The following is a 56417-nucleotide window of genomic DNA, read 5'->3' on the forward strand; positions in this document are numbered from 1 at the left end:
ATCTTGCCTTGGCGGCGGCTTTCGGCCAAAACCGCGCGCATGATCACGATATCAGATATTTCCGCCCGCATTGCCGGTCGTCTGCTTCTCGACCATGCCAGCGTCTCGCTGCCGTCAGGCACGAAGGCCGGGCTCGTGGGACGCAACGGCGCCGGCAAATCCACCCTCTTCCGCGTTATAACCGGTGATCTGGGAGCCGAAAGCGGGACAATATCGATCCCCAAGAATGCGCGCATGGGCCAGGTGAAGCAGGAAGCGCCGGGCACCGAGGATTCGCTGATCACGATCGTGCTTTCCGCCGACAAGGAGCGCGCGGCGCTGCTTGCCGAGGCGGAAACCGCAACCGATCCGCATCGTATCGCCGAAATCCAGATGCGCCTCGTCGATATCGACGCCCATTCGGCCGAAGCCCGCGCCGCCAGCATCCTCTCGGGCCTCGGCTTCAATCAGGAAGCGCAGGCCCGGCCCGCATCTTCCTTTTCGGGCGGCTGGCGTATGCGCGTGGCGCTCGCATCCGTGCTCTTTACCGAGCCGGACCTGCTCTTGCTCGACGAGCCGACCAACTATCTCGACCTCGAAGGCACGATGTGGCTGGAGGATTATATCCGCCGCTATCCGCACACGGTCATCATCATCAGCCATGATCGCGATCTGCTGAACAACGCGGTCAATTCCATCGTTCATCTTGATCAAAAGAAGCTCACCTTCTACCGCGGCAATTACGACCAGTTCGAGCGGCAGAAAGCGGAAGCCGACGAACTGCAGATGAAGGCCAAAGCGAAGAACGATGCGGCGCGCAAGCATCTGCAGAGCTTCATCGACCGCTTCAAGGCCAAGGCCTCCAAGGCCAAGCAGGCCCAATCGCGCGTCAAGGCGCTGGAGCGTATGGGCACGGTCGCGGCCGTGATCGAGGATCACGTTCAGCCGATCACCTTCCCGGAGCCTGAAAAACAGCCGGCCTCGCCGATCGTCGCAATCAGCGGCGGCGCCGTCGGCTACGAGCCAGGCAAGCCGATCCTCAAGGGGCTCAATCTGCGCATCGACAATGACGACCGCATCGCGCTGCTCGGCTCGAACGGCAACGGCAAATCGACCTTCGCGAAGTTCATTTCGGGGCGGCTGGCGCCGGAAAGCGGCGATCTGCGCCTGGCGCCCAGCCTGAAGATCGGCTTTTTCGCCCAGCATCAACTCGACGATCTCGTGCCGAACGAGACACCCGTCGAGCATGTGCGCCGGCTGATGCCGACCGAGCCGGAAGCCAAGGTGCGTTCCCGCGTGGCGCAGATGGGCCTTGCGACCGAAAAGATGGCGACGGCGGCCAAAGACCTCTCGGGTGGCGAAAAGGCACGCCTGCTGATGGGGCTTGCCGCCTTTCATGCACCGAACCTCTTGATCCTTGATGAGCCGACGAACCATCTCGACATCGACAGCCGCCGCGCCCTGATCGAGGCGCTGAACGATTATGACGGTGCCGTCATCCTGATTTCGCACGACCGGCACCTGATCGAAGCGACGGTCGATCGCCTCTGGCTCGTCAACAATGGTACGGTAACGAGCTTCGAAGGCGATATGGATGAATATCGCGACCTGATCGTTGCTTCCGGCAAAAAAAAAGACGACGAAAAGCAGAAGCAGTCTGAAGACCAGGCATCGAAGGCCGATCAACGCAAGCTGAATGCCGACAAGCGCGCCTCGCTCGCCCCTCTCAAGAAAAAGATCAATGAAATCGAATCCTTGACGGGCAAGCTGGAGAAACTGATTCAGGCACTTGATGCGGAACTTGCGGATCCTGCGCTCTATGAAAAGGCGCCCGCCAAAGCCGCTGACAAAGCCAAGCAGCGTAGCGAAGCAGCCGCCAAACTCGCTGCCGCCGAAGAGCAATGGCTGGAACTCTCCGCTGAATATGAAGGAGCCATGGCGAGTTAAGGCGACGCCAGCGTAAGTCAGTGCCTGGAGAAGCTTTGCTGCGGCGCAAGAACCATCGCAGTCTTCAAGAGCTAGACAATTGCCCAAAAATCGCGTCGTCTGTTCTTACAGACCAGACTTGCCCGCGGACCGCTTTCTGATAAAACGGCGCGCAATAAGTCATACTTTAGCGAAACACCGAACGCGAGCTTTACAATGTCAGCCATTAACCTCGCCATCGTAGGCGTCGGCAAGATCGTCCGCGACCAGCACCTTCCCTCCATCGCCGCCAATACCGATTTCAAGCTGGTGGCGACGGCAAGCCGCCACGGCACAGTCGATGGCGTTACCGCCTATACGTCGATCGACGATATGCTCGACGCCGAACCTTCGATCGATGCCGTTTCGCTCTGCATGCCGCCGCAGTATCGCTATGAAGCGGCTTACAAGGCGCTGGCCGCCGGCAAACATGTCTTCCTTGAAAAGCCTCCGGGCGCGACGCTGAGCGAAGTGGAAGACCTGGAAGATCTCGCCAACAAGCAGGGTGCGACGCTGTTTGCAAGTTGGCACTCGCGCTATGCAGCCGCCGTCGAAGCCGCCAAATCGTTTCTTTCCTCGACCGAAATGAAGAGCATGCACGTCATCTGGAAAGAAGACGTGCGTCACTGGCATCCGAACCAGGAATGGATCTGGCAGGCCGGCGGTCTCGGCGTTTTCGATCCGGGCATCAACGCGCTGTCGATCGTTACGCATATCCTGCCAAAGGCGATGTTCCTCAGCGCCGGCACACTGGAATTCCCTGAAAACCGTGACTCCCCAATTGCTGCCGACCTGCATTTCCGCAATGTCGACTACGTTCCCGTTCACGCAGAATTCGACTGGCGCCAGACGGGCAAGCAGAGCTGGGACATCATCGCGGAAACGGCAGCCGGACAGATGGTTCTGTCCGAAGGCGGTTCGAAGCTCTCGGTCGATGGCGAACTGAAGTTCTCCGCGCCGGAGGCCGAATATCCGGCGCTTTATCGCCGCTTTGCCGAACTCATCAAGGGCGGCAAATCGGATGTCGATCTGGCACCGCTGCGACATGTCGCCGATGCCTTCATGCTCGGCAAGCGCAAATTCGTCGAGGCGTTCTACGACTGATCAACCTTACGGGCAGATGCCATTGCGCCTGCAGAATGCTAGAATAGGAAAACGCAGCGCGAGGGACGTTTTCCATGCAGCAGGAGCAGGATGAATCGTTTGGATTGGGCGTCCCACACCTGGCGGTGAGGCTAGCCGACCCCAACGCCAAATGGGGGGAGGCCTATCTGCTGGAAGAGGCCAGGATCCGCAACGCGCTTGGCCCTCTTGCAATCGAAATACAGCACTTCGGTAGCACCGCCATTCCAGGCATCAAGGCGAAACCGATCATCGATATCCTGATCGGCGTCCGCCGCCTTGATGACGGACTTGCCTGCATCAAGCCTATGGAGGCGATCGGCTACGACTATGCCGGTGCCGACATCGTGCCCGACGATCATCTCTTCGGCCGCGGTGTCATGGGCGAGACGCGCACGCATCTCGCTCATGTCGTTGAATATCAGGGCTTCAACTGGAGGCGGGATATCTTTTTCCGCGACAGGCTGCGAAACGATCCGGCTCTTGCAATCGCCTATGAGGGACTGAAGATCGGCCTGGCGCAAAAATTTGCCGAAAGCCGCGCTGCCTACACCGTCGCGAAGAAGGATTTCATTGACAAGGTCCTGGCGGAAGCCGGCCTTGCCTGACAATCGAAGTCAGGCCTTCTTCTCCCACCGCCCTTCCGAGGTCTGCTGCCAATAGGTGAGCTTGTGCCCCTCGCCTTTCAGCTTCTTCCACTGGCCGCGCGCGCCTTCAAGCTGCTCCTGATCGTAACCGTCGAACATGAAGACGATCCGCTCATAGTCCACGACTGCCGGCGGCTCGGCGCCGTCGATGATGAAGCGAACCGTCGCTGCGTTCGGGTTGTCCGGCAAAACGGTCAGGAGAACGGGCTGATCCCCAGCGAAATCCCCCTCATCCGTGCCATGTGGCAGGAAACTGTCCTCCCGATAGGTCCACAAATGCTGATCCAGCGCGTCGCGTCGAGCGGCCTCCTTCATCTGCACGGCGACGCGCCAGCCGCGCTCGACGCTCTTGTCGAGCAACGGCGGAAGCGCGTCTTCCAGCTTCGATTCCGTCAGATGGTAAAAGAGAATTTCCGTCATCGTGTTTCGTAGTTCGCACGCACCAATTCATCGAGCAGGCGCACGCCGAAACCGGAGCCCCAGGACTGGTTGATCTCGTCCTGCACGGAACCCATCGCAGTTCCGGCAATATCGAGATGCGCCCAGGGCGTATCCTGCACGAATCGTTTCAGGAAATGGGCCGCAGTGATGGAGCCGGCAAGGCGGCCGCCGGTATTCTTCATGTCGGCAAACTTGCTGTCGATCATCTTGTCATATTCCTTCCCGAGCGGCATGCGCCACAGTTTCTCGTTCGTCACGAGGCCGGCTGCTGTCAATTGCGCCGACAGCGGATCGTCATTCGAGAAGAGACCTGCATGACTATTGCCGAGTGCGACCAGAATGGCTCCCGTCAGGGTGGCGAGATTGATCATGAACCGCGGCTTGAAGCGGTCATTGCAATACCAGAGCGCATCGCAGAGCACGAGGCGGCCTTCCGCGTCTGTGTTGATCACCTCGATCGTCTGGCCGGACATGGAGGTGACGATGTCGCCCGGACGCTGGGCGTTGCCGTCGGGCATGTTTTCCACAAGGCCGATGATACCCACGGCATTGACCTCCGCCTTACGCGCGGCGAGCGTGTGCATGAGGCCGGTGACGGCTGCCGCACCGCCCATGTCGCCCTTCATGTCCTCCATGTTGGCGGCCGGCTTAATCGAGATGCCGCCGGTATCGAAGACCACACCTTTGCCGACGAAGGCGATGGGCCGGTCCTTGCTCTTGCCACCCTTCCACTGCATAACCGCAAGGCGCGGCGGACGAACGGAGCCTTGGGCAACGCCGAGCAACGCGCCCATGCCAAGGCGTCGCATCTCGCGCTCGGTGAGGATTTCCACCTCAACGCCCAGCTTTTCCAGTTCTTTGGCCTTGGCGGCAAATTCCACCGGGCCGAGCATATTCGGCGGCTCGTTGACGAGATCACGGGCGAGATTGACGCCGTCGGCAACCGCTTCGGCATCGGCGAAGGCTTTCTTGGCAGCGGCCGCATCGGCCGTGACGATCGTCACCTTGACCGACTTCGCCTGTTTCTCCTCGTCGTCATTCTTCTTCGTCTTATAGGTATCGAAGTTGTAAGCGCGCAGCAGCATGCCGAGAGCGAAATCGGCCGCAGCCTTGGCGCTGACATCTGCGCCCGGCGCATCGATGAAGATCGTCGCTTTCTCAGTATTCTTGATCCGCGAGGCAGCGCTGCCGCCGGCCTTCAGCCAGTCGTGGACGGTCAGGTCTGCCGGCTTGCCGAGGCCAAGGACGATGATGCGCTCCGCAGGCGCGCCTTCCGGCGCCACCAGGTCGAGAACAGCCAACGACTTTGCCGAGAAGCGCGCAATCTTCGACGCCTTGGCGATCACCCCCGCCGGATCGGCAATATCGGCCCCAGCCGCGGTGTCGGCCCCGGATGTCTTCAGAAGGATCGCAAGGCCGCCGCTGAGCTTTGCCGATTTTGAGAATGAAATTTCGAATTTTGCAGACATGTCTTCTCCGATGGGATTCATGAAATCCGTGCCAGGGGGATAATTTCGCGTTCGACAGGTCTGTCAATGGCCGGCGACTGTTGTTATGTTCCGCGCGGCCGCCCGGCCAATAGAGTTTTTGTCAGTTTCGTAGATGTTTGCGTTGACAGTTTTTTCGAAAAATCGATGGCGGGGTCCGGCAATTCGCCTGCCGCAAACGGCATTCGGCGTGTTCGTGCTGCTCTTCTGGATGTGGTGGCTACTGCTTGCGCTCTTCCGCGCCTTTCCCGAGATAGACATTTATTTTTCCCAGCTTTTTTTCGTGCAGACGGCCTGCGATGCGTCGGCCGCGACAACTGAGATCTGCGGCTCCTTCCCCTATCGGAGCGAGGCGATCCTCGGTCTCTTACGCACGCTCTTCTTCTACGTTCCCTATGTCGTGACCGCGGTCATGTTGTGGAAGCTTGCCCAATGTTATCAGCAGCATGGCGCAACATTCAACGCGCCGCGCGCCCGCGATCTGAAGGTTGCGCTCGGCACGCTGCTGATCGGTCCTGTTCTTCTCGTCAATGTAATCCTCAAGGAACATTGGGGTCGGCCGCGGCCGATCCAGACGGATCTCTTCGGCGGCACGCTGCATTTCGCCGAGGCCGGTTCATTGGCCGGCAAGTGCGTTTCCAACTGCTCCTTCATTTCCGGAGAGGCGGCGAGCGCGGGCTGGCTGTTCTGCCTGCTGATCTTCGTTCCGAAGTCGCTACGCTATGCGCTTGTTGGACCCGTTGCCGCCGTCTCCATCCTGACGCCCGCGATGCGGCTTTCCTTCGGTGCACATTATCTATCCGACGTTGTGCTGGGATGGCTGTCTTCGGTCGTCATATTCGCGGCGCTGATGGCACTTGCTGAGTCGCCACGGCAACAAAAAAATTCTGAAATTTGAATGAATTTTTGACACTGACTTGTCGCAAAACCGAGACAAAGAGCGTAGAGGGAATCTCCTGCTGATCATATCGACCTGCAGGCGCGTTCAAGGGCGAGCATGAAACTACTCGAGACATATATATTGCGGCGTGTTGGCCAGATGTTTCTCGTGGCCTTGCTCCCGGTGCTCGCGATCATCTGGACCACCCAGGTCCTGCAGCGCATCAACCTGGTGACCGACAGCGGCCAGTCGATCGGCTCCTTCGCCATGCTTGCGACGCTGATCCTGCCGTCGATCATTCCTGTCGTGCTGCCCTTTGCACTCGTCATCGGCATTACCCAGACGCTGACGACGATGAACAACGATTCCGAACTGACCGTGATCGATGCTGCCGGCGCCCGTCGCACCATCCTGGCTCGGCCGATCCTGCTGCTTGCGATCCTTGTCAGCGTTTTCTCGTTCTTCGTCGACAATGTCGTCGAGCCGCGTGCGAAGACGGTCGTGCGGCAGATGATCGCCGCCACCTATGCCGACCTTCTTTCGTCGGTGATCGAGGAAAAGACCTTCCGCAAGATCGACGAAGGCCTCTATGTGCAGATCTCGCAGCGGCTCGCCGGTCGCATGCTGAAGGGCCTCTTCGTCGCCGACGAGCGCGAGCCGAATAACGAGCTCATCTATTATGCTCGTGAGGGCGCAGTGGATGACGTCGGCACGTCGCTGATCATGCATGACGGCGAAGTCCATCGCAAAACGCCCGATGGAAACGTCTCGGTCATCAAGTTCGATTCCTATTCCTTCGACCTTTCCGACATGACGGAAAATAACGGACAGGCGACGCTGCGCGCGAGCGACCGCGATCTTGGCTTTCTGCTCCATCCCGATCCGAAAGATCCTGATTATATCGCCAAGCCCGGCACCTATACCGCCGAACTGCATCGCCGCCTGACGGACTGGGCGCTTCCCTTCGTTTTCGCCCTCTTTTCCCTTGCCATCGCAGGCGACGCACGCTCACACCGCGAGGCGCGCATGCATCCGATGATCGGCGCACTCGGCCTCGCTTTCACATTGCGCTGGGCGGCATTTTACGTTGCCAACCAGATCGACAACCATCCGATCTATATCCCGATCCTTTACGCGATCCCTGTCGTCACCGGCATCGCTTCGATCATCTTCCTCAATCTGCATAAACGGCTTTCCGTGCCGCTTGCGCTCCGCAATCGAACCTCAACGGTTTGGAAGCGCGCGCAGGACCGAGTCCTTGCCGCAACGGACCGGAGCGGCGGAGGCGCAGCACGATGATTTTCGGGACATTGTCGCGGTATTTTTTTCGCCGATATGTCGTGACCACCATGTGGTTCCTGATCGGCATGAGCGCTATCACCTTTCTGCTCGACTTCAGCGAGACGGCAAGCCGTATCTCCAATTTCCCCGGCTATACACTGGGTGGCGCTGTGCTTCTCACCGCCGTTCGCCTGCCATTGATCCTGCAGCAGACCATTCCCTTCGTGGCGCTGTTCGTCGGCATCACCGTGCTGATCGGCCTCAATCGGAAATATGAACTCGTTGTCACCCGTGCCGCAGGCATCTCGGTCTGGCAGTTCATGCTGCCTTTTATCGCCGGGTCTCTGATTCTCGGCGTGCTGACGGTGGTGGCGCTCAATCCGCTCGCCGCCTGGGGCCAGAGGCAGGCAACGCAATTCGAAACGGCCTGGCGCGGTCAGGACAATGCCATGATCCGGGCGCTGCAGGTTCCGTGGCTGCGCCAGATCAGCGGACGGGACGATGTCATCATCGGCGCCAAGACCGTGCTGGAGAACGGCACGTTGCTCATGGACGCCGTGCTCGTACACTTCGATTCTGCCGGTCAGGTCATTCTGAGGCAGGATGCCTCATCGGCCAAATTGGAAGATGGTTACTGGCAGCTTAACAACGTCGTCGAACGCAAGCCTGGGGAAATCCCAGTGCGTAAGGCTACGGAACAGCTTCGTACCAATCTGAAGCAAGACTTTATCAAGGAGCGGCTGACAGCGCCGGAAACAATTGGTTTCTTTGACCTTTCCAACCGTATCGCTGCCGCCAAATCCTTCGGAATCTCCACGAAGGCGCTTGAGACTCAATTCAACTCTCTGCTGTCGCAGCCGCTGCTCTTGGTGGCCATGACTCTCATTGCTGCAACAGTGTCTCTAAAATTTAGCCGGTTCAACCAATCACGCTCTGTGATTCTGGGTGGAATCCTTTCAGGCTTCATGCTTTATGTCGTCACCGTGCTTGTAAAAGCATTCGGAAGCAGCGGTGTCGTGCCGCCGTTTGTGGCGACTTGGATACCCGTGGTCGTGGCGCTCGCTTTAGGCGCAACGATTCTGCTTCATCAGGAGGATGGCTAGTGGCGGTAGGCGACCGCAAGAATTTTAGTAAACAGTTGGTTGCCCTGCTCCTAGGTGCGGCTCTGTGTTCCTATTTTGAGAGCGCTCCTCTGGCGTATGCCCAGGAGAACACTACAGGCATGCCTGCGATCGGCCAGAATATCTCGCCGGACGCAAAACTGATGCTGTCGGCAAACGAGCTGGTCTATGACAAGGACCAGGAGATCGTCTCCGTGATCGGCGGCGTGCAGATCAATTACGGCGGCTACAGGATGGTCGCCCAGAAGGTCGACTATAACCAGAAGACCGGTCGCATGATGGCGACCGGCAACATCGAACTGGCGACCCCGGACGGCAACCGTATCTACGCCGACAGCCTCGATGTGACCGACAATTTCGCAGACGGCTTCATGAACGCACTGCGAATCGAGACGAGCGACAATACCCGCCTCGTTGCCGAGACCGGCCAGAGGGTCGGCGGTACGCAGATGATTCTGAACAAAGGCGTCTATACGGCCTGTTTGCCCTGCGCTGAGAAGCCCGAGCGCGCGCCCTTCTGGCAGGTCAAGGCACAACGCGTCATTCAAGACGGCCAAAAACACACGATCCGGCTGGAGCACGCCCGTTTCGAGCTGCTTGGCCAGCCGATCGCCTACGTTCCGTGGATCACGGTCCCTGACAATACCGTCAAGCGCAAGTCGGGCTTTCTGTTCCCGTCGATGAGCGTTTCGCAAAATCTCGGCTACGGTCTTTCCGTTCCCTACTATTACGTCATTTCTCCAAGCTCGGATTTCACCGTTACGGGCACCGGCTATACATCCCAGGGCTTCATGCTCGAAGGTGAATATCGCCGCCGCTTTGAAAATGGCACGCTGACCATGCATATTGCCGGCATCGACCAGATGAACCCCGGCAACTTCAGCACCGGCACAAGTGATGCCGAAGTCGAACAGCGCGGCATGGTCGCATCGAGAGCAAACTTCAGGATCAATCCCCGCTGGACATTCGGCTGGGATGTAATGGTGCAGAGCGACAACAACTTCTCGCGCACCTACAAGATCCAGGGTTATTCCGGGACCCCCTACGCGAACAACGTTTACCTCACGGGTCTTGGCAAGCGGAATTACTTCGACCTGCGCGCCTTCTACTTCGACGTCCAGGATGCCGACCGCCATGACACGGCGGAAAAGCAGCAGGCGATCGTCTACCCGACGCTTGACTATCACTATGTCGCGCCGCAGCCTCTTGCAGGCGGCGAGCTTTCCGCAGATGTCAATCTCACCAACATTTCGCGCACCCACGACGACTTTTACAATGTCGCAGGTTTCGACCGCTTCCGCGGCCTGGAGGGTCAAACGACCCGTTTGACGACGGAAGTGCAGTGGAAGCGCACCTACGTGACGCCGACCGGCCTGGTGATTACACCGTTGCTCGCAGCGCGCGGCGATGCCTTCGCACTCAACATGGACAGTCCCGTCAACGCCAACGGCGTTCCGTATGCCGGCAACTATCTCGACGATAGTGCGGCAACGCGCGGAATGGTCACGGCTGGGCTGGAAATGCGTTATCCGATCCTGTTCACGACCAGCAACAGCACGCATGTTCTGGAGCCGATCGCCCAGATCTATGCGCGACCGGATGAACCGCTCGCCGGTCGCCTGCCGAATGAAGATGCGCAGAGCTTCGTTTTCGATGCGACCAACCTTTTCGACCGCGACCGGTTCTCCGGCTACGACCGCATCGAAGGCGGGACGCGCGCAAACGTCGGCTTCCAGTACACTGGCACCTTCGACAGCGGCTACAAGCTGCACGGCATCTTCGGACAGTCCTATCAGCTCGCGGGTCAGAACTCGTTTGCGACCGACGACCTCGTGAATGTCGGCGCCGATTCGGGCCTTGAGACCGACCGATCCGACTATGTTGGCCTCGGCGGTATCGAAATGCCTTTCGGTCTTTCCGTTGCGGCTTCCTACCGTCTGGACGAACAGGATTTCGCCTTCAATCGCGGCGATCTGACCACGGCCTATCAGAACGATACCTTCTCGGGCCAGGTCACCTATACGCACGTTACCGCCCAGCCGGAATATGGCTTTGCCGAAGACCAAGACGAGATTCAGACGAGTAGCAGAATCAAGTTCAAGGACTATTGGTCGATCTTCGGCGGCATTGCCTGGGATCTGAACAATAGTGTCGTCACCAGGCGCACGCTCGGCATTTCCTATGAGGACGAGTGCACGATTTTCACCATCGCCTATACGGATGCCCGCGATACGACGGACCAAACTGCAAGCGACTGGACGATTGCTGCCCGCCTTACCTTCCGCACGCTCGGCGACATCAGGCTGGGCACGGGTGACGCCGCGAATAATCTCTGATGACAAATGGGCGGCCGGAAATCTCCGGCCGGGCCATTCTTTCGCCGTAAGCCTGTGCAGGACATTGCGAGCAGTCGTTATGTGAGGCATGGGGTATCGCGGAGATGCGATTTCCGCTCGTCTCAGTCTATGGTAAGGAACGCCGCGCGCTGTCGTGCGGCGCTATCGGGAGGTCAACAGATGATTGACGCGAAGAAAACCGTAACCACGCTTGTTGCAGGCGCAGCCTTCATGCTTGCCGCCTTCAGCAGCCCTGTCTTCGCTGCGAGCGAGGTCAAGGCCGTGGTAAACGGTACCGCGATTACGAGCGGGGATGTCGCCAAGCGACAGGCCTTCATGCGGCTGCAGCGCCAGAAGGGTGATCCAAAAGCCGCCGAAGAGCAGCTTATCGACGAGGCGCTGAAGCGGCAGGAGGTTTCCCGCGTGCGTATGTCGGTCTCGCAGGAGGACGTCAACGCCTCCTTCGCCCGGTTTGCCGCCAGCAACAAGCTTTCCGTCGAGCAGATGGGACAGATCCTCGATCGCGCCGGCGTCGGTGTCGACCACTTCAAGAACTTCATTGCCGTGCAGATGAGCTGGCCGCGTGTCGTCAATGCGCGTTACGGTTCCACCGCGCGAATATCGAATTACGATCTGGTCAACCGCATGATGCAGAACAACAAGCAGAAGCCGGTGACGACAGAATATATGTTGCAGCAGGTCATCTTCGTTGTTCCGGCATCCAAGCGCAACGCGATCACCGGCAAGCGCAAGAGCGAGGCTGAGGCATCGCGCTCCAAATATCCGGGCTGCGATCAGGCCAAGACTTTCGCCGCCACAATGCGGGACGTTTCGATCCGCGATCTCGGCCGCATGCTGGCCCCGGAAATTCCGGCGGACTGGAAGGATCTGGTCATAGCGGCCAAGGGCAATACTACGGCTACGCGCGTGACCGACAAGGGTGTAGAGTACCTTGCGATCTGCAGCCAGCGCCAGGTCTCGGATGACCAGGCGGCCGAAATGGTGTTCCGTCAGGAGGACCTCGACAAGAACAAGGCAAACAAATCGGCAGCGCCGGAAAACGAAAACAGCACCAAATATCTGGATGAACTGCGCAAGCGTGCGCAGATCGTCTATCGCTGATTTCTCCATGGGGACACCGTTTTCGAGACCGCTTGCACTGACCCAGGGCGACCCGGCCGGCGTTGGGCCTGATATCACCCTGATGGCCTGGCTTCGCAGGCGCGAGCTTGGACTGCCGCCATTCTTCCTGGTCGGCGATCCCGATGTGCTTGCTGTGCGGGCACGAAAGCTCGGGCTGGATATTCCCCTTCAGACCATCGGCAATGCAGCCGAAAGCCCCGGTGTATTTGCGGACGCGCTACCGGTCATGTCGATACCGGCCGGCATCGATGTTGCGGCAGGAGAGCCGCATGTCGCGACGGCAAAAGGTACGATCGCCTCAATCGAGGCGGCAGTAGCGCTCGTCATGCAAGGCGAAGCGCTTGCGGTCGTCACCAACCCGATCGCCAAGTCGGTGCTCTACGAGGCGGGGTTCAAGTTTCCAGGTCATACGGAATTCCTGGCCGACCTCGCAATGCATGCGACCGGTCAGACTGTCATGCCCGTCATGATGCTCGCGGGACCGAAACTGCGCGCCATCCCCGTCACCATTCACATTCCGCTCAAGGATGTGCCGCAGGCGCTGACGCTCGGTCTGATCATCGAAACCTGCCGGATCGCAGACAGGGATCTGAAGCAGCGGTTCGGGATCGCCTCTCCTCGGCTCGCCATTGCAGGGCTCAATCCGCATGCGGGCGAAGGCGGCGCGATCGGCAAGGAGGACGAGAGTATCATCCATCCGGCGGTCCAGATCCTTCGTGACGAGGGTATCGATGCGATCGGTCCCCTTCCCGCCGATACCATGTTTCATGACGAAGCGCGCGCCCGTTATGACGTTGCCGTCTGCATGTATCACGATCAGGCGCTGATCCCGGCCAAGGCGCTCGGCTTCGACGATTCCGTCAATGTGACGCTTGGTCTTCCTTTCGTACGCACCTCCCCCGATCACGGCACCGCCTTCGGCATTGCCGGCAAGGGACTTGCCCGCGAGACGAGCCTCGTTGCCGCGCTGAAGCTCGGCGCGCAGCTTGGCCGGACTGCGGAAAGTCATCGTTAATGGCTGCACTCGACGGTCTGCCGCCGCTTCGCGAGGTTATCCAGCGTCACGGGCTCGATGCGCGCAAGGCCCTCGGGCAGAACTTCCTTCTCGATCTCAACCTGACGCAGAAGGTTGCCCGCACGGCCGGCGCGCTTGACGACGTGACGGTCTTTGAAGTCGGTCCAGGTCCCGGCGGCTTGACGCGAGCGATCCTCGCGCTCGGTGCGAGGAAGGTCATCGCCGTCGAACGCGATGCACGCTGTCTGCCGGCTCTTGCCGAGATCGCCGACCATTATCCCGGACGGCTGGACGTCATCGAGGGCGATGCGCTGAAGACCGATTTCGAGGCGCTGGCGTCGGGCCGCCCCGTCAAGATCATCGCCAACCTGCCCTATAATGTCGGCACTCAGCTTCTCGTGAACTGGCTGCTGCCGAAGGCATGGCCGCCCTTCTGGCAATCGCTGACGCTGATGTTCCAGAAGGAAGTCGGCGAGCGGATCGTCGCCTCCGAAGACGACGATCACTATGGCCGCCTCGGCGTGCTGGCGGGATGGCGCACACATTCCCGCATGGCATTCGATATTCCGCCGCAGGCTTTCACGCCGCCGCCGAAGGTCACCTCGACAGTAGTCCACCTGACGCCGAACGAAACCCCGATCCCCTGCTCTGTCGCCAATCTGGAAAGGGTCACGCAGGCTGCGTTCGGCCAGCGCCGCAAGATGCTGCGCCAGAGCCTGAAGCCAATCGGCGGCGAGAACCTGCTCGTCAAAGCCGGCATTGATCCGGCCAGACGTGCGGAGACCCTGTCGGTAGAGGAATTCTGCCGGCTGGCGAACAGCCTCTAAAAGCATTTCCGTTTTCTTCGAATCACGGAAATGCTTTATCGTTTTGTTTCCACGCAATTCCGCACGCAAAACCGCTGAACGCTTTTGCTGGAATTGCTTTAAAGAACCGGCGTTTCTTCGAGCAATTCCCGGACGAAATCGAACATGCCGTGGCGGCGGTCGCGGCGCAGGCGCTCGGCCTTGACGATCGACTGCACCGCATCAAAGGCGGCGTTCAGGTCATCATTGATGATTACGTAATCATACTCGCGCCAGTGCGCGATCTCGGCGCGGGAATTGGCGAGGCGCGTCTGGATGACTTCCTCAGAATCCTCGGCACGGCGGTGAAGACGGGACTGCAGCTCGGTCATGGTCGGCGGCAGAACAAAGATCGAAACCACATCGGCCTGCATCTTTTGCTGCAATTGCTGGGCGCCCTGCCAGTCGATATCGAACAGCATGTCGCGGCCTTCGGACATGGCCTGCTCAACCGGTTCGCGAGGTGTGCCGTAAAAATTGCCGTGAACCTCTGCCCATTCCAGCAGGGCATCGGAATCGCGCAGCCGCTCGAATTCCCGGACCGTCTTGAAATGATAGTGTACGCCCTCCACTTCGCTCGGTCGGCGCTGGCGCGTCGTGACGCTGACGGAAAGGCCGATGTGTTTGTCCGTTTCCAAAAGCGTACGCGCGATGGTGGATTTACCGGCGCCAGAGGGCGACGAGATAACCAGCATCAGACCGCGACGGGCGATCTGGACGGGCAAGATTTTCGCCGGGCTCATGTCCTACTCCAAATTCTGGACCTGCTCACGGAACTGATCGATCACCACCTTCAGCTCGATGCCGGCTGCGGTGACGGCCGAAGCGTTCGATTTCGAGCAGATTGTATTCGATTCCCGGTTAAATTCCTGTGCAAGAAAATCGAGCTTTCGGCCAACCGGTCCACCTTTTGTCACGAGATCGCGGGCGGCGGCGACATGGGCCTTCAGCCGGTCGATCTCTTCGCGCATATCCGCCTTGGTGGCCAGCAGTGCGGCTTCCGCGTGCAGCCGATCACGGTCGAGCGCACCGGCTCCTTCCATGAGGAGCGAGACCTGCGCGGAGAGCTTCGCTGCAATCTCCTGCGGGGAGCGCGAGGGATCGGACTCGATCGCACCTGTCAGAGCTTCGATCGCAGCAACATGGCCGAGAAGCACACGCGCCAGTGCGGCACCCTCCTGTTCACGCATGGCCTTGAGATCGGACAGTGCCGCCGTCAGTCCCGACAGGATATCGGCATCGCGCGCGGCGACAGTCTCTTCGCTGTCCTGCGTCTCGCGGAAGTCGACGAGGCCTCGGATGGAAAGCAGGGTATCAAGCCTTAGCGGCGCCGGATCGATAAGACCTTCCAGCTTGTCGCGCATGGTGAGGACGGCAGCAAAGGCATCCTGATTGAGCACAGCTTCAAGCTGGCTTTCGCCTGTCGTCAGCGCCAGTGTGGCCTGCAGATTGCCACGACTGAAATTCTCGCCGGCAATGCGGCGAACATCTGTTTCGAGGCGCTCCAGACCGGGTGGCAGACGGAGGCGAAGATCGAGGCCCTTGCCGTTGACCGAACGCAGTTCCCATGCCCAGCGCCAGCGGCCGGTCGTTCCTTCGCGCCGCGCAAAACCAGTCATGGACTGCAATGCCATCAAAGGCCTCCCGATATCAGTTGATCTTCTTTTTCTTCGGCGGAACCGCGGATGTATTGTCCGCAGGCTGATCTTCCGGCTGTCCGTCGACGGCAATTTCGGGATCCGCGCCCTTGTCGGCTTCCAGCTTGCGCCAGCGCTTGACGTTGGCGTTGTGCTCCTCGAGCGTTGCCGCAAAGACGTGGCCGCCGGTGCCATCGGCGACGAAATAGAGGTCCTGCGTCTTCCAGGGATTGGCGACAGCTTCCAGCGCGTCCTTGCCGGGATTGGCGATCGGCGTGGGCGGCAGACCCTTTACGACGTAGGTGTTGAAGGGCGTCTCTTTCTTCAGGTCCGACTGGTAGATCGGCCGGTCGGCTGGTTTGCCCTCGCCGCCGAAGAGACCGTAGATGATGGTCGGATCGGACTGCAGGCGCATACCTTTGCCGAGACGGTTCAGGAAGACTGAGGCGACATGAGCGCGCTCATCCGGCACACCCGTCTCCTTCTCGACGATTGAGGCGAGGGTGACGAACTCTTCCTTGCTCTTCAAGAGCAGCGAAGGATCGCGCCGTTCCCAGATCTGGTCGACCAGCTTCTGCTGGGCGGCAGCCATCTGGTCGATGATTTCAGACCGCTTGGTGCCACGCGAGAACTTGTAGGTATCCGGCCGCAGGCTGCCTTCTGCCGGCAGAGCGGCCGGCAGGTCGCCCTCGAGAACCGGATCGTCCAGCATACGGTCGAACATCTGCCGCACCGTCAGCCCTTCGGGGAAGGAGACGGAATAGAGGATGGACTTGCCGGATTTCAGAAGTTCCATGATCTCGTTCATGGAGGCATGCGCCTTGATCTCGTATTCACCTGCCTTGAGGCTTTCGCCTGCATTCAGATGCGTCGCGGTCAGATAGCGGAAGACGCGGGCATCCGAGATGATGAGATTGCGCTCGAGATTCGTCGCTATTTCCGCAAGGCCTGCACCATTGCGGACGATGAAATTGGTGTTCGTCTGCAGCGGGCCGGGGTTCTGGTAGGCAGTGATAGCGTAGTAGAAGCCGATGAGACCGGCGATGCAGACGACCACCGCCATGGTCATGACGAAATTCAGGAAGAGGACCACCTGGCTGCGGGCATTCCTGGAGCGCTTCGGCGGCTCGGGAACGCGTTCCGGACGCAGGGCTTCGCTCGGCGATTTTGGGATGATCGGTCCCTTCTGCGCCGGCTGGCCGTTCTGGCCGTTATCGCTGCTCTGGTTGGTCGTGTCGCTCACCGGCAATCCTTTAAAACTAAGCCCGCTTCGCTATTTCGCGAAGTAATGCGGCAAAAAACAGGTTCTGCCGCGCATCATGGCGCCGTTTGACGTTCGCCCGCGCTCGGAAACCGCCTGTTACGCGACGTAACGGCGCAGCACGAGCGATGCATTCGTGCCGCCGAATCCGAACGAGTTGGATAGCGCCACGTTGATTTCTCGCTCACGAGCCTTGTGCGGAACAAGATCGATTGCGGTTTCCCGCTCAGGGTTATCGAGATTGAGCGTTGGAGGGGCGACGTTGTCGCGGATCGCGAGGGTCGTGAAGATCGCCTCGATGGCGCCGGCGGCACCCAGCAGGTGGCCGGTCGCGGATTTGGTCGACGACATCGAAATTTTCGACGCCGCATTGCCGACGAGACGCTCGACGGCACCGAGCTCGATCGTGTCGGCCATGGTCGACGTGCCATGAGCGTTGATGTAGTCGACATCGGCAGACGTCAGGCCGGCGCGCTTCAGCGCCATGGTCATGCAGCGGAACGCGCCGTCGCCGTCTTCGGACGGAGCGGTGATGTGGAAGGCGTCGCCGGAGAGGCCGTAACCGACCACTTCCGCATAGATCTTCGCACCGCGTGCCAGCGCATGGTCCAGTTCTTCGAGAACCACGATGCCGGCGCCCTCGCCCATGACGAAACCATCTCGGTCCCTGTCATAAGGGCGCGAGGCCTTTTGAGGATCGTCGTTGTGCTGCGTCGACAACGCCTTGCAGGCGGCAAAGCCGGCGAGCGAAATGCGGCTGACCGGGGATTCCGTGCCGCCGGCAACCATGACATCGGCATCGCCGAGCGCGATGAGGCGGGCAGCATCGCCAATGGCGTGCGCACCGGTGGAGCAGGCGGTGACGACCGAATGGTTCGGGCCGCGCAGCTTGTGGCGAATGGAGACCTGGCCGGAGACGAGATTGATCAATCGGCCGGGAATGAAGAAAGGAGAGATGCGGCGCGGGCCTTTGTCGCGCAGCGTATAGCCGGCCTCGACAATGCCCTCGATACCGCCAATGCCGGAGCCGATCAGAACGCCTGTCGCGATCTGATCCTCATCGGTCTCGGGATGCCAGTCGGCATCCTCGAGCGCCATATCGGCGGCGGCCATGCCATAGATGATGAAGGGATCTACCTTGCGCTGTTCCTTCGGCTCCATCCAGTCGTCCGGATTGAAGGTGCCGTCCGAACCATCGCCGACGGGGATGCGGCAAGCGATCTTGGCAGGGAGATCGTCGACCTCGAATTCAGTCACGAGGCGGGCGCCGTTTGCTCCCGCAAGCAGCCGAGACCAGGTAATTTCCGTTCCGCATCCCAACGGCGATACCATGCCGGTACCTGTAATGACGACCCTTCTCATCGACTGCTTTCCCCCGTCTGTTATGTTTTATGGAGAAACATGCTCAAAAGAAAAGGGCGGACTCTTGGCCCGCCCTTTCTCGAATGCGCAGAATCAGGCCTGAGCCTTTTCAATGAACTTCACGGCATCGCCAACCGTCAGGATCGAGTCAGCGGCATCGTCGGGGATTTCAACGCCGAATTCTTCTTCGAAAGCCATGACCAGTTCGACCGTGTCGAGCGAGTCGGCGCCCAGATCGTCGATAAAGCTGGCGCTCTCGACGACCTTGTCGGCATCGACGCCAAGATGATCAATAACAATTTTCTTTACGCGTTCTGCGATATCGCTCATGTCGGTTTCCTCGACCTTATGTCCTGATCGGAATGTCCTTCTGACACCCCTACCCTGTTTCAGCCTGCGATGCTTTCAGACATCCTCGGCAAACTCGTTTACCCGGCTTTAGAGAAGTCCCAGGCTTGCGAAAAGCCCGCCGGTCCGTCTGCTTTTTTCGGGACGACTGTTGACAGTCATGGCCCGCTTAACATGCTTTAAGTCTGCCGCAAAGCCAGAAAATCAACCGTTCGTGATTGCTCAACACGCTATTGAGTGAAATTGGCGACCGCGGCAGCTAATCGTTTCAGATCATGGCCATGCCGCCGTTTACGTGCAGGGTCTGACCCGTCATATAGGCCGCTTCCGAGGAGGCCAGATAGACGACGGCAGAGGCCACTTCGGCGCCGGTGCCCATGCGCTTCATGGGGATCGCGCCCATGATCGTTTCCTTCTGCTTTTCGTTCAGCTTGCCGGTCATGGCGCTTTCGATAAAGCCCGGAGCGATGCAGTTGACCGTCACGTTGCGGGTGGCGATTTCCTGCGCAAGCGATTTCGAGAAGCCGATCATGCCGGCCTTGGAGGCGCAGTAGTTGGCCTGTCCCGGATTGCCGGTCACGCCGACAATCGAGGTGATGTTGATGATGCGGCCATAACGGCGGCGCATCATCGGATGGGTGAGCTCTCGCGTCAGGCGGAAGGTCGCCGTCAGGTTCACTTCGAGAACGGCATCCCAGTCCTCGTCGCTCATGCGCACGAAGAGACCGTCCTTGGTGATGCCGGCGTTGTTGACCAGGATATCGACGCCTTCGAGATCGGCTTCCGCCTTCTGGCCGAGAGCCTTCACCTCATCGCGATCCGACAGGTTCGCCGGGAAGATCTTCACGCGGTCGCCGAGCTCATTTGCCAGGGCTTCGAGCTTTTCGACACGGGTGCCGTGCAGGCCGACGATGGCGCCCTGCTTGTGGAGAAGGCGGGCGATTTCCTCGCCGATACCGCCCGATGCGCCGGTGACGAGAGCCTTGCGGCCGGAAAGATCGAACATGAGAGCGTTCCTTATAAACGTGGGGCAATCAGGCCGTGAGAGCGGCAATGGCAGCGTCGATATCGGCCGGACCGTTGACCGCGATACCATTGATATTCTTGTCGATGCGGCGTGCAAGACCGGTCAGTACCTTGCCGGCGCCGAGTTCGTAAAGCGTGGTCACGCCATTTGCTGCAAACCATTCCACCGTCTCGCGCCAGCGCACCTGTCCGGTGACCTGTTCGACGAGAAGCCTGGCGATTTCTTGGGCATCCGTGACGGGTGCGGCGCGGACATTGGCGATGACGGGGACGACCGGATTGGCCTTCTTCACGCCGGCGAGTGCCTCGCGCATCGCGTCCGCGGCCGGCGCCATCAGCTTTGAATGGAAGGGAGCGGAAACCGGCAGCAGGATGGCACGCTTAGCACCCTTGTCGGTCGCAAGGCCAGCGGCCTTCTCGACGGCCGACTTCTCGCCTGAAATGACGAGCTGGCCGCCGCCATTATCATTGGCGATCTGGCAGGAGCCGGTGGCTGCAGCTTCTTCGCATACCGCCTGCACATCAGCATGTTCGAGGCCGATAATGGCGGCCATGGCGCCGACACCTACCGGAACTGCGGCCTGCATGGCATTGCCGCGGATGCGTAGGAGACGGGCCGTGTCGGCGATGGAGAAGGTGCCGGCGGCACAGAGGGCGGAATATTCGCCGAGTGAATGACCGGCAACATAGGCAACCTTGGACTTCAGGTCGAGGCCCTTGGCTTCCAGAACGCGAATGACGGCCATGGAAACGGCCATCAGCGCCGGCTGGGCGTTCGCCGTCAGCGTCAGCTTGTCCTCGGGACCGTTGAACATGACATCCGAAAGCTTTTCACCGAGCGCTTCATCGACTTCTTCGAAAACGGCGCGGGCCTCCGCAAAATTCTCCGCGAGATCCTTGCCCATGCCGACGGCCTGGCTGCCCTGGCCGGGAAAAGTGAAAGCAATGGTCATATTCAGTCCCTCGATAGTGCCCATCGGGCCATTTCGCCTCCAATTGACATTCTTTCTTTCAGAGTCAAGTGGCGGGAGATTCTCTCCAAAGCCTTTCGCCCCAGCGGGAACACCCGGTTTTTCCCCTTGCGCTTGCGCAAATCCGGCCTAGATTTGCGCGGCTCTTCCCAAGCTCTTTCTTTCCCAGACCACGTCCAAGGTTTCCGATGAAATACAATAAATTAGGCCGCACAGATATTTCCGTTTCCGAGATTTGCCTTGGCACCATGACCTGGGGCACACAGAACAGCGAGGCGGAAGCCCACGAGCAGATGGACTACGCCGTAAGGGAAGGTATCAATTTCTTCGATACTGCCGAGCTTTACCCGACCACGCCGGTTTCTGCCGAAACGCAGGGCCGCACGGAAGAGTATATCGGCAGCTGGTTCGAAAAGACCGGCAAGCGCAAGGATATCATCCTTGCCACCAAGGTTGCCGGCACCGGCCGCTCTTATATCCGCAACGGCGAAGGTGCCGATGCCAAGAATATCCGCCTTGCGCTCGAGGCCAGCCTGAAGCGGCTGAAGACGGATTATATCGACCTCTACCAGATCCATTGGCCGAACCGCGGCCATTTCCATTTCCGCCAGAGCTGGCACTACGATCCCTTCAAGCAGGATCGCGCCAAAGCCATCGCCAACATGACCGATATCCTGGAAACGGTGGGCGAACTGGTAAAGGAAGGCAAGATCCGTGCCTTCGGCCTCTCCAATGAAACGACCTGGGGTATCCAGAAGTATGTGACGCTGTCCGAGCAGCTGAACCTGCCGCGCGTCGCCAGCGTCCAGAACGAATACAATCTTCTCTACCGCCACTTCGATCTCGACATGGCAGAACTTTCGCACCACGAGGATGTCGGCCTGCTCGCCTACTCTCCCCTTGCGGCGGGCATTCTCACCGGTAAATACGTCAATGGCGAGAAGCCGGTCGGCAGCCGCGCTGCGATCAACGGCGACCTTGGCGGCCGCTTGCAGCCGCTGCAGGAGGCGCCGACGAAGGCATATTTCGGTATCGCCGCCCGCCATGGCCTCGACCCGGCGCAGATGGCACTCGCCTTCTGCCTAACCCGCCGCTTCATGACATCAGTCATTATCGGTGCGACCACGATGGCGCAGTTGAAGACGGATATCGGCTCGGCGAACGTGGAGCTCAGCAGCGATGTGCTTGCTGATATCGAGAAGGTTCATCGGCAGTATCCGATGCCGCTTTAAGGGCCTCATCAAGCGGGCGCTTTGTGTCCTGCCGCTTCTGGCTTGCGAGCACACGACAGGCTTTTCGGCCATATGCGCTTGCCTTTCGCGCAAAAACCCGTATAAGCGCGCCTGTTCGTTAACCCGGTCTTCTGGCTGGTGGCTGAACGGAGGGCCGGTTTGCATTTTGCAAACCGTTCGGAACGGAAGCGTTCCAGCCTCCCGTGTCTCCGCTCTCGACCGTCTCGGAAACGCTTTTCTTGCTTGGTGCTAGCCGCCTCTCAGGAGCAGTCGTTGAGGCTTAGCCGCCGAATGCCGGGTTCTGATCAACGCAAGAAAGGCAAAGCTGTCATGGCTCTTTATGAACATGTATTCCTTGCCCGACAGGATATCACGTCGCAGCAGGTCGATGCCCTCGTAGAACAGTACAAGGGCGTGATCGAAGCAAACGGCGGTAAAGTCGGGCGTATCGAAAACTGGGGCCTCAAGTCCCTCACCTACCGCATCAAGAAGAACCGCAAGGCTCACTACGCCCTGATGGACATTGATGCACCGGCCGCTGCGATCCAGGAAATGGAACGTCAGATGCGCATCAGCGAAGACGTTCTTCGCTACATGACGATTGCTGTCGAAAAGCACGAAGACGGCCCGTCTGCCATGATGCAGAAGCGCGACCGCGACGACCGTGGCCCGCGTGAAGGCGGCGACCGTGGCCCGCGCCGCGAATTCGGCGATCGTCCGCCGCGCCGTGACGGCGAGTTCCAGCGTGGCCCGCGTCCTGATCGCGCTCCCCGCGAAGACCGTGCATAAGGAGAAATAAGAATGTCTGAGTCTTCCTCCGCTCCGGTCCGCCGTCCGTTCCATCGTCGTCGCAAGACCTGCCCGTTCTCCGGTGCAAACGCTCCGCGCATCGACTACAAGGACGTCCGTCTCCTGCAGCGCTACATTTCCGAGCGCGGCAAGATCGTTCCGTCCCGCATCACGGCCGTTTCCCAGAAGAAGCAGCGCGAACTCGCCCAGGCGATCAAGCGCGCCCGCTTCCTCGGCCTGCTGCCGTACGTCGTCGCCTAATTGAATCTTGAAGCTCCGGATTTCGATCCGGGGCTTCCCCCTTCCGCGATGGGCGCGGATCGGAACCTTAAAACCCATGTTGAGGCATTTCCCGAACTCTTTCAGGGAAATCCTCTAACTGCTTGATAAGCAGGACAGCGAAGTGACACGACCTGACCCGAAAACGCTTGCGATCGGCGCACTCGCCGGATTGACCGCCGCCTTGCTGGTGCTTGGCGCGAGCATGCAGCCGTCTTTCAGTGCCGTGCTCTATGCCGCTTCAGCACTTCCGATCCTGCTCGTCGGCCTCGGCTGGGGCAATCTCGCCGCCATTTCCGCCGTCGTCACCGCTGCTGTGCTCGGCGCGATCGCTATTTCTCCGTCCTTCGCGCTCGTCATGACGCTGGTGACGCTGCTGCCGGCGGGGTGGCTGAGCCACCTTGCAAACCTTGCGCGCCCGGCCTCCGAACTCGGCGGCCCCGACAATCTGCTCGCCTGGTATCCGCTTTCGGATATCCTGCTGCATCTCTGCGGTCTCGTCACCTTCGCCGTCATCGTGACCGGCATCATGATCGGCTACGGGCCTGAAATCACCGACCAGATGGTCGATGTGCTGATGGCCTCGCTGCAGGAGCAGCAGCCGACATTCGTCCCCGATCCGGCCGCGACTGCGCAGACGAAGTCGCTCGTCGTCCTCATGCTGCCCGCGCTGCAGGGCGGCATCTGGGTGGTGATGCTGTTTGCCGCCTATTACATCGCAACACGTATCGTTGCCGCTTCCGGTAGGAGCTTGCGTCCGCGCGAGGATATCCCTTCGTCGCTGCGCATGAACCGCAATTCGATCTTCATCTTCCTCGCCGGTCTTGCCGCCACTTTCATAGGCGGAGTTCCTGCGATGATCGGCGCCACGGTCGTCGGAGCCTTCGGCGCCGGCTTTCTGATGTCCGGCTTCGCCGCGCTGCATTTCCGCACGCGCGGCAAGGACTGGCGCTTGCCGGCCCTTATCCTGAGCTACCTGGCATCCACCATGATGCTGCCGGCTCTTTTCATCCTCGTGCTTGGTCTCGCCGATACCCGCAAGGCGATCGCCCTGACCCCGACCAAGGATGCCCATGCCCCCAAACAAAACGATACCGAAATCTGAGAACAAGAAAGGAAAAACACCATGGACGTCATTCTCCTCGAACGCATCTCCAAGCTCGGCCAGATGGGCGAAACCGTAAAGGTTCGCGACGGCTTTGCGCGCAACTACCTCCTGCCGCTCGGCAAGGCACTGCGCGCCAACGCTGCCAATAAGGCCCGTTTCGAAGCCGAGCGCGCAACGCTCGAAGCCCGCAACCTCGAGCGCAAGACCGAAGCCCAGAAGGTCGCCGACGTTCTCGACGGCAAGTCCTTCATCGTCGTCCGCTCTGCCGGCGAAACCGGCCAGCTCTACGGCTCGGTCGCTGCCCGTGACGTCGTCGACATCCTGGCCGCCGAAGGCTTCAACATCGCCCGGAACCAGGTTCACCTCAACACGCCGATCAAGGCGATCGGCCTGCACAAGGTCGAGCTGCAGCTCCATGCTGAAGTTGAGATCAGCATCGAGCTGAACGTGGCCCGTTCTGCGGAAGAAGCCGAGCGTCAGTCCAAGGGCGAAGAGCTCACCTCTGTGGATGCCATCTACGGCGTTGACGAAGACGCCCTGCGTCCGGAAGACTTCTTCGATCCGGAAGCCGACGGCATCGACGAAGACGAGGCATAATTTCTGTTTCCCAGGGGATACAGACCGAAAAGCCCGGCTCGCGCCGGGCTTTTTTGCTGCGCCCTGCAGCCGGGAACGCTAAAATGAAAAAATGCAGAAGTGAGTCGCCAAAGGCGGCGTGTCCTACAGGTGACAGTTCGGATATTTTCTCTCCACTGGCCCTTATACTGTGGAGAAGTCGAACAACGGGCACAGTACCACCGATTTGATGACCGCTTGAAAGCTGTTGCTGCGAAACACTTGATTTTGCGTAGACGGCCCTGCAAATCCGGGTTTTGGAAAAAGACAGTACGGATGACGATGAACGAAGCTGCACGAAAGATTGCCGCCGGTGCTCCCGCAGAGCAGCACTATCGAGAAGCGCCGAACAACATCGAGGCCGAACAGGCGCTGCTCGGCGCCATCCTCATGAATAATGACGCCTACTACCGCGTCTCGGACTTCCTCAAACCTATCCATCTTTATGAGCCGCTGCATCGGAAGATCTTCGAGGTCGCCGGCGACATCATCCGCATGGGCAAGATCGCCAACCCGGTCACGGTCAAGACCTTCCTGCCGGCCGACGAGAAGGTCGGGGACATCACCGTTTCCAAGTATCTCGCAAGCCTCGTCACCGGCGCCGTCACCATCATCAACGCCGAAGACTATGGAAGGGCGATCTACGATCTGGCCATCCGCCGCGCGCTGATCACCATCGGCGAGGATGTCGTCAACATCGCCTATGACGCGCCGCTCGACATGCCGCCGCAAGCGCAGATCGAGGACACCGAACGCCGTCTGTTCGAGCTTGCCGAAAATGGCCGCTATGACGGCGGCTTCCAGGCCTTCAACGATGCCGTAGCGCTCGCCATCGACATGGCAGCCGTTGCCAAGGAGCGAGACGGCGGTCTCTCCGGCATTTCCACCGGCATTCACTCACTCGATTCCAAGATGGGCGGGTTGCAGCGCTCGGACTTGATCGTGCTCGCCGGCCGTCCCGGTATGGGCAAGACCTCACTCGCGACCAATATCGCCTACAATATCGCAGCCGCCTATGAAGGCGAAGTGCAGCCGGACGGCAGCATGAAGGCCAAGAACGGCGGCGTCGTCGGCTTCTACTCGCTCGAAATGTCGTCCGAACAGCTCGCCACGCGTATCATCTCCGAGCAGACGGAAGTCTCCTCCTCGAAGATCCGCCGCGGCGACATCAACGATGCCGATTTCGAAAAACTCGTCGCCTGCTCGATGATGATGCAGAAGGTGCCGCTCTATATCGACCAGACCGGCGGTATCTCGATCGCCCAGCTTTCGGCACGCGCCCGCCGCCTCAAGCGCCAGCGCGGGCTCGACGTGCTTGTCGTCGACTACGTGCAGCTAATGACCGGCTCCGGCAAATCCAGCGATAACCGCGTTCAGGAAATCACCCAGATCACAACGGGTCTCAAGGCACTCGGCAAGGAATTGAACGTGCCGATCATCGCGCTCTCCCAGCTCTCGCGTGCCGTCGAAAGCCGCGAAGACAAGCGCCCGCAGCTTTCCGACCTTCGTGAATCGGGCTCGATCGAGCAGGACGCCGACGTCGTGCTGTTCGTGTTCCGCGAGGAATATTACGTCAAGAACATGGAACCGCGCGATATCCACGATCCAAAATATCCGGAATGGGAAGCGCTGTTCGACAAGGTCAAGGGCACGGCCGATGTCATCATCGCCAAGCAGCGTCACGGACCGACCGGCACGGTAAAACTTGCCTTCCAGTCGGAATTCACACGCTTTGCCGATCTCGCCGATCCGTCCTTCACGCAGTATGAGGAACATTGACGCGGGCTTTCCGCGTCAATGTTCTTTCAGAAACCAGCTGCCCGCAACAAGGCCACTGTCGCGACGCCGATGACGACGCTTGCCAGCATCGGTAGGCGTCTGGCAACGATTGCCGTTACCGCACAGGCCAACGTTTCCGCCCAACCGGCCGCAAAGGCGGTCGGGGCGATCACAGCCATCAATACCGCGGGTGGAATGGCTTCGATCGCCGTTTTCCGGCGTTCGTCAATCTCCACATAGCGGATCAGCACGAGGCCGCTGATGCGGGTGAAAATGGTCGCCGCGGCCATAGCAAGAATGGCGAGTAAAGTACTGGAATCGAGCGTCATGCCGCCTGCTCCCGCATTCTGCCTCTCCAGACAGCCATTGCAAGTCCTGCCAGCGCGCCGGCTGCGATATACCAGACCCCCGGCACGAGCTGGTGGACGGCAACCGCAGCAATTCCGCTTGCGGCAAGCACCGCGCCGGTTTCCGCCCCCTTCCAGAAGCCCATCACCAGCACGACGAAGACGGCCGGAAAGGCGAAGTCGAGGCCGATGACGGCGGGATCGCCGAGAAAGGCGCCGAGCAACGCTCCTGCAAGCGATGAACCGACCCAGGTCAGGTAAAAGGGCGTGACGATACCGGCATACCAGGCGGGTGTGAGCCGTGTCGTTCCGGCGCGGAATTCCGCCATGGCCCAGAGCTCATCGGCCAGGAACAGCATGGCAATATAGCGCTTGATGCCGGAGAAGGACTGCATCTTCGTGCCGATCGAGGCGCTCATCAGTACATGGCGGATATTGACGAGCAGGGCCGCGAAGCCGACGCCGATCCAGCTTGCCGGATGCGTCCAGATATCCATCGCCACGAATTGTGAACCGCCGGCAAAGACGAGCGCACTCATCAGCGTCGTTTCCAGTGTCGAAAGCCCTTTGGTGGCCGAGACCGCGCCGAAGACCAGGCCAATCGGCAGGACTGCGACGATCAGGGGAAGAATGGCGCGCACTCCGCCAAGAAATTCGCGGATCAGACTTTTGCCGACTGGCTTACTCTGTTGCAACATCGGCAACCTCCACATCAAGACGGCGGAGAGGTAGCCGAGGCCGCTAAGGGCTGTATTGAACGAAAGTGATCAACCGACACGGAACTGGCCGGGAGTAACGCCAGTGCGGGATTTGAAGTGGCGTGTGAAATGTGCCTGATCGGCGAAGCCGCACTGAAGCGCAACATCGGCGGGCATGTGTCCCTCCCTCAGCAGCCGCCTTGCGACAAGAACACGGCGGTCCGTCAGGAAGGCGTGCGGGGTGATGTGATACTCTCTGCGGAAAGCGCGAATTAAATGGGCGCGACTGAGCCCCGCCACCTTGGCCAGTTCTTCCAGTCCCACATCAATTTCGAAATTCTCGATCAGGTAGTCGCGGGCGCGGGCGACAGCACTGCGCTCCTTGGTATCGATGGGCACGACGATGGTGCTGCCATAGCGGGCGAAGATCGCAGCCAGCACCGAAAACATGTTTTCATCGGATTCCAGCGCGCCTGCTCTGCTTTCAAGCGTACGGTGGGCGACATGGAAGGCTTTGGCGAGCTGCGGATCGCGCGGCAGAGGCCCGGCGAAGGACGGAGTGGCGTTGAAAGCCTTGCCGGTGACGTCTTCGAGAATGTCGATGAACAGCTTCGTGTCCGGATAGATCATCCGGTAGCGATACCCTTCCCCACCCGGAGCGCCGTCGTGCACGACGCCGGGATCGATCAGATAGAGGTCTCCGGGTCCGGTTTCTTCCCGCTTTCCGCTCAGGGTCGCGATCTGGCTGCCGCTTTCGATCGCGCCGATGCTGAAGGTGTCATGGGCGTGCGGCGCGTATTCATGCGTAAGAAAACTGGCGCTCAGACACTCCATGTCGCGAAAACGGCTGTCCCGCCAGAAGCGGGCCGATTCCACCTTGGCAAGCGGCATGGCGTCTGCCGCCTCTTTTTGCGAAACGTTCTCCATCCCGTCAGATTAGCGCGCCGCCAGTTGTCCGTCTTGAACAAAAGTGATCGCATGTGGGAAAGGCTGGTATGTCGCCCCTCATGCTTTCTCTTTGCCACAATGCTCTTTAGAGTGTTTGCAGCGATTTTCCTTTCCCTTTCAGCGCGGCGATTCATGACAGATTTTTCCATTCCCTTTGAAGACGACGACCTTTTCGCCTCCGCCGGCCTGCGGCTGACTGTCGACTTGACGGCGCTGACCGACAACTGGCGGGAAATGGCCCGCCGCTCGGGAAAGGCGCGTACAGCTGCCGTCGTCAAGGCGGATGCCTATGGGATGGGGATCGAGGATGCCGGCGAAGCGCTCTATCTTGCCGGCGCGCGGGATTTCTTCGTCGCGACCGTCGATGAAGGTGTCACCCTGCGCATGTTTGCGCCTGAGGCACGCATCTTCGTGCTGGCGGGCATCTGGCCAGGCACCGAGCGGCGCTTCTTCGAAAACGATCTCGTGCCGATCATCTCCTCGGAAGAGCAGCTTGCATTCTGGATGGCGGTGCTTGCCGATTATGGCGACTACCCATGCGCACTCCACGTCGATACCGGCTTCAACCGGCTGGGCCTGACGGTAGACGAGGCGCTCGCTCTTGCCGACGACGTGTCGCGGCCCGCGAGTTTCGCGCCTGCTCTCGTCATGAGCCATCTGGCCTGCGGCGACGACCACTCCTCTGCGATGAACAAGCAGCAGCTTGAATCATTCCGTAGGGTTAGCGCTGCTTATGAAGGTATCGATTCAAGCCTGGCGGCGTCCGCCGGCATCTTCCTCGGGGATGACTATCACTTCGATCTCACCCGGCCGGGCATCGCGCTCTATGGCGGGCAGGCCGTCAATGGCATGGCGAACCCGATGCGACCGGTGGCGACGGCCGAAGCGCGCATCATCCAGATCCGCACGGTCAAGGCCGGTGAATCCGTCAGCTACGGGCGAGCACTGCAGCTGACGCGCGACAGCCGGCTGGCGATCGTTTCGGCCGGTTATGCCGATGGCTATATGCGCAGCCAGTCGAGCGACGGCGTGCCGCTGCGCCAGGCCGTGCCGCAGGGCGGACAGGGCTTCGTTGCCGGCCAAAAGGTGCCGGTCGCCGGTCGCATCACCATGGACCAGACGATTTTCGACGTGACCGACCTGCCGGAAGGTGCCATTCGCGCCGGCGACTATATCGAACTCTTCGGCAAGAACATCCTCGTCGACGATGCGGCAAAGGCCGCAGGTACGATCGGTTACGAGATGCTGACGAGCATCGGCCTGCGCCACGAGCGCAAGTACGAGATGGACGAGGAATAGGGACTTAGCGTGTCGTGAACGCGAGGCGAAGGCCGAGCGCCACGAACAGCGCGCCGAGGCCGCGGTCTAGCCACAGGCCGATCTTTGCATTCCGTTTGAAGGCATTAGCAAGCCGCCCTCCCACAAGGATCAACGGCGGCTCGATGAAGACGGCCACGACAATGATCAGGCCGCCGTGAACGCCAAGCTGCAGCCAGGCCGGACCTGCGCCCTCGACGACGAATTGTGGCAGGAAGGCGAGGAAGAAGATCGCTACCTTCGGATTGAGCAGCGAGACAAGCATGCCCTGCCGATAGATGCGCCGCCAGCCGAGTGTTTCGCCTGCCGCCCGCACGAAGCCGCCCTCGCCTTTCGAGCGCAGCGCCTGTATGCCGAGCCAGACGAGATAGATCGCGCCCACCCATTTGACGGTGGAGAAGGCGATTGCCGAGGCGGAAAGGATCGCCGACAGGCCGAAGGCGGCGAGAAGCACGTGGATGCAGGCGCCGGTCCAGATGCCGAAGACGGCAGAGAAGCCGGCGCGCGTGCCGCTCTTCATCGTATGGCCGAGAATGAAGGCCATGTCCGGACCGGGCGAGATGTTTAGAAGAACCGCCGCGGTCAAAAAACCGATCCAGTGAGCGAGCGAATAATCGAGCATGGCCTATCCCTTGAGAGCCTTCCGATGCTGCCAGCCCGGCCACTGATAGGAAAATCATTAGTTTTGATCGGTGCAGGAAGCCATTATCTAGGGCGAAACCGATTCGGCCGCCCAGGCGGCTCTACGTGAAAGCAGTCATTGATGGCCAAGGCCAGGACACAATTCATCTGCCAGAGCTGCGGCGCGGTGCATAACCGCTGGGCGGGCAAATGCGACAATTGCGGCGAGTGGAATACGATCGTCGAAGAAGACCCGATGGGCGGCATCGGCGGCGGCCCCGCCAAGACGCCGAAGAAGGGCCGTCCGGTCGCATTGACGGCTCTCTCCGGTGAAATCGAGGAAGCGCCGCGCATCCATACAGGCATTTCCGAACTCGACCGCGTCACCGGCGGCGGCTTCGTGCGCGGTTCGGCCGTGCTCGTCGGCGGTGACCCCGGCATCGGCAAGTCCACGCTGCTCATGCAGGGAGCGGCTGCCCTTTCGCGGCGTGGGCACCGGATCATCTATGTCTCGGGCGAAGAGGCGGTAGCGCAGGTGCGGCTGCGGGCGCAGCGGCTGGCGGCAGCCGATACCGATGTGCTGCTTGCTGCTGAAACCAATGTCGAGGATATTCTCGCGACGCTCGCGGAAGGCAAGCGCCCCGACCTCGTCATTATCGACTCCATCCAGACGCTCTGGAGCGAGCTCGCCGAATCCGCACCGGGTACGGTCACACAGGTGCGCACCGGCGTGCAGTCGATGATCCGCTTTGCCAAACAGACGGGTGCGGCCATGGTGCTCGTCGGTCATGTGACCAAGGACGGCCAGATCGCCGGCCCGCGCGTGGTCGAGCATATGGTCGATGCGGTGCTCTATTTCGAGGGCGACCGCGGCCATCACTACCGCATCCTGCGTACGGTCAAGAACCGCTTCGGACCGACGGACGAGATCGGCGTCTTCGAAATGTCGGACAAGGGCCTGCGCGAAGTCGCTAACCCCTCGGAACTCTTCCTCGGCGAGCGCAACGAGAAATCACCGGGTGCAGCGGTTTTTGCCGGCATGGAGGGCACGCGGCCTGTTCTCGTCGAAGTGCAGGCGCTGGTCGCCCCCACTTCACTCGGCACGCCTCGGCGTGCGGTCGTCGGCTGGGACTCAGCCCGCCTGTCGATGATCCTTGCGGTTCTGGAGGCCCATTGCGGCGTGCGGCTCGGCCAGCATGACGTCTATCTCAACATTGCCGGCGGCTTCCGCATCTCCGAACCGGCAGCCGATCTGGCCGTCGCATCGGCTCTCGTTTCCTCGCTGGCCGGTATTGCCCTTCCGGCCGATTGCGTCTATTTCGGCGAAGTCAGTCTGTCGGGCGCCGTCCGGCCGGTTGCGCAAACCGCCCAGCGCCTTAAAGAAGCCGAAAAGCTGGGGTTTTCGGCAGCTCTGCTACCGTCCGGCTCCGCCGAACTGCCAAGGGGCAGCGGTCGCTGGAGCGAGATCGAGAGCCTGCCGGATTTGGTCGCGCGCATTGCCGGCTCGAAAGGGGCGCTGCAGCGTGTGGAAGAAGACGTTTGATCCTTCATCACCGATAGCGGGGATGCTATAGGATCTGCCAAACAAGGCGCGACGCGGCCCGCAAGGCGGCAGTCTGGAGTGGAATTTATATGCCCATTACGATTTTCGACGGTATTGTCATCGGCGTCGTGCTCTTCTCCGCCGTATTGGCAATGGTCCGCGGCTTCTCGCGCGAAATTCTCTCGATCGCGAGCTGGGGCGGCTCGGCGGCTGCCGCCTATTATCTCTACCCCTATCTCGTGCCTTATGCGAAGAAATATACTGACGATGACCGTATCGCGATCGTCGGTTCGGCTGCCGTCGTCTTCCTCATCGCGCTGATCGTCATCTCCTTCATCACGATGAAGATCGCCGATTTCATCATCGACAGCCGTATCGGCGCGCTCGACCGCACTTTGGGTTTCCTCTTCGGTGCGGCGCGCGGCATACTTCTGCTCGTCGTCGCCGTTGCCTTCTGGAACTGGCTGGTCGATGCAGATCATCGCCCGGCCTGGGTCAACAATGCCAAGTCGAAGCCATTCCTGGATTCCCTCGTCGTTCGCCTGCAGGCAGTCCTGCCTGAAGAATTTTCTCAAATGATCCAGAAGAGCATTACCGAGAAGCTTGGTGGCGCGCGGACCACGGATGAAAATGCGCCAGCCAACGATCAGGCTCCGGCAGAAGACGCAGCACCCGCGCCTAACAATGGCGCACAGCAGCCATCGAATTGACGCAGTGTTCACTAGCTTGACCCGCGGCCTGGCAGTTGCCATTTGAGCGGGACGTAAGAACAAAGGTCCGGCCGGGCATTCCGCTCTGCCGGACCTCAGCTGTTTCAGAGCCGGCGGGCTTTGAAACAGACGTCGTTCAGCATGAAACTATCGGAAAGCTGCAAGATTTCCGATATCATACTACTGGAAATGCCGATCCATTCTTGTGAGAGCAAAGGCCCGCAGAAATGAACCAGTCCCATTCCTTCCCGACCGACGATCCGCTCGACGGAGACACGCTGCATGAAGAATGCGGTGTTTTCGGAATTCTGGGACATGCCGATGCCGCAGCACTGACGGCGCTCGGCCTGCACGCCCTTCAGCATCGCGGGCAGGAGGCAGCCGGTATCGTTTCCTTCGATGGCAAGCGCTTCCATCAGGAACGGCATATGGGCCTGGTCGGCGACCACTACACCAATCCGATGACGCTTGCCCGCCTGCCCGGCACCATCTCGATCGGCCATACGCGCTATTCCACAACAGGCGAAGTGGCGATGCGCAACGTGCAGCCGCTCTTTGCCGAACTGGAAGAGGGCGGCATCGCCATTGCCCATAACGGCAATTTCACCAACGGCCTGACGCTGCGCCGCCAGATCATCGCGACTGGCGCGATCTGTCAGTCGACATCCGACACCGAAGTTGTTCTCCACCTCATCGCCCGCTCCCGCCATACATCCACGGCCGATCGCTTCATCGACGCCATCCGCCAGATGGAAGGCGGCTATTCGATGCTCGCCATGACGCGCACCAAGCTGATCGCAGCGCGCGACCCCACCGGCATCCGCCCGCTGGTCATGGGCGAACTGGACGGCAAGCCGATCTTCTGCTCGGAAACCTGCGCGCTTGACATTATCGGCGCGAAGTTCATCCGCGACGTGGAGAATGGCGAAGTCGTCATCTGCGAAATCCAGCCCGACGGTTCGATCAGCATCGATGCGCGCAAGCCGAGCAAGCAGCAGCCCGAACGCCTCTGCCTGTTCGAATATGTCTATTTCGCTCGTCCGGACTCAGTCGTCGGCGGCCGCAACGTCTATACGACGCGCAAAAACATGGGGATGAACCTCGCCAAGGAATCGCCTGTCGATGCCGACGTGATCGTGCCCGTTCCCGATGGCGGCACGCCGGCCGCGCTCGGCTATGCACAGGAAAGCGGCATTCCGTTCGAATATGGCATCATCCGCAACCATTATGTCGGCCGCACCTTCATCGAGCCGACGCAGCAAATCCGCGCCTTCGGCGTGAAGCTGAAACATTCCGCCAACCGGGCGATGATCGAAGGCAAGCGCGTGGTGCTGGTCGACGATTCCATCGTGCGCGGCACCACTTCGCTGAAGATCGTGCAGATGATCCGCGAGGCCGGCGCCAGGGAAGTGCATATCCGCGTTGCCAGCCCGATGATCTTCTTCCCGGATTTCTACGGCATCGACACTCCCGATGCCGACAAGCTGCTCGCCAACCAGTATGCTGATGTCGAAGCCATGGCGAAGTATATCGGCGCGGATTCGCTGGCCTTCCTGTCGATTAACGGCCTCTATCGCGCCGTCGGCGGCGAGGACCGCAACCCGGCCCGGCCGCAGTTTACCGACCACTACTTTACCGGTGACTATCCGACCCGCCTTCTCGATAAGAACGGCGAGTCCATGGGCAACAAGATTTCCATGCTCGCCAGCAACGGCTAATCCGCTTCGACTTTGACTTTCCGATCAGGGGCGCTTATTGCGCCCCTTACCTTTTCAAGCATATCCGGAGCCGCGGCAGATGAACATCAATCTTGAAGGCAGGATCGCGCTGGTGACCGGCGCATCGCGCGGCATCGGCTACTTCACGGCACTCGAACTCGCCAAGGCCGGCGCGCATGTGATCGCCTGCGCCCGCACGGTCGGCGGCCTGGAAGAACTCGACGACGCCATCAAGGCCGTTGGCGGCTCCGCGACCCTCGTCCCCTTCGATCTCGCCGATATGGAAGCGATCGACCGTCTCGGCGGCTCGATCTTCGAGCGCTGGGGCAAGCTCGACATCCTCGTCGCCAATGCCGGCGTGCTCGGCGTCATCTCGCCGATCGGCCATATCGAAGCGAAGATCTTCGAAAAGGTGATGAACATCAACGTCAACGCCACCTGGCGGCTGATCCGTTCGGTCGATCCGCTGCTGAACCGCTCGGATGCCGGCCGCGCCGTCATCATGTCCTCGGGCGCGGCCCATAAGTGCCGCCCCTTCTGGAGCGCCTATTCGGCATCGAAGGCAGCCGTCGAGGCTCTGACGCGCACATGGGCTGGCGAGACGCAGACAACGCCACTGCGCATCACCAGCGTCGATCCGGGCGCAACCCGCACTGCCATGCGCGCGCAGGCCGTCCCCGGCGAAGATCCGATGAGCCTGCCGCATCCCTCCGAAGTGGCGAAGGCGATCCTGCCGCTGCTCGGGCCTGGTGTGACCGAAACGGGCAAACTGTTCATCGTGCGCGAGAACAAGCTGGTGGATTACCGGCTGCCGGGATAGGCTGAGTTCTCAGTTTGTAGCAACGGCTGGGAAGAGACGTGCAAAGCCCGTTTCTGATGGGCACAGTGCATTAAGGTCCACTGCCCCCTTAATGCCGTCCACCGTACCATTGTCGGCAAATTGCCAGATCGACCAACGACTGCAGCTTTCCTGCGCAGGCTCCCTGAATATGCTTCGCAGCCAGAGGTAATGATCGGGAAAGCGGCTTTCATTACCTTTCAGATATTGGTCAAAGAATTCCTGTGTGACGTAAAAAATCGGCTTTTCCGGAAAACCACTCTTCAGCTCGGCAACGAAGGCGTTCACTTCCATCGCCATTTCATCGAGCGTCGGTATTTTGTCGCAGTTACCGACAAATTCCAGGTCGATGGCGATGGGCAAGGCATCCGGCGTTTTCGGCACGGCTGCCAGGACATTCTGCGCCTGATCCCTGCCCGGGCGGCAGAAGGTGAAAAAGTGATAAGCGCCCCTCACCAGCCCCGCATCTCCGGCACGCTGCCAGTTCTCTGCGAACCGGGAATCCCGGTGATCGCCGCCTTCGGTCGCCTTTATGATTGCGAAACGCACGTTCGGCTGGGCAGCCACGGTCTTCCAATCAACGACACCCTGGTGATGACTGACATCGATGCCTTGGATCGGATAACGGGCCAGTGACGGATTGTTGAAGCGAAGCATTCCAAAATCGTATGCGAAATATGCAGCGAATGCGACTATCAGAATTGCAGCCGCTCCGATCGCCCACCGGACCAATCTTCCCACTCGTTCCCCCAACAATTTATAGCAGCGTCCGCTGGTTAACTGCGATTTGCGCCGCGAGAATGGCGGAAGCCTCAGAGCATGCACTATATTTTCGCCGGACATTGCCCCCTGTGGTCAGCACATCACGGGCGCCGAGCGAACTCCCTCCGGATGGGTCCTTGCCCTCTTGACCAAACTCCGATCCCGCGCCATAAAACGCGTCATGAAAACGGTTACCTGCATTATTTGCCGGAAGATTATTCGCTAGCCCAAAGCTGGCCTGGCCGTTTTCGTCTCCCAAATGTCCAAGATGCGAAACGCCCCGGCCTGCCGGTGGCAGTATTTTGTGCTTATGCATATCGGGAGAGTGAAATGGGCGGTACGCCGGAACTGAAGCTGTACAACACGCTGACGCGGGAGAAATCGGTTTTCAAGCCGATCGATGCCGAAAACGTCCGCATGTACGTGTGCGGCCCGACGGTCTATGATTTCGCCCATATCGGCAATGCGCGGCCGGTCATCGTCTTCGACGTGCTGTTCCGCCTGTTGCGCCATGTCTATGGCGAAAGCCACGTCACCTATGCGCGCAACATCACCGACGTCGACGACAAGATCAACGCGCGGGCGCTGCGCGACTATCCGGGCCTGCCGCTGAACGCGGCGATCCGGGCGGTGACGGAAAAGACCGAGAAACAGTTTCTCGACGATGCCTTGGCACTAGGGTCGCTCGAGCCGACAGTGCAGCCGCGTGCGACCGACAATATCGCTGAGATGATCGAGATCATCGAGCGGCTGATTGCGCGCGGCCATGCCTATCAGGCATCAGGCGAAGTGTTGTTCGACACGAAGTCGATGGCCGATTACGGCCGGCTTTCGAAGCGCAATCTCGATGAGCAGCAGGCGGGCGCCCGCGTCGCCGTTGATGCGCACAAGAAGAGCCCTGGCGACTTCGTGCTCTGGAAGCTCTCAGACGAAAACGAACCCGGCTGGGAAAGCCCCTGGGGCCGCGGCCGTCCGGGCTGGCATATCGAGTGCTCGGCAATGAGCGGGCGTTATCTCGGCGACGTCTTCGATATCCATGGCGGTGGGCTAGACCTGATCTTCCCGCACCACGAGAACGAGATCGCCCAGTCGCGTTGCGCCCATGGCACTGACGTGATGGCGAATGTCTGGATGCATAACGGCTTCCTGCAGGTCGAAGGCCGCAAGATGTCGAAGTCCGAAGGCAATTTCGTTACCATCTACGAATTGCTGCACACGGAGACTTTCGCTGGCCGTCAGTGGCCGGGCGAAGTGCTTCGCCTTGCTATGCTGATGACGCATTACCGCGAGCCGATCGACTTTTCGGTCAAGCGGCTGGAGGAAGCCGAACGTCTGCTAGCCAAATGGCCGGCGGCCGAACCTGGTGATGCCAAGCCGGATGAGACCGTGCTGAACGCGCTCGCCGACGATCTCAATACGGTCGCAGCTGTCCAGGCGCTGCATGCGCTCGCCCAATCCGGCAACGACGCGGTCTTTGCGGCCAGTGCGGCCCTGCTCGGCGTGCTGCCGAAGAAGACGGAAATTGATGAGGCGGTGGCGGCCGAGATCGATGCGCGCGTCAGGGCTCGACTGGAGTTGCTCAAGGCAAAGAACTTCGCCGAAGCCGACAAGATCCGCGATTCGCTTGCTGCCGAGGGTATCCAGCTCAAAGATGGCAAGGATCCGGCAACGGGCGAACGCGTGACGACGTGGGAGGTGAAGAAATGAACACCTATACCGGTGGATGCCAATGCGGAGCGATCCGGTTCCGGGTGCGGGGTACGCTCCCGAGCTCCTCGATCTGCCATTGCCGCATGTGCCAAAAGGCGTTCGGCGCCTACTACGCGCCGCTGGTTTCCGTACGCGGGATGGAATTCGAGTGGACCAGAGGGCAGCGAAAGACCTTCCGATCCTCGAATTTCGTCAGTCGCGGCTTCTGCGGCGATTGCGGTACGCCGCTGACCTACGAGGCGCCCGACGGTATGGCCGTCGCGGCTGGCGCGTTCGATGATCCTTCTCTGCTGCCGCCGACTATTCAGTGGGGCGTGGAAGGCAAGATCGGCTTCGTCGATCATCTGCATGAACTGCCGGGCGAACGGACCGAGGCGGATGTCGCCGCAGGCTCCTTCCTCCGCGAGATCATCTCCTATCAGCATCCGGACCACGATACGCCGGTCTGGCCGCCGGAGGATCACGCCTGATGGAAACGGTGGAGCAAACTGGGGGTTGCCAGTGCGGCGCAGTTCGCTATCGGGCGCGTGGCGAACTCGGCTATCCGCATATTTGCCACTGCCGCATGTGCCAGAAGGCCGCCGGCAATTATTTCCTGCCGCTTGCTGCGGCCATGCGTGAAGGTTTCGAGCTGACGCGCGGAGAGCCGAAATGGTTCCACTCTTCCGGTCTCGTGCGGCGCGGCTTTTGCGGCGATTGCGGCACGCCGCTTTTCTACGACAGTCCCGATGCCGACTCCATCAACATCACGCTCGGATCGCTCGATGATCCGCAGACGGTAAAGCCGGTCATGCAGTCCAATCTCGACAGCAAAATGGTCTGGTTTCATGCGCTCGATGGCTTGCCTGTCGAGCCGGAACCGGAAACAAACGATCGCGAGAACAGGATTGCGGCGAGCAACCGTCAGCATCCCGACCACGATACATCCCATTGGCCTTGAGGAGCTTCTCCATGACAGAGACGACGAGAACAGGCGGTTGCCAGTGCGGCGCCGTGCGCTTCCGTATCACAGGCAAGCTCGGACGCCCATCCATCTGCCATTGCCGCATGTGCCAGAAGCAGTTCGGCGGTTTCTTTTCCGCGCTGGTGACGGCGCCGGAAGAAGGCATGGAGTGGAGCCGCGGCGAGCCCGCCTATTTCCAGTCCTCGGTCAATATCGAGCGCGGCTTCTGCCGGGATTGTGGCACGCCGATGACCTATCGACATCCGGGCGGACTGGAACTTGCGATCGGCACATTCGATGACCGCAGTGATCTCGCCCCGCAGATCCAGGTTAATTACGATGCACGCCTGCCCTGGGTCGAGACGATCTTTGAAGCGCCCGTGCATAGGGATCCGGATTTCTATGCACGGCAGGAAGCGATCATCTCCTTCCAGCACCCCGACCATGATACCGCCGTCTGGCCCGCGAAAGGCGTGAAGATATGACCGAAGTGCTGCGCACGCTCTATCCCGAAATCGAACCCTATGCGTCCGGCCATCTCGATGTCGGCGATGGCCATGTGATCTATTGGGAACGCTGCGGTACATCAGGCGCCAAGCCGGCAGTCTTCCTGCATGGTGGTCCCGGCGGCGGCATCTCGCCCGTTCATCGCCGCCTGTTCGATCCAAAGCTCTATGATGTGATGCTTTTCGACCAGCGTGGCTGCGGCAAGTCGACCCCGCATGCGAGCCTTGAAGCCAACACCACCTGGCACCTCGTTGCCGATATCGAGCGGCTACGGGAAATGGTTGGCGTCGATAAATGGCAGGTCTTCGGCGGCTCCTGGGGCTCGACGCTGGCACTTGCCTATGCCGAGAAGCACCCGGAGCGCGTCTCCGAACTCATCGTGCGCGGCATCTACACGCTGACGCGGGCCGAGCTCGACTGGTATTATCAGTTCGGTGTCTCCGAGATGTTCCCGGACAAGTGGGAGCGCTTCGTGGCACCCATTCCTGCGCAAGAGCGCCACGAGATGATGCTCGCCTATAACCGCCGCCTGACCGGCTCGGACCGCGCCGTTGCTCTCGAAGCCGCGCGAGCCTGGAGCATCTGGGAGGGCGAGACGATCACGCTGCTGCCGGAAAAATCGACCAGCGGCAAGTTCGAGGAAGCCGAGTTCGCCTATGCCTTTGCGCGCATCGAAAATCATTTCTTCGTCCATGCCGGCTGGATGGATGAAGGCCAACTGCTGCGCGATGCCTATAAGCTAAGGAACATTCCCGGCGTAATCGTCCACGGGCGCTATGATATGCCCTGCCCGGCCAAATATGCCTGGCTGCTGCACAAGGCATGGCCAAGGGCCGAGTTCCACCTGATCGAAGGGGCCGGGCATGCCTTTTCGGAACCCGGCATTCTCGACCAGCTGATCCGGGCGACGGACCGGTTTGCAGGCAAACAATAAAGCCGCAAGCGGCGACAGGAAACATCACTATGGCACGCGAAAGAATCTACCTCTTCGATACGACGCTCCGGGACGGGCAACAGACGCCCGGCATCGACTTTTCCGTCGAGGACAAGATTGCGATTGCGAGCATGCTGGACGAATTCGGGCTCGATTATGTCGAGGGCGGCTATCCGGGCGCAAATCCGACCGACACCGCCTTCTTCGCCGAGAAGCGCACCAGCCAGGCCTCCTTCGTCGCCTTCGGCATGACGAAGCGGCCGGGTGTTTCCGCCTCCAACGATCCGGGCATCGCAGGCCTCCTGCAGGCGCGCAGCGACGCCGTCTGTTTCGTCGCCAAGAGCTGGGATTACCACGTGCAGGTGGCGCTCGGCTGCACCAACGAGGAAAACCTTGAATGCATCGCCGAAAGCGTCAAAGCCGCTGTTGCCGCCGGCAAGGAAGCGCTTGTTGATTGCGAGCATTTCTTCGACGGCTACAAGGCCAATCCGGAATATGCGCTCGCCTGTGCGAAGACCGCCTATGAGAACGGCGCGCGCTGGGTGGTGCTCTGCGATACCAATGGCGGCACGCAGCCGCCGGAAGTGCGCGCCATCGTCGAAGCCGTGATCGCCTTCGGCGTGCCGGGCCACTGTCTCGGCATCCATGCGCATAACGATACAGGCCAGGCGGTCGCCAATTCGCTCGTCGCGGTCGAGGCAGGCGTGCGCCAGATCCAGGGTACGCTGAACGGCGTCGGCGAACGTTGCGGCAATGCCAATCTGGTGACGTTGATCCCGACACTTGCGCTGAAGAGCGCCTACAACACGCGTTTCGAAACGGCGATCGACGCAGAGCGGCTGACTAACCTCACCCGCCTGTCGCACGCCTTCGACGAACTCCTGAACCGCTCGCCGGATCATCAGATGCCCTATGTCGGCGCGTCTGCCTTCGCTACCAAAGCCGGCATCCATGCTTCGGCGCTTGTAAAAGATCCGCGCACCTACGAGCACGTGCCGCCGGAAAGTGTCGGCAATTTCCGCAAGGTCATGGTCTCGGATCAGGGCGGCAAGGCGAACTTCATCAATGCACTGAGGCGACGTGGCATCGACGTCGCCAAGGACGATCCGAAGCTCGATCTCCTGATTTCGATCGTGAAGGAGCGCGAGGCGTCCGGCTATGCCTATGAGGGTGCCGATGCGAGCTTCGAGCTTCTGGCGCGCCGCACCATGGGCACCATCCCGGACTTCTTCTCGATCGACGGCTTCCGGGTGATGATCGAACGGCGCTTCGATTCCCACGGGCGTATAAAGATCGTCTCCGAAGCCGTCGTGAAGATCGCCATCGACGGGCAGACGCTGATGTCGGTCGCGGAAGCCGAAGGCCCGGTCAATGCGCTTGACCTCGCGTTGCGCAAGGATTTCGGCAAGTATCAGCATGAGATCGACGATCTCGTGCTCGCCGATTTTAAAGTGCGTATCCTCAATGGCGGCACCGAGGCCATCACCCGCGTTCTCATCGAATCCACTGATTCCAGCGGCGTGCGCTGGTGGACGGTCGGCGTTTCCGAAAACATCATCGACGCGTCCTTCCAGGCGTTGATGGATTCGGTCATCTACAAGCTGATGAAGAACCGGCAGCTTGCTGGCAAGATCGCAGCCGAATGAGTGCTATTACGTCCGGAATCGCGTGAAAACAAAGAGATAGAGCATTTCCATGCGAAAAAACGGAAAATGCTCTATCGGAGGCCCCAGTCCTGCTCCGAATGCCATTCGTCCTCATCTCTTGGCGTCTTCCAGCGCAGCCGAGTGACCTTTTCCATGCCGCCATGCCGGAATGCGGATTCCAGCGCCTTATAGGTCTCGAGCGTGCCTGATGCGGCATGACCCCAGACGAAGAAGGTGGGGCTGAGATAGCGGGCGCGATAGTGGTTGAGCATGCGCTGGATCAGGAAGAAACCGCCGCCGGCGCTGCGTGGCCGCAGATTTTCGTTGCCGTCACGCGAGGGTGCGCAGAGTGGAAAGATCAGCCTGCCGCCAACGGCGAGATTATCGATCCAGGCTTCGGCGGGCCTATGGACCGCGAAATTGACATAGACCGCATCCGCCGGCGATTGCGGCCATTCCAGGCCATTACCACAGATCACCTCGACATTGCCGTAGGAAGCCAGGTTAACGGTGGCGCGGGCGGCAAGCGCCCGGTCATATTCGATCGCCACGACATGACCGGCGCTTCCGACTAGATGCGACAGCATGGCGGTGTAATAACCGCCGCCGGCACCGATATGGCAGGCCGTTTCTCCCGGCTGCGGCGCAAGCCAGTGGAGGCCGAGCGCATGCAGCGAAGGGCTGCCATTGTTGACCTGCCGTTCCTCCTGCAACGCAATAAGGACATCCTGATAGAGGATGACGGGGTCGGTGGATGGCATGTCCTGATAGCCGGACCCGTTTGGCATACGCCACGGCGGCGGGCCTACGAAATCCTCCCGCGGCACCGTCGCAAAGGCCTGCCGCAGCCGCTCGTCATCAGCGACACCCATCTTTGCCAGCATCTGGGCGGCATAGGCTTGCCGGCAGACCGCCAGTTCGGTTTCGTCCATGCTTGCCTCTCTTCGCGGCACTGCAGGTGCGGTTCCATTCAATGAAATGAATTGGCCTATTCACGCCGCTTAAGCTAATGCGGATCAGAAACAGAACAAAGATGGAAACACCCGATGTCTGCCGATGCAAGCGCCTCCTTTATCAAGAACGAAGACAGTCCGCGCGGCTTTGCCTTCGCGCTGACGGCCTATCTTCTGTGGGGCTTTCTGCCGATCTACATGAAGGCGGTCGCGCATATTTCGCCTGCCGAAGTCATCGCCCATCGCATTTTATGGTCGCTGCCGCTTGCCGGCATCGTGCTTCTGGTGCTCGGACGCACGCAGGATATCAAGGTCGCGCTGCGCTCTCCGCGCATGCTCGCCATGGCAATGATGACCGCGGCACTGATCACCGTGAACTGGGGCACCTATGTCTGGGCGATCGGTGCTGGCCATTCGCTCGATGCGGCCATGGGCTATTTCATCAATCCGCTCTTCAGCATCTTCCTCGGCGCCGTGCTCCTGAAAGAAAAACTGCAGCCGTTGCAGATTGCGGCGATCTGCCTTGCCGGCCTTGCGGTCGTCGTCCTCGCCTTCGACAGCGGCGGCATTCCATGGGTGGCGCTGACGCTGGCGTTCAGCTGGGGCTTCTATGCCCTGTTTCGCAAGACGCTGCCGCTCGGGCCGAACCAGGGCTTCTTCCTGGAAGTGCTGATCCTCAGCCTGCCCGCCCTGCTCTACATCCTCTACCTGGAATTCGTCAGCGGCGAAGGACATTTCTACCGCACGGGCTTTAGCGATACCGCTCTGCTGCTTGGCTGCGGACTGATTACCGCCGTACCGCTGATGATCTACGCTAACGGCGCCAAGCTGCTCCGGCTCTCGACCATCGGCATCATGCAGTACATCGCGCCGACGATGATCTTCCTCATCGCCGTTTTCGTGTTTCACGAAGAGATGGGTACGGCACGTATGATCGCATTCCCGCTCATCTGGGCAGGCCTGTTCTTCTACAGCTGGTCGATGTTGAGGACGACGCGCGGACGTTAGAGCCGGCGTGTTTCCTACGCAATTCCGGACGCAAACCGCCGCACGCTTTGCTGGAATCGCATGAAGCCTACATCTTCGAAATGACCTCATCCTCGCCGTCACGGTCGGCGGCAAGCTCTGCCGCCTGCGCCATGATGGCCGGGATGACGCCGGAGATCTCGTCGATGACGAGCGGCTGGACGCGATGGGCGGTATGCACGAAACCCTCGCCCGTCATGTGGCGCAAGAGCTCCATCATCGGATCCCAGAAGCCGTTGATGTTGGCAAAGACCATCGGCTTTTCGTGACGGCCAAGCTGCGCCCAGGTCATGATCTCGACGATCTCTTCCAGCGTGCCGATACCGCCCGGCAGGGCCACAAAGGCGTCCGAACGCTCGAACATCGTGTGTTTGCGCGCATGCATGTCAGGAGTTACAATAAGCTCGTTGAGCTGGCCGAGCGAATGGCGAGTCGCTTCCATGTCGATCAGGAACTCGGGAATGATGCCCGTCACCTGGCCGCCGTTGGATAAGGTCCCGCTGGCCACAGCGCCCATGATGCCCTTTGTGCCGCCGCCATAAATCAGGCGAAGGCCATATTCCGCAATCTCTTTTCCGAGCGCGCGGCCCGCAGCCATATGGGAAGGATCGCGTCCCGGCCGAGAGCCGCAGTAAACGCAAATGGATCGAATCGGTACAGATTGTTCGGTCATAAGGGAAAAACAACTATTCCATTTCAATGCAGTCAAGAAAATTGACTGAAAAGCGACGTCCGGAGCTTGAGTATTTGCTTTGAATGCTTGTGCAAAGCAACGGGAATCGCTAGCAATTTCTGAATACTACGGCAATTTGCCGCCTTTGGAGACGCAATGATGAAAAACCGTGCCGGCTTGCTGGCCCTAGCAGTGCTCGTAATCGCAATCATACTGATGGTGTTTTTCGTCATGCCCCGGCTCGGTTCTGATGTGGCGAAGGTCGGTGACGCCATCAACCAGGCTGGCACCGAGGTCAACAATACGGTTAACGAAACATCCAAGACTTCCCGTTCCGCTGTCGCGGATGCCGCAGAGGCCGCCCAGAAGATCGGAAGCCTCACTGCCGATGCCGTCCGGTCCCTCTCCGGCCTGAAGGCGCTGTTTGCCGACGGCAAGGTGCCCGCCGCCGATGCGCTTGCGGGCGCAAAGACCGCAGCCGTGAACACGTTGACCGCGATCGTCGATTTCGCTGCCCCTGAAGGTCTCGACACGACCACTGCCGGCCTCGTCTCCAAGGCCAAGGATGGTGCCGGCAAGGCCCGCGACATCATCCAGAATCTTCCTGAAAATGCCGCCGATGCTTTGGCCGCCCTCGCACGCGCCGAAGCCGCGCTGACTGGTGCGTCGGAGCCAGCCGGCCAGCCGGCCGCAGCCAATGGCCAGACTGCTGCCGATACCGCGTCCAACAGCGGTCCAAAGATCCCGGCATTCGACGTGCTTCGCGTCGAGCCAGACGGTTCGACCGTCATCGCCGGTTCGGCCGAGCCGAATGGCAAGCTGGAAGTGCTCGACGGCGACAAAGTGGTCGTGACGACCGATGTCGACGGCACCGGCGATTTTGCAGCCGTTCTCGACAACCCGCTTCCGGCCGGCGATCACCAGCTCGTGCTGAAGGTAACCGGGAAGGATGGCAAGACCACGCTGTCTGAAGAAGTTGCGACCGTTTCCGTGCCGAAGGACGGGAGCGGCAGCGAGTTGCTCGCCATGGTTTCCAAGCCCGGCACGGCCAGCCGCATCATTACCGCGCCGAAGGCCGAGGTCGCCGACGCCCAGACGCCAACTGCCAATGACGCGGCCGTGGCAGCCGCCGGCAACCAGACGGCCGACAACACGCAGCCTGCTCCCAATGGCACTCCGAATGACCAGGTCGCGATGCAGACGCCGAACACGCCCGCAACATCAGACAATGCGATCATTCCCGGCACCCAGCAGGGCAACGCGGCTGCCGCCGATGTGATGATCAATGCAGTCGAGATCGAGGGCAACAAGATCTTCGTGGCCGGCACGGCGCGAAGCAATGCCAAGGTCGTCGGTTACGCCGACGATGCGTTGATCGGCCAGGATACGGCGGAGCCGGACGGTCACTTCGTTATCAGCGGCGCAATGAATCTCTCGGTCGGCGATCACAAGATCCGTGTCGATGCCGTCGATGGCTCGGGCAAGGTCCTCGTCCGTGCGACCGTCAATTTCAACCGTCCGGAAGGCAATCAGGTGACGGTTGCCGCGCAGTCGGGCAATAATGCCAATCAGGCGATGGTGCCGCTCGACGAGGGCCAGCTCGGCAAGCTCGAGGGCGATGCGACGAAAGCCTTCAGCCTGCTGAAGGGCCTGTTCGCGGACGGCAAGCTACCGGGTGCGGAGCAGCTCGCAGCAGCCCGCTCGGCCACCGAGTTCGCGCTGCGCGCGCTCGTCGACTTCCGTCCCGGCATCGAAGCGACCGACGCCTTCAAGCAGGCATCGGCTTCGGCCTCTCAGGTTGCGGCGAACGCGCTGACGATGCTGCAGAGCCTGCCGAAGGATGCCAAGTCGGTCGGCGCGGCGCTCGACAAGCTCGGCGCGATCATTGCCGAACTGACAGTTCCCGGCGCCAATGTCGCGCCGATGCCGTCAAACGAGGCATCGGCGGCCGGCCAGCCGAAGACGATCGAGCAGGCGCCGCTGACGGCAAACAACAACGCTGTCATCATTCGCCGTGGCGATACGCTCTGGCAGATCTCCCGGCGTACCTATGGCCTTGGTGTGCGCTATACGACGATCTACATCGCCAACGAGGACAAGATCCTCAATCCGGACCGCATCCGTCCGGGTCAGGTCTTCGGCCTGCCGAAGGATGCGCTTCCGAATGCGGAGGAGCTGCACCGCAAGCGGCTCTCGGGCGGACACCTCTGATTCAAAAAAACGGCGGCCCATCGGCCGCCGTTTTCGTTAGGACCGCGCGCAATACCTCGCCGATAAAATCCCTATCAATGTTGTAATCCGCCAGCCGGTGGCATATCTCGCGGGGGCGGCGACAGGCCGCGGCGACAGCGGCCCGCCGGGCTGGAGACAAGCATGGCAAACGGCAAGACAGTTTCAGACTCCAACCTATTGGGAACGCTCTACAATCTTTGGCCCTATATGTGGCCGAAGGACAGGCCGGATCTGAGGATGCGGGTCGTCTGGGCCTCGGTCTACCTGCTCATCTCGAAATTCGTGCTGCTGCTGGTGCCCTATTTCTTCAAGTGGTCGACCGATGCGCTGAACGGCAGGATGGACCTGCAGGGCACGCTGCCGCCTCTGCTGATTGGTGCCACCGCTCTCGTCATCGCGTATAACCTAACCCGTCTCATCCAACTCGGCCTCAACCAGCTCAGGGACTCGCTCTTTGCCAGCGTCGGTCAATATGCGGTGCGTCAGCTTGCCTACCGCACCTTCGTGCACATGCACGAGCTTTCCCTGCGCTTCCATCTGGAGCGCAAGACGGGCGGACTTTCGCGCATCATCGAGCGCGGCACCAAGGGTATCGAAACGATCGTGCGTTTCACGATCCTGAACTCGATCCCGACAGTCATCGAATTCCTGCTGACGGCGGCGATCTTCTGGTGGGGCTATGGCTTCTCCTATCTCGCCGTCACCGCCTTCACCGTCTGGGCCTATATCTGGTTCACCATCCGCGCTTCCGACTGGCGCATTTCCATCCGCCGGGCGATGAACGACAGCGATACGGATGCCAATACCAAGGCAATAGACTCGCTCCTCAACTTCGAGACCGTGAAATATTTCGGGAATGAGGAGATGGAGGCCAAGCGCTTCGATAAGTCGATGGAGCGCTATGAAAAGGCGGCGACAGATGTGTGGACCTCCCTCGGCTGGCTGAACTTCGGCCAGGGCGTGATCTTCGGCATCGGCACGACGATCATGCTCGTCCTCTCGGCCTGGTCGGTCCAGCGCGGCGAGCACACGGTCGGCGATTTCGTCTTTGTCAATTCCATGCTGCTGCAGCTTTCCGTGCCGCTGAACTTCATCGGCTTCGTCTACCGTGAAATCCGCCAGGGCTTGATCGATATCGAGCAGATGTTCGATCTTCTGGAAGTGAAGGCCGAGGTTCTGGACGCGCCCGGCGCGACGGCGCTCGCCATCGGCCAGGGCGCCATCTCCTTCAAGGACGTGCATTTCGCCTATGATCCGGCCCGGCCGATCCTGAAAGGCATTTCTTTCGAGGTGCCCGCGGGCAAGACGGTTGCCGTCGTCGGTCCGTCGGGAGCCGGTAAATCGACGCTGTCGCGCCTGCTCTATCGCTTCTACGATATCCAGAGCGGTTCCATCACCGTCGACGGGCAGGACATCCGCACGGTCACCCAGAAGAGCCTGCGTTCGGTGATCGGCATGGTGCCGCAGGATACGGTGCTGTTCAACGACACCGTCGCCTATAACATCCGCTACGGCCGGCCCTCGGCCAGCGAAGCCGAGGTGAAGCAGGCGGCTGAAATCGCCCAGATCGGGCATTTCATCGAAATGCTGCCGGAGGGGTTCGAAACCAAGGTCGGCGAACGCGGACTGAAGCTTTCCGGTGGCGAGAAGCAGCGCGTGGCAATCGCCCGCACCATCCTGAAAGCCCCGCCGATCCTGATCCTCGATGAGGCGACCTCGGCGCTCGATACGACGACGGAGCGGGAAATCCAGACCGCACTCGATGTCGTTTCCAAGAACCGCACGACGCTGGTCATCGCCCACCGCCTGTCCACCGTCATCGGCGCGGACGAGATCATCGTGTTGAAGAGCGGCGAGATCGCCGAACGCGGCACGCATGCCGCCCTTCTGGAACAGAACGGGCTCTACGCGTCGATGTGGAACCGTCAGCGCGAGGCTACGCAGGCCGAAGAACATCTCAAGCAGGTCCGCGAGAGTGACGAACTCGGCATCGTCAACCGGCTGGCGCCGGCAAGCTAGTGCTGCAGACAGGCGGAACTGTCTGTTTTATTGTTTAGAACCGATGCAACGAAAGCGGCCTGAGATCCGCGCCATTGCTCATCAGGTCGTTTTTCTGTAACCAGCGGATACGAAAAACGACAGGAGACCGGCATTCATGAGCTTGTTCGATACGGTTCGCAACACGATCGTACCGGTGCACAAGGAGGGGTACCCCTTCGTCGCCGCCTTCTTCGTCGCGTCGCTCGTATTGGGCTGGCTCTTCAAGCCACTCTTCTGGGTCGGGCTTATCCTCACTCTCTGGTGCGCCTATTTCTTCCGTGATCCGGAGCGGGTGACGCCGCAGGACGATGATCTCGTCATTTCGCCTGCCGATGGCAAGGTTTCTTCGATACAGGTAGTCACGCCCCCTGCCGAGCTCAACCTCGGCAACGAGCCTATGCTGCGCATCTCCGTCTTCATGAACGTCTTCAACTGCCATGTGAACCGCGCGCCGATGCGGGGCCGCATCGTCAGCATCAATTACCGCCCCGGCACCTTCGTGAATGCCGAACTCGACAAGGCGAGCGAAGAGAACGAGCGCAACGGTCTTGTGATCGAGACCAGCCACGGCCAGATCGGCGTGGTGCAGATCGCCGGCCTCGTCGCACGGCGCATCCTCTGCTTCTCGCACGTCAATGAACCCGTCGATGCCGGCGAACGTTTCGGTCTTATCCGCTTCGGCTCGCGCCTCGATGTCTTCCTGCCGGCTAGTGCCGCACCACGCGTCTCGCTCGGCCAGACAGCGGTTGCCGGCGAGACGGTTATCGCCGAATTCGCCTCGGCAAAAGGCCCGGTCATCAGCCGTCGCAGCTAACTTTCAGGAGAGCGCGATATGGAACCACCCTTTCCGCCCTTCGAACCGAACGGCCCGAAGGACGATTCCGCCCGCGGGCCGCGCCTGCGCGAGATTCCGATCCGGCTCGTCGTTCCGAACCTCATCACCATCCTTGCCATCTGCGCCGGCCTGACCGGCATCCGGCTTGCTTTCGAAGGCCGGTATGAGCTGGCTGTCGCCATGGTGCTCGTCGCCGCTTTCCTCGACGGCATCGACGGGCGTGTGGCGCGACTGATGAAGGCCACGTCGAAATTCGGCGCGCAGATGGATTCGCTCGCCGACATCGTCAATTTTGGCGTCGCCCCCGCCCTCGTGGTCTATGTCTACGCGCTCGACGAGGCGCGTTCGCTGGGCTGGATCGCCGCGCTCATCTACACGATCGCTGCCGGCCTCAGATTGGCGCGCTTCAACGTGATGTCGGAGCGCGAGAACCGGGCGCCCTGGCAATCGGAATATTTCGTCGGCGTGCCGGCCCCGGCCGGCGCGATGCTCGTGCTTCTACCTGTCTATCTCGGCTTTCTCGGCCTCACCACCGACCGGATCTTCGCCTTTCTCTCCTCGGGCTACACGGTCCTCATCGCCTTCCTGCTCATCAGCCGCCTGCCTGTTTGGTCCGGTAAATCCGAAAGCCGGATGCGGCGCGATCTCGTGCTACCGGCGATGCTCGGCGTCGTGCTCTATGTCGCGATGCTGATGAGCTTTACCTGGGAAGTGATGGTCTTCACCGTCTGCGCCTACCTCGTTTCGCTGCCCTTCGGCGCGCGAAAGTGGAAGCGCAAATATGGCACGCTGACCATCGAGGAACCCGGTATCGGCGAGGACGACATCGGTCGTCACATCTGAGCATCCACTTTATTAAGTAAGTATTAACGAACGCAGGCTTCGGTTAAGCCTCGCGAATTATGGTTCGTGTTTACATTTCCTGATCGGCAATGCCTCTCTTTTGTCGCTATTAAAGACAAAAGAACAGGACAGATAAAATTCTAGGAAAACACGTAAGGAGAGTATCGTGACCTCGAAGAAGACAACGGAACAGCAGCAGACAGCCAAGCCGGATCTCGCGACCAACTACCGCCCGCTCGGACTCAAAGCGGTCGCTGCGGCCTCGATGATGGCAAAGCCGGCACCGGTCAAGAAGTCAGCCTAAGCGGGCGCGAAAAACCCGACGAGGAGGCTGATCGCCTGCAAGCTCCTGACGATGCCGATCATGACATCGGACCTTGCCATGCGGCGTATCTCGCGAAAGGGCTGCAAGCGACACATCTGTTAGCCAAAATTGGGGCCAGCAGACATCACCCGATTCCATTTAGCGTGACAGTGGAGCTGGGTTTCAAAAGAAGCTGAGCTGGCCGTCATCTGGTGTTTTTTTCTGCGGCGGCTTCGGCGCCTTTTCAAGCGGCACTGGATCCTGCAGGTCCGGCCCCATGTTGGCGACCTTATTGACCCTGTCGGAAACCGGAATCGCCTCGAAGAAATCCTCCTGAACCGGCTGCATCAGGCCCGCAACCTCGCGCGGCTCCTGCGTCTTGCAATCCAGCCATCGGGAAAAATCTTCCGGCTGGATGACGACGGGCATGCGGTCATGGATCGAGGAGATCGCGCCGTTTGCCTTCGTCGTCAGGATGGCGCCGGTGTCGACCTCAGAACCATCGGCCGAGGACCATGTTTCCATTAAGCCGGCAAAGGCGATAACACCGCCGCGGCGAGGCCGGATCCAATAGGCCTGTGCCTTCTCGCCGCTTTCTTTCGAAGGGCGATGCCATTCATAGAAGCCGGAGGCTGGGATGAGGATGCGGCGATGGCGCATGGCGGCGCGGAAGGAGGCCTTGCCGATCGCGGTTTCGGCGCGCGCGTTGATCAGCAGTGGAAATTCCTTGGGATCCTTGACCCAGCCCGGGGTGAAACCCCAGCGCACCAGAAGAGCGCGGCGATCAGGCAGGTTGCTGCCCGGCTCCTGCCCCTCGCCGGCGATGACGACCAGAATCGGCTGTGTCGGCGCGATGTTGTAGCGCGCCGGAAAGCCTTCCAACTCGGCAAGGCTGAAAGCTTCGGCGATATCCTTGACTACCTCTGTCAGGGCAAAACGTCCACACATAAAGGTTTCTTTGCACCCTGCCCCGGATGGGTCAAGGCGGTTTTGCCGTCGTGCAATTGCAAATGGCAGGCGCTGCACATCTTTTGCGGAATGTTCTAACCGCGCGGCCCAAAGAGGATGATCGCCGTGCCGGCAAGGCAGACCAGCGCACCGCCGACGTCCCAGTGGTCGGGAACGCGATTCTCCACCAACCAGAGCCACAGCAGCGAGGCGGCGATGTAAATGCCGCCATAGGCCGCGAAGGTGCGGCCTGCCGCTTCGCTCGGCACCAGCGTCAGCAGCCACGCAAAGAGCGCCAGCGATACCACGCCCGGCGCCAGCCACCAGACGGGCTTTGCCAGTCGAAGCCAAGCCCAGAAGGCGAAGCAGCCGGCAATTTCGAAGAGGGCGGCAAAGGTGTAGATCAGGTAGGTCAAGGGCGTCTCGCAGGAATCATGAGCCATATTCCACGCAATGCCGACGGTTGCGCAAGGTGAGCCGCCCGTGGGATAAGGCGGCATCACAGCAAAGCGTGCGAAGCGATGATCTCCCAAGCCAAACCCGCCTCTTCCGCCATTCTTGAACGTGATGGCCGATTCCTTCTCGTGCTTCGGCGAAACCCGCCTTCTGCCGACATGTATGCCTTTCCGGGAGGGCGCGGCGAACCCGGAGAGACACCTGAGGAAACGGCATTGCGCGAATTTCTGGAGGAGACCGGCATTCAGGCGCGAAACCCGCTTCTGTTTTCCACCTATGACCTGAAGACGCATGCGCCCGATGGCAGCATCAGCAGCCATTTCTTCCTTTCCGTCTTCCGCGTCGAAGCGGACCGCCATCTGGTGGCCGAAGCCGCCGACGATGCGGCAGCGATCGGCTGGTACAGTGTGGAGGAGATCCGACGCATGCCGGTGCCGCAAAGCGTGCTCGAATGCGCCGAGCGGCTCGCGGCCGGCGAATAAAAGTACTGCTGGAATAGTTTGCGGAATAGAAGTGGAAACTGCCGCATGCGCCTTGTTCCGGTCATGCTCCATGTATCAACTGGAAGCATGATTCCCGTTCGACGTGTCGTCTTGTCATCTCTTGTCTTTGGCGGCCTCGTCTGGGCCGGTGCCACAATGGCGCAAGGGGGCGCGCAAAGCGGGGTGCAGGGCGGTAAGAATGCGCCTCCGCCACCGGAGGAAATAGTGCCGCAGGTTGCGATCGTCCCCTATGACGACAAGCTGGCGCGGTTGGCTGAGGTTCTAGGTTCGGTGCATTATCTGCGCACGCTCTGCAAGGCGCCAGGGGCGGACGAATGGCGGGCCGACATGCAGCAACTGCTTGATTCCGAAACGAATGGAGAACCGCAGCGCAAGGAAAAACTGACCGCAGCCTTCAATCGGGGCTACCGGGCGTTCGCTTCGGTTTACACGGTTTGCACGCAGGCGGCCATCGTGGCGGAAGAGCGCTACCGTAACGAAGGTGCAACACTTGCCACAGAAATTACTTCGCGCTTTGGAAATTAACGTTTAATTAACCTGTTTTCGCATGCGCACGTGTCGTTTTGGGAAAAGACTGTTAGTGTTGTTAACGTAGCGGTAAGACATGAGAAGTTCTGAGGAAAAGATAATGGAACCAAGCCTCAACGACATCGACGACATGATCGTCCACGAAAAGATGCAGGCGGCTCTGGAATACCAGAACGAGGCTTGGGCCGATGGCATGGCCGATGGCATCGAGCCTGAAATCATTGCCGATGCTGCAATTGCACATGCACTGCGCGAGACGATCAGACTGCATGGAGAAGGTAGCGCCGAGGCCTTGCTCGATTCGCTTCGCGACCGCATGCTGGCAGGTGAGTTTTCCACCAACAGGACCCTGCAATAAGGGCAATAAAGAGAGTCTCATGCGTACCGGTAAAGATCTTTCCCCGCGAATCCCGCTCGCGCCGGTCCTGCTTGCCATTGGCATCGCCGCAGGCAGCATGCTGTCTGCTTCTTCCGCCTGCGCGCTTTCCGAACTTCAGAAAATCCCGGGTCAGCCCGATGCGCGGGCCACGGCGCAGCAGAGCCCGCAGCCGCCGGCTGCACCGCAGAACGGCTCTTCCGGCGTTCCCCAACCAGATCCGCTCGTCAACAAAGAGAGCGGCCAGAGCGTCGACAAGACGCCAGGTGCATCCGACGATTCCAAGCCCGTCGAAGTGATCTACGACATCAGCAAGGCGCCGGAACCGGTGCGCAAGATGCGCGAACAGATCGTCGAGGCGGCCGCCTCAGGCGATCTCGAACGCCTGCGCCCGCTGATGGGAACCGGCAGCGGCCAGACCCAGGTGACTGTCGGCGAACCCACGGACGATCCGATCGGCACACTGAAAGATCTCTCGGGCGATCCCGATGGCGACGAGATCCTCGCTATCATGCTCGACGTCATCTCGACCGGCTTCGTGCATGTCGGCCAGGGCACGCCCGACGAAATGTACGTCTGGCCTTATTTTGCCGAAAAAGACCTGAAAACGCTGACGCCGCCGGAACGCGTGGAGCTGCTGCGCATCGTCACCGCGGGCGATCTCTCGGATATGCAGGAATTCGGCGGCTATAATTTCTATCGCGTCGGCATCGCGCCTGATGGTAAATGGAAGTTCTTCACGGCCGGCGACTGACGTCGCAGCGCTTGCACCTTCAGCGTCAAAGACCTACCTCTGAGCGACCATCAACGCGACAGGTTTCGCCATGCCAGCCGTATTCCTGAAAGACCGCTCGCTCATTGCCGTCGGCGGCACGGAAGCAGAAGCTTTTCTACAGAATCTCATTACCACCGACATCGTTTCGCTGGGTGCGGACGAGGCGAGGCCGGGCGCGCTTTTGACGCCGCAGGGCAAGATCCTGTTCGACTTCATGATCTGGCGCGACGGCGACGGCTTCATCATCGAAACGGATGCGGCCCAGCGAGAATCCCTCTTGAAGCGGCTGATCATGTATCGCCTGCGTGCGCCGGTGACGCTGACGCCGGTTGCCGAGGACGGCGTGACCGTTTCCTGGGGCGAGGATGCCAAAGATGGCGTCAAGGACAGTCGCTTTGCCAAAGCCAATGTCACTGTTTTGCGTCATATCGGTCATCATGGCAGCGACGATGCGGCGCTCTACGATACGCTGCGCATCGAAAATGGCATTGTCACATCAGGGCCTGACTATGCGCTGCAGGACGCTTTTCCGCATGACGTACTGATGGATTTCAACGGCGGCCTCTCCTTCAAGAAAGGCTGCTATGTCGGTCAGGAAGTGGTATCCCGCATGCAGCATCGCGGCACGGCACGGCGTCGCGTCGTGACCGTTTCGGCGGGCGCCGCGCTGCCTGCCAGCGGCACCGAAATCACCGCCAATGGCAAGCCGGTCGGCACGCTCGGATCCGTCGAGGGGACGAGCGGACTGGCAATCGTGCGCATCGACCGCGCCGGCGAAGCCATGGCATCCGGCACGCCTCTGCTTGCCGGCGATGTTTCGGTGACGCTCAGCCTGCCTTCCTGGTCCGGGCTGAGCTTCCCGACCTCCTCGGACGAGGCCAGCGCGTGACGAATGCGAAGGCTCCACGTGCCTGGCAACGCATGCTGTCCGGCCGGCGGCTCGATCTGTTAGACCCCTCGCCGCTCGACGTCGAATTGAGCGATATCGCCCACGGACTTGCACGCGTCGCCCGCTGGAACGGCCAGACGGCAGGTGATCACGCCTTTTCCGTGGCGCAACACTGCCTTGTCGTCGAATCCATTTTCCGGCATTTCAATGAAGCCACACCCGCCGATTGCCTGATGGCGCTGCTGCACGACGCGCCCGAATATGTGATCGGCGACATGATCTCCCCCTTCAAGGCGGTCGTCGGCGGTGGGTACAAGACCGTCGAGAAGCGGCTGGAAGCGGCTGTGCATCTGCGCTTCGGCCTGCCGCCGCACCCCTCCCGCGAGCTCAAGGACAAGATCAAAAAGGCCGATACGATCGCAGCCTATTTCGAGGCGACTGTTCTTGCCGGCTTCACGCCGGCCGAAGCGCAGAAATTCTTCGGCCAGCCGCGCGGCATCACGCGAGACATGCTCGCGATCGACCCCGTCCCCGCGCTCGAAGCGCAGCGGCTCTTCTGCGAGCGCTTTGCCGAGATCGAGGCGAAGCGGAGCGCTGGCGCGTGACCGTGATCGTGGTTTCTCCCCTGGCGCGTATCGGCGAAATGGCCGTGCGGCACAAGGCGCGCGAGATGATCAGCCTGATGGCGAAGGAGCAGGCCTTTCACCGGCCGGGCGTCATCCAGGCCGACCGGCATCTGCTGCTCAACATGAACGATATTGTCTTCAAGGGTACGGGTGATCTCGTGGCGCCTGACGAAAAGCACGTGCGGGCGATCATCGATTTTGCCGCCGGCTGGCAACAGGAGGCACCACTGCTCGTCCATTGCTGGATGGGTGTATCGCGCTCGCCTGCCGCGGCGCTGATCGCGGCTCTCTCGCTCGCGCCCGAGCAGGAGGATATGGCGCTTGCCCATCGGCTGCGAACCGCTTCGCCCTATGCGACACCAAATGCGCGGATCGTCGAAATCGGCGATGCGCTGCTTAACCGGCGCGGCCGGCTCGTCGATGCCGTGAGAGCCATCGGCCGTGGTGCGGAGGCTAATGGCAACGCACCTTTCGTGCTGCCCGTCAGGGACAATTCAAA

57 protein-coding genes and 1 pseudogene (1 of these 58 cut by a window edge) are annotated in these 56417 nt (G+C 60.4%); 40 read left to right on the top strand and 18 right to left on the bottom strand.

Annotation, left to right across the window (positions count from 1 at the left end; all coding sequences use genetic code 11):
* Window positions 1-39: 39 nt before the first annotated feature.
* The 3 genes from FHT92_RS02540 (at window position 40) to FHT92_RS02550 (ending at window position 3674) form a co-directional block, all read left to right on the top strand.
* A complete protein-coding gene (locus FHT92_RS02540) occupies window positions 40-1926 on the top strand; it encodes an ABC-F family ATP-binding cassette domain-containing protein (protein WP_183822292.1) in 1887 nt (628 codons plus the stop codon).
* 195 nt (window positions 1927-2121) lie between these two features.
* Window positions 2122-3048 (top strand): Gfo/Idh/MocA family protein, encoded by a 927-nt coding sequence (locus tag FHT92_RS02545; RefSeq protein WP_183822295.1) that lies wholly within the window; start codon window positions 2122-2124, stop codon window positions 3046-3048.
* A gap of 74 nt (window positions 3049-3122) precedes the next feature.
* A complete protein-coding gene (locus FHT92_RS02550) occupies window positions 3123-3674 on the top strand; it encodes a GrpB family protein (RefSeq protein ID WP_183822298.1) in 552 nt (183 codons plus the stop codon).
* Between the two features lie 9 nt (window positions 3675-3683).
* Here the strand turns inward: FHT92_RS02550 and FHT92_RS02555 are convergent, their stop codons facing one another.
* Together FHT92_RS02555 and FHT92_RS02560 are read right to left on the bottom strand one after the other, a co-directional pair.
* Window positions 3684-4133 carry a DNA polymerase III subunit chi gene (locus tag FHT92_RS02555; RefSeq protein ID WP_183822301.1) on the bottom strand — a complete coding sequence of 150 codons (450 nt, stop codon included), beginning with the start codon at window positions 4131-4133 and terminating at the stop codon, window positions 3684-3686.
* Window positions 4130-5623 carry a leucyl aminopeptidase gene (locus FHT92_RS02560; RefSeq protein WP_183822303.1) on the bottom strand — a complete coding sequence of 498 codons (1494 nt, stop codon included), beginning with the start codon at window positions 5621-5623 and terminating at the stop codon, window positions 4130-4132. The genes FHT92_RS02555 and FHT92_RS02560 overlap by 4 nt, the downstream gene beginning before the upstream one ends.
* A gap of 142 nt (window positions 5624-5765) precedes the next feature.
* On the opposite strand from FHT92_RS02560, the gene FHT92_RS02565 reads away from it, so the two are divergent.
* The 7 genes from FHT92_RS02565 (at window position 5766) to rsmA (ending at window position 14244) form a co-directional block, all read left to right on the top strand.
* On the top strand, window positions 5766-6539 hold the full coding sequence (locus tag FHT92_RS02565) for a phosphatase PAP2 family protein (RefSeq protein WP_183822305.1): 774 nt from the start codon (window positions 5766-5768) through the stop codon (window positions 6537-6539).
* A gap of 99 nt (window positions 6540-6638) precedes the next feature.
* The gene (locus FHT92_RS02570) at window positions 6639-7820 is read left to right on the top strand and encodes an LptF/LptG family permease (RefSeq protein ID WP_183822308.1); all 1182 of its coding nucleotides are present in this window, start codon (window positions 6639-6641) and stop codon (window positions 7818-7820) included.
* Window positions 7817-8905 carry an LPS export ABC transporter permease LptG gene (lptG, locus tag FHT92_RS02575; protein ID WP_183744229.1) on the top strand — a complete coding sequence of 363 codons (1089 nt, stop codon included), beginning with the start codon at window positions 7817-7819 and terminating at the stop codon, window positions 8903-8905. The genes FHT92_RS02570 and lptG overlap by 4 nt, the downstream gene beginning before the upstream one ends.
* A complete protein-coding gene (locus FHT92_RS02580; protein WP_183822310.1) occupies window positions 8905-11259 on the top strand; it encodes an LPS-assembly protein LptD in 2355 nt (784 codons plus the stop codon). Before lptG ends, FHT92_RS02580 begins: the two co-directional genes overlap by 1 nt.
* Before the next feature lie 180 nt (window positions 11260-11439).
* Window positions 11440-12381 carry a peptidylprolyl isomerase gene (locus tag FHT92_RS02585; protein WP_183822313.1) on the top strand — a complete coding sequence of 314 codons (942 nt, stop codon included), beginning with the start codon at window positions 11440-11442 and terminating at the stop codon, window positions 12379-12381.
* Window positions 12382-12388: 7 nt separating this feature from the next.
* A complete protein-coding gene (gene pdxA / locus FHT92_RS02590; protein ID WP_183822316.1) occupies window positions 12389-13417 on the top strand; it encodes a 4-hydroxythreonine-4-phosphate dehydrogenase PdxA in 1029 nt (342 codons plus the stop codon).
* Window positions 13417-14244: a 16S rRNA (adenine(1518)-N(6)/adenine(1519)-N(6))-dimethyltransferase RsmA gene (gene rsmA, locus FHT92_RS02595; RefSeq protein ID WP_183822319.1), complete on the top strand. Its 828-nt coding sequence runs from the start codon at window positions 13417-13419 to the stop codon at window positions 14242-14244. The genes pdxA and rsmA overlap by 1 nt, the downstream gene beginning before the upstream one ends.
* 98 nt (window positions 14245-14342) lie before the next feature.
* On the opposite strand, the gene gmk is transcribed toward rsmA, so the two are convergent.
* From gmk to fabD, 7 genes are all read right to left on the bottom strand, one after another.
* A complete protein-coding gene (gmk, locus tag FHT92_RS02600) occupies window positions 14343-15005 on the bottom strand; it encodes a guanylate kinase (RefSeq protein ID WP_183744243.1) in 663 nt (220 codons plus the stop codon).
* A gap of 3 nt (window positions 15006-15008) precedes the next feature.
* A complete protein-coding gene (locus FHT92_RS02605; RefSeq protein ID WP_183744246.1) occupies window positions 15009-15896 on the bottom strand; it encodes a YicC/YloC family endoribonuclease in 888 nt (295 codons plus the stop codon).
* A gap of 16 nt (window positions 15897-15912) precedes the next feature.
* Window positions 15913-17142, bottom strand: a complete 1230-nt coding sequence (mltG, locus tag FHT92_RS02610; protein ID WP_183822321.1) for an endolytic transglycosylase MltG — start codon at window positions 17140-17142, stop codon at window positions 15913-15915.
* Window positions 17143-17259: 117 nt separating this feature from the next.
* On the bottom strand, window positions 17260-18522 hold the full coding sequence (gene fabF / locus FHT92_RS02615) for a beta-ketoacyl-ACP synthase II (protein WP_183744250.1): 1263 nt from the start codon (window positions 18520-18522) through the stop codon (window positions 17260-17262).
* A 93-nt stretch (window positions 18523-18615) separates the two neighbouring features.
* Entirely contained in the window at window positions 18616-18852 is a 237-nt protein-coding gene (locus tag FHT92_RS02620) for an acyl carrier protein (protein ID WP_003547058.1), read from the bottom strand.
* A gap of 286 nt (window positions 18853-19138) precedes the next feature.
* Window positions 19139-19876, bottom strand: coding sequence for a 3-oxoacyl-[acyl-carrier-protein] reductase (gene fabG, locus FHT92_RS02625; protein WP_183822325.1), 738 nt, complete (start codon window positions 19874-19876; stop codon window positions 19139-19141).
* Window positions 19877-19904: 28 nt separating this feature from the next.
* Window positions 19905-20849 (bottom strand): ACP S-malonyltransferase, encoded by a 945-nt coding sequence (fabD, locus tag FHT92_RS02630; RefSeq protein ID WP_183822327.1) that lies wholly within the window; start codon window positions 20847-20849, stop codon window positions 19905-19907.
* A 206-nt stretch (window positions 20850-21055) separates the two neighbouring features.
* Between fabD and FHT92_RS02635 the strand changes: the two genes are divergently transcribed.
* From FHT92_RS02635 to FHT92_RS02660, 6 genes are all read left to right on the top strand, one after another.
* Window positions 21056-22099, top strand: coding sequence for an aldo/keto reductase (locus tag FHT92_RS02635; protein WP_183822330.1), 1044 nt, complete (start codon window positions 21056-21058; stop codon window positions 22097-22099).
* A 330-nt stretch (window positions 22100-22429) separates the two neighbouring features.
* Window positions 22430-22888, top strand: a complete 459-nt coding sequence (gene rpsF / locus FHT92_RS02640) for a 30S ribosomal protein S6 (protein ID WP_183744258.1) — start codon at window positions 22430-22432, stop codon at window positions 22886-22888.
* Window positions 22889-22900: 12 nt separating this feature from the next.
* A complete protein-coding gene (gene rpsR, locus FHT92_RS02645; protein ID WP_007531286.1) occupies window positions 22901-23149 on the top strand; it encodes a 30S ribosomal protein S18 in 249 nt (82 codons plus the stop codon).
* A 142-nt stretch (window positions 23150-23291) separates the two neighbouring features.
* A complete protein-coding gene (locus FHT92_RS02650; RefSeq protein WP_183822333.1) occupies window positions 23292-24272 on the top strand; it encodes a DUF2232 domain-containing protein in 981 nt (326 codons plus the stop codon).
* 21 nt (window positions 24273-24293) lie between these two features.
* On the top strand, window positions 24294-24872 hold the full coding sequence (rplI, locus tag FHT92_RS02655; protein WP_183744264.1) for a 50S ribosomal protein L9: 579 nt from the start codon (window positions 24294-24296) through the stop codon (window positions 24870-24872).
* Between the two features lie 300 nt (window positions 24873-25172).
* Window positions 25173-26669 (top strand): replicative DNA helicase, encoded by a 1497-nt coding sequence (locus FHT92_RS02660; RefSeq protein ID WP_183745334.1) that lies wholly within the window; start codon window positions 25173-25175, stop codon window positions 26667-26669.
* A 26-nt stretch (window positions 26670-26695) separates the two neighbouring features.
* On the opposite strand, the gene FHT92_RS02665 is transcribed toward FHT92_RS02660, so the two are convergent.
* The 3 genes from FHT92_RS02665 to FHT92_RS02675 all read right to left on the bottom strand — a co-directional run bounded on the left by FHT92_RS02665 (window position 26696) and on the right by FHT92_RS02675 (window position 28605).
* Window positions 26696-26998 (bottom strand): AzlD family protein, encoded by a 303-nt coding sequence (locus tag FHT92_RS02665; RefSeq protein WP_183822335.1) that lies wholly within the window; start codon window positions 26996-26998, stop codon window positions 26696-26698.
* Entirely contained in the window at window positions 26995-27714 is a 720-nt protein-coding gene (locus tag FHT92_RS02670) for an AzlC family ABC transporter permease (protein ID WP_183744270.1), read from the bottom strand. Before FHT92_RS02670 ends, FHT92_RS02665 begins: the two co-directional genes overlap by 4 nt.
* A 69-nt stretch (window positions 27715-27783) precedes the next feature.
* Complete coding sequence (locus FHT92_RS02675; protein ID WP_183822338.1) at window positions 27784-28605, bottom strand: AraC family transcriptional regulator; 822 nt, start codon at window positions 28603-28605, stop codon at window positions 27784-27786.
* A gap of 189 nt (window positions 28606-28794) precedes the next feature.
* Here FHT92_RS02675 and alr point away from each other — a divergent pair, with 189 nt between their 5' ends.
* On the top strand, window positions 28795-29961 hold the full coding sequence (gene alr, locus FHT92_RS02680; RefSeq protein WP_183822341.1) for an alanine racemase: 1167 nt from the start codon (window positions 28795-28797) through the stop codon (window positions 29959-29961).
* 4 nt (window positions 29962-29965) lie between these two features.
* Here the strand turns inward: alr and FHT92_RS02685 are convergent, their stop codons facing one another.
* Window positions 29966-30601, bottom strand: a complete 636-nt coding sequence (locus FHT92_RS02685; protein ID WP_183822343.1) for a LysE family translocator — start codon at window positions 30599-30601, stop codon at window positions 29966-29968.
* Between the two features lie 141 nt (window positions 30602-30742).
* On the opposite strand from FHT92_RS02685, the gene radA reads away from it, so the two are divergent.
* The 4 genes from radA (at window position 30743) to FHT92_RS02705 (ending at window position 35391) form a co-directional block, all read left to right on the top strand.
* Entirely contained in the window at window positions 30743-32143 is a 1401-nt protein-coding gene (gene radA / locus FHT92_RS02690; protein ID WP_183744282.1) for a DNA repair protein RadA, read from the top strand.
* Between the two features lie 89 nt (window positions 32144-32232).
* Window positions 32233-32853 carry a CvpA family protein gene (locus tag FHT92_RS02695; RefSeq protein WP_183744285.1) on the top strand — a complete coding sequence of 207 codons (621 nt, stop codon included), beginning with the start codon at window positions 32233-32235 and terminating at the stop codon, window positions 32851-32853.
* Between the two features lie 227 nt (window positions 32854-33080).
* Window positions 33081-34571 carry an amidophosphoribosyltransferase gene (gene purF / locus FHT92_RS02700; protein ID WP_183744288.1) on the top strand — a complete coding sequence of 497 codons (1491 nt, stop codon included), beginning with the start codon at window positions 33081-33083 and terminating at the stop codon, window positions 34569-34571.
* 79 nt (window positions 34572-34650) lie between these two features.
* Window positions 34651-35391: an SDR family NAD(P)-dependent oxidoreductase gene (locus tag FHT92_RS02705; protein ID WP_183744292.1), complete on the top strand. Its 741-nt coding sequence runs from the start codon at window positions 34651-34653 to the stop codon at window positions 35389-35391.
* Window positions 35392-35400: 9 nt separating this feature from the next.
* Here the strand turns inward: FHT92_RS02705 and FHT92_RS02710 are convergent, their stop codons facing one another.
* A complete protein-coding gene (locus FHT92_RS02710; protein WP_183744295.1) occupies window positions 35401-36150 on the bottom strand; it encodes a GH25 family lysozyme in 750 nt (249 codons plus the stop codon).
* A 351-nt stretch (window positions 36151-36501) separates the two neighbouring features.
* Between FHT92_RS02710 and cysS the strand changes: the two genes are divergently transcribed.
* From cysS to cimA, 6 genes are read left to right on the top strand one after another with little or no spacing between them, the layout of a single operon-like run.
* On the top strand, window positions 36502-37878 hold the full coding sequence (gene cysS, locus FHT92_RS02715) for a cysteine--tRNA ligase (RefSeq protein ID WP_183744298.1): 1377 nt from the start codon (window positions 36502-36504) through the stop codon (window positions 37876-37878).
* On the top strand, window positions 37875-38351 hold the full coding sequence (locus FHT92_RS02720) for a GFA family protein (RefSeq protein WP_183744302.1): 477 nt from the start codon (window positions 37875-37877) through the stop codon (window positions 38349-38351). The genes cysS and FHT92_RS02720 overlap by 4 nt, the downstream gene beginning before the upstream one ends.
* Complete coding sequence (locus FHT92_RS02725; RefSeq protein ID WP_183744305.1) at window positions 38351-38821, top strand: GFA family protein; 471 nt, start codon at window positions 38351-38353, stop codon at window positions 38819-38821. Before FHT92_RS02720 ends, FHT92_RS02725 begins: the two co-directional genes overlap by 1 nt.
* 11 nt (window positions 38822-38832) lie before the next feature.
* Window positions 38833-39309: a GFA family protein gene (locus FHT92_RS02730; protein WP_183744308.1), complete on the top strand. Its 477-nt coding sequence runs from the start codon at window positions 38833-38835 to the stop codon at window positions 39307-39309.
* Entirely contained in the window at window positions 39306-40265 is a 960-nt protein-coding gene (gene pip, locus FHT92_RS02735) for a prolyl aminopeptidase (RefSeq protein WP_183822346.1), read from the top strand. Before FHT92_RS02730 ends, pip begins: the two co-directional genes overlap by 4 nt.
* A gap of 29 nt (window positions 40266-40294) precedes the next feature.
* Window positions 40295-41911 (top strand): citramalate synthase, encoded by a 1617-nt coding sequence (cimA, locus tag FHT92_RS02740; RefSeq protein ID WP_183744314.1) that lies wholly within the window; start codon window positions 40295-40297, stop codon window positions 41909-41911.
* Window positions 41912-41982: 71 nt separating this feature from the next.
* On the opposite strand, the gene FHT92_RS02745 is transcribed toward cimA, so the two are convergent.
* Window positions 41983-42843 carry a protein-L-isoaspartate O-methyltransferase family protein gene (locus FHT92_RS02745; RefSeq protein ID WP_183822349.1) on the bottom strand — a complete coding sequence of 287 codons (861 nt, stop codon included), beginning with the start codon at window positions 42841-42843 and terminating at the stop codon, window positions 41983-41985.
* Window positions 42844-42957: 114 nt separating this feature from the next.
* On the opposite strand from FHT92_RS02745, the gene rarD reads away from it, so the two are divergent.
* The gene (gene rarD / locus FHT92_RS02750) at window positions 42958-43872 is read left to right on the top strand and encodes an EamA family transporter RarD (RefSeq protein WP_183744319.1); all 915 of its coding nucleotides are present in this window, start codon (window positions 42958-42960) and stop codon (window positions 43870-43872) included.
* A 67-nt stretch (window positions 43873-43939) separates the two neighbouring features.
* On the opposite strand, the gene FHT92_RS02755 is transcribed toward rarD, so the two are convergent.
* Window positions 43940-44563, bottom strand: a complete 624-nt coding sequence (locus FHT92_RS02755) for a TIGR00730 family Rossman fold protein (protein ID WP_183744322.1) — start codon at window positions 44561-44563, stop codon at window positions 43940-43942.
* 156 nt (window positions 44564-44719) lie between these two features.
* Between FHT92_RS02755 and FHT92_RS02760 the strand changes: the two genes are divergently transcribed.
* The 5 genes and pseudogenes from FHT92_RS02760 (at window position 44720) to FHT92_RS02780 (ending at window position 50817) form a co-directional block, all read left to right on the top strand.
* Entirely contained in the window at window positions 44720-46774 is a 2055-nt protein-coding gene (locus FHT92_RS02760) for a LysM peptidoglycan-binding domain-containing protein (protein WP_183822352.1), read from the top strand.
* 162 nt (window positions 46775-46936) lie between these two features.
* Window positions 46937-48814 (top strand): ABC transporter ATP-binding protein/permease, encoded by a 1878-nt coding sequence (locus FHT92_RS02765; protein WP_183822354.1) that lies wholly within the window; start codon window positions 46937-46939, stop codon window positions 48812-48814.
* Window positions 48815-48947: 133 nt separating this feature from the next.
* Window positions 48948-49649, top strand: a pseudogene (locus tag FHT92_RS02770) (phosphatidylserine decarboxylase); the annotation flags it as partial.
* 18 nt (window positions 49650-49667) lie between these two features.
* The gene (gene pssA / locus FHT92_RS02775) at window positions 49668-50513 is read left to right on the top strand and encodes a CDP-diacylglycerol--serine O-phosphatidyltransferase (RefSeq protein ID WP_183744336.1); all 846 of its coding nucleotides are present in this window, start codon (window positions 49668-49670) and stop codon (window positions 50511-50513) included.
* Between the two features lie 166 nt (window positions 50514-50679).
* A complete protein-coding gene (locus tag FHT92_RS02780) occupies window positions 50680-50817 on the top strand; it encodes a hypothetical protein (protein WP_183744339.1) in 138 nt (45 codons plus the stop codon).
* Window positions 50818-51000: 183 nt separating this feature from the next.
* Here the strand turns inward: FHT92_RS02780 and FHT92_RS02785 are convergent, their stop codons facing one another.
* On the bottom strand, window positions 51001-51765 hold the full coding sequence (locus tag FHT92_RS02785) for an SOS response-associated peptidase (RefSeq protein ID WP_183744342.1): 765 nt from the start codon (window positions 51763-51765) through the stop codon (window positions 51001-51003).
* A 95-nt stretch (window positions 51766-51860) separates the two neighbouring features.
* Window positions 51861-52181, bottom strand: coding sequence for a YnfA family protein (locus FHT92_RS02790; RefSeq protein WP_183822357.1), 321 nt, complete (start codon window positions 52179-52181; stop codon window positions 51861-51863).
* 105 nt (window positions 52182-52286) lie between these two features.
* Between FHT92_RS02790 and FHT92_RS02795 the strand changes: the two genes are divergently transcribed.
* From FHT92_RS02795 to FHT92_RS02825, 7 genes are all read left to right on the top strand, one after another.
* Window positions 52287-52703: an NUDIX hydrolase gene (locus FHT92_RS02795; protein ID WP_183744348.1), complete on the top strand. Its 417-nt coding sequence runs from the start codon at window positions 52287-52289 to the stop codon at window positions 52701-52703.
* A gap of 63 nt (window positions 52704-52766) precedes the next feature.
* Window positions 52767-53249 (top strand): TIGR02301 family protein, encoded by a 483-nt coding sequence (locus FHT92_RS02800; RefSeq protein WP_183823805.1) that lies wholly within the window; start codon window positions 52767-52769, stop codon window positions 53247-53249.
* A 103-nt stretch (window positions 53250-53352) separates the two neighbouring features.
* Window positions 53353-53610 (top strand): hypothetical protein, encoded by a 258-nt coding sequence (locus FHT92_RS02805; protein ID WP_018115578.1) that lies wholly within the window; start codon window positions 53353-53355, stop codon window positions 53608-53610.
* A gap of 19 nt (window positions 53611-53629) precedes the next feature.
* Window positions 53630-54382, top strand: a complete 753-nt coding sequence (locus FHT92_RS02810; RefSeq protein WP_183822360.1) for a hypothetical protein — start codon at window positions 53630-53632, stop codon at window positions 54380-54382.
* Window positions 54383-54452: 70 nt separating this feature from the next.
* Complete coding sequence (locus FHT92_RS02815; protein WP_183822362.1) at window positions 54453-55292, top strand: YgfZ/GcvT domain-containing protein; 840 nt, start codon at window positions 54453-54455, stop codon at window positions 55290-55292.
* The gene (locus FHT92_RS02820; RefSeq protein ID WP_183822365.1) at window positions 55289-55897 is read left to right on the top strand and encodes a YfbR-like 5'-deoxynucleotidase; all 609 of its coding nucleotides are present in this window, start codon (window positions 55289-55291) and stop codon (window positions 55895-55897) included. Before FHT92_RS02815 ends, FHT92_RS02820 begins: the two co-directional genes overlap by 4 nt.
* On the top strand, window positions 55894-56417 hold the 5' portion of the coding sequence (locus tag FHT92_RS02825) for a tyrosine phosphatase family protein (protein WP_183822368.1). Its footprint extends 7 nt past the window's final position; 524 of the gene's 531 nt are visible here — the first part of the coding sequence; the start codon lies at window positions 55894-55896; its stop codon lies off the right edge, out of view. Before FHT92_RS02820 ends, FHT92_RS02825 begins: the two co-directional genes overlap by 4 nt.

The sequence above is a fragment of the Rhizobium sp. BK377 genome (assembly GCF_014193935.1).
In the GTDB taxonomy this organism is placed as follows: domain Bacteria; phylum Pseudomonadota; class Alphaproteobacteria; order Rhizobiales; family Rhizobiaceae; genus Rhizobium.

Coding starts and splice junctions, on each gene's coding strand:
- FHT92_RS02685 (WP_183822343.1), bottom strand. CDS start 30,601: ATGCTCGATTATTCGCTCGCTCACTGGATCGGTTTTTTGACCGCGGCG.
- FHT92_RS02570 (WP_183822308.1), top strand. CDS start 6,639: ATGAAACTACTCGAGACATATATATTGCGGCGTGTTGGCCAGATGTTT.
- radA (WP_183744282.1), top strand. CDS start 30,743: ATGGCCAAGGCCAGGACACAATTCATCTGCCAGAGCTGCGGCGCGGTG.
- FHT92_RS02810 (WP_183822360.1), top strand. CDS start 53,630: ATGCGTACCGGTAAAGATCTTTCCCCGCGAATCCCGCTCGCGCCGGTC.
- cysS (WP_183744298.1), top strand. CDS start 36,502: ATGGGCGGTACGCCGGAACTGAAGCTGTACAACACGCTGACGCGGGAG.
- FHT92_RS02720 (WP_183744302.1), top strand. CDS start 37,875: ATGAACACCTATACCGGTGGATGCCAATGCGGAGCGATCCGGTTCCGG.
- FHT92_RS02800 (WP_183823805.1), top strand. CDS start 52,767: ATGCTCCATGTATCAACTGGAAGCATGATTCCCGTTCGACGTGTCGTC.
- pip (WP_183822346.1), top strand. CDS start 39,306: ATGACCGAAGTGCTGCGCACGCTCTATCCCGAAATCGAACCCTATGCG.
- fabG (WP_183822325.1), bottom strand. CDS start 19,876: ATGTTCGATCTTTCCGGCCGCAAGGCTCTCGTCACCGGCGCATCGGGC.
- FHT92_RS02605 (WP_183744246.1), bottom strand. CDS start 15,896: ATGGCATTGCAGTCCATGACTGGTTTTGCGCGGCGCGAAGGAACGACC.
- FHT92_RS02795 (WP_183744348.1), top strand. CDS start 52,287: ATGATCTCCCAAGCCAAACCCGCCTCTTCCGCCATTCTTGAACGTGAT.
- FHT92_RS02560 (WP_183822303.1), bottom strand. CDS start 5,623: ATGTCTGCAAAATTCGAAATTTCATTCTCAAAATCGGCAAAGCTCAGC.
- FHT92_RS02755 (WP_183744322.1), bottom strand. CDS start 44,563: ATGACCGAACAATCTGTACCGATTCGATCCATTTGCGTTTACTGCGGC.
- pssA (WP_183744336.1), top strand. CDS start 49,668: ATGGAACCACCCTTTCCGCCCTTCGAACCGAACGGCCCGAAGGACGAT.
- alr (WP_183822341.1), top strand. CDS start 28,795: ATGACAGATTTTTCCATTCCCTTTGAAGACGACGACCTTTTCGCCTCC.
- FHT92_RS02620 (WP_003547058.1), bottom strand. CDS start 18,852: ATGAGCGATATCGCAGAACGCGTAAAGAAAATTGTTATTGATCATCTT.
- rarD (WP_183744319.1), top strand. CDS start 42,958: ATGTCTGCCGATGCAAGCGCCTCCTTTATCAAGAACGAAGACAGTCCG.
- FHT92_RS02805 (WP_018115578.1), top strand. CDS start 53,353: ATGGAACCAAGCCTCAACGACATCGACGACATGATCGTCCACGAAAAG.
- FHT92_RS02760 (WP_183822352.1), top strand. CDS start 44,720: ATGATGAAAAACCGTGCCGGCTTGCTGGCCCTAGCAGTGCTCGTAATC.
- pdxA (WP_183822316.1), top strand. CDS start 12,389: ATGGGGACACCGTTTTCGAGACCGCTTGCACTGACCCAGGGCGACCCG.
- FHT92_RS02545 (WP_183822295.1), top strand. CDS start 2,122: ATGTCAGCCATTAACCTCGCCATCGTAGGCGTCGGCAAGATCGTCCGC.
- FHT92_RS02550 (WP_183822298.1), top strand. CDS start 3,123: ATGCAGCAGGAGCAGGATGAATCGTTTGGATTGGGCGTCCCACACCTG.
- FHT92_RS02695 (WP_183744285.1), top strand. CDS start 32,233: ATGCCCATTACGATTTTCGACGGTATTGTCATCGGCGTCGTGCTCTTC.
- FHT92_RS02585 (WP_183822313.1), top strand. CDS start 11,440: ATGATTGACGCGAAGAAAACCGTAACCACGCTTGTTGCAGGCGCAGCC.
- FHT92_RS02555 (WP_183822301.1), bottom strand. CDS start 4,133: ATGACGGAAATTCTCTTTTACCATCTGACGGAATCGAAGCTGGAAGAC.
- FHT92_RS02785 (WP_183744342.1), bottom strand. CDS start 51,765: ATGTGTGGACGTTTTGCCCTGACAGAGGTAGTCAAGGATATCGCCGAA.
- rpsF (WP_183744258.1), top strand. CDS start 22,430: ATGGCTCTTTATGAACATGTATTCCTTGCCCGACAGGATATCACGTCG.
- rplI (WP_183744264.1), top strand. CDS start 24,294: ATGGACGTCATTCTCCTCGAACGCATCTCCAAGCTCGGCCAGATGGGC.
- FHT92_RS02665 (WP_183822335.1), bottom strand. CDS start 26,998: ATGACGCTCGATTCCAGTACTTTACTCGCCATTCTTGCTATGGCCGCG.
- rsmA (WP_183822319.1), top strand. CDS start 13,417: ATGGCTGCACTCGACGGTCTGCCGCCGCTTCGCGAGGTTATCCAGCGT.
- lptG (WP_183744229.1), top strand. CDS start 7,817: ATGATTTTCGGGACATTGTCGCGGTATTTTTTTCGCCGATATGTCGTG.
- FHT92_RS02540 (WP_183822292.1), top strand. CDS start 40: ATGATCACGATATCAGATATTTCCGCCCGCATTGCCGGTCGTCTGCTT.
- FHT92_RS02765 (WP_183822354.1), top strand. CDS start 46,937: ATGGCAAACGGCAAGACAGTTTCAGACTCCAACCTATTGGGAACGCTC.
- FHT92_RS02670 (WP_183744270.1), bottom strand. CDS start 27,714: ATGTTGCAACAGAGTAAGCCAGTCGGCAAAAGTCTGATCCGCGAATTT.
- FHT92_RS02745 (WP_183822349.1), bottom strand. CDS start 42,843: ATGGACGAAACCGAACTGGCGGTCTGCCGGCAAGCCTATGCCGCCCAG.
- fabF (WP_183744250.1), bottom strand. CDS start 18,522: ATGAGAAGGGTCGTCATTACAGGTACCGGCATGGTATCGCCGTTGGGA.
- fabD (WP_183822327.1), bottom strand. CDS start 20,849: ATGACCATTGCTTTCACTTTTCCCGGCCAGGGCAGCCAGGCCGTCGGC.
- FHT92_RS02660 (WP_183745334.1), top strand. CDS start 25,173: ATGAACGAAGCTGCACGAAAGATTGCCGCCGGTGCTCCCGCAGAGCAG.
- FHT92_RS02730 (WP_183744308.1), top strand. CDS start 38,833: ATGACAGAGACGACGAGAACAGGCGGTTGCCAGTGCGGCGCCGTGCGC.
- gmk (WP_183744243.1), bottom strand. CDS start 15,005: ATGAGCCCGGCGAAAATCTTGCCCGTCCAGATCGCCCGTCGCGGTCTG.
- FHT92_RS02675 (WP_183822338.1), bottom strand. CDS start 28,605: ATGCCGCTTGCCAAGGTGGAATCGGCCCGCTTCTGGCGGGACAGCCGT.
- cimA (WP_183744314.1), top strand. CDS start 40,295: ATGGCACGCGAAAGAATCTACCTCTTCGATACGACGCTCCGGGACGGG.
- FHT92_RS02725 (WP_183744305.1), top strand. CDS start 38,351: ATGGAAACGGTGGAGCAAACTGGGGGTTGCCAGTGCGGCGCAGTTCGC.
- FHT92_RS02635 (WP_183822330.1), top strand. CDS start 21,056: ATGAAATACAATAAATTAGGCCGCACAGATATTTCCGTTTCCGAGATT.
- rpsR (WP_007531286.1), top strand. CDS start 22,901: ATGTCTGAGTCTTCCTCCGCTCCGGTCCGCCGTCCGTTCCATCGTCGT.
- FHT92_RS02815 (WP_183822362.1), top strand. CDS start 54,453: ATGCCAGCCGTATTCCTGAAAGACCGCTCGCTCATTGCCGTCGGCGGC.
- purF (WP_183744288.1), top strand. CDS start 33,081: ATGAACCAGTCCCATTCCTTCCCGACCGACGATCCGCTCGACGGAGAC.
- FHT92_RS02705 (WP_183744292.1), top strand. CDS start 34,651: ATGAACATCAATCTTGAAGGCAGGATCGCGCTGGTGACCGGCGCATCG.